Below are 55,767 nucleotides of genomic sequence, written 5' to 3'. Positions count from 1 at the left end.
TGGCACGGAGCCTGGTGCTGGCAGGACGGCTTCGCCCAGCGGCTCGCCGAGCGCGGCATCTCCAGCGTTGCGCCGAGCCTGCGCGGGCACGCCGGGTCCGCGGACGGCGTCCGGCTCAACCGGCTCCGGATGCGCGACTACGTGGACGACGTGGCCGCCGTCGTCGCCGACCTCGACACCCCGTTCGTCGCCGGGCACTCGATGGGCGGCGGTGTCGTCCAGGGGCTGCTCTCGCGACCGGACCGGCCGGCCATCGCCGGGGCCGCGCTGCTCGCCTCGATGCCGCCCCGCGGGGTGATCGGCGTGACGCTCCAGGTCGCACGGCACAGCCCCGGCACGTTCCTGGCCGCCAACGCGACCCTCGACCTCGGCCGACTGGCGCGGACAGAGGCTCAGGTGCGCAGCCTGTTCTTCCGGCCCGGGACACCGGCCGAGATCGTCGACGCCGCCACCGACCGGGTGCAGTCCGAGTCCTACCGGGCCTTCCTGGACATGCTCGTGCTCGACCGCCCCAAACCGGTCCCGCTCGACGTACCGGTCCTCGTTCTCGGTGCCGGCGAGGACCCGATCTTCACCCGGGAGGACGTCGCCGCGACCGCGCGGGCCTGGGGCACCGAGCCGGTGATGATCGAGGGCATCGGCCACGACGTGATGCTGGACGCCGGCTGGGAGCAGGTCGCGGACCGGCTGGCCGACTGGGTGCTAGGGCGTGTCTCCTGAGAGCAGCTCGCCGCGGTGCCGCCAGCTCCAGGTCAGCACGGTCACCGAGAAGAACAGCGTCAGCGCCACGATCACGGCCTCGAAGGCTCCCCCGCCGCCCTTGGTGAAGATCCCGTTCTCGACGTCGTACAGGAAGTCCATCGCGAACAGGTACAGCCCGGCGCTGCCCGAGCAGAGCAGCCACAGCAACGCGCTCGGCTTGCCCGCGCGCAGCGTGATCAGCGCGAGCAGGCAGGCGACACCGAGCCACAGATCGGCGAGCGGGAAGGCGTTCTCGAAGTCGTAGTACGCCTGGGTGTGCTCGCTGGCGATCCAGTCGCGGTTGGTGAACCAGATCGTCCAGTAGGTGATGTCGAGGAGGATCGCGACCACGAGCATGCCCTGGATGAACTTCTTCATGGTCAGATCAAAGCGCATCTCGACAGGCTCGACGTCCGGATCAGATGACTCGGCGGTTCGCCCTCATCCGCTTGCGCATGTCCTTGACCAGCAGCCGCGAGTGCAGGGTGCGCAGGCGCTTCGGCACCAGCCGGTACGTCGTCCGGAAGACCGCCCAGAACGCGTCGTACGCCCACTGGTCGCGCCGGCGCCACGGAAGGTCGAGCACCTCACGGACCTGCGCGGTCAGGTTGCCGCGGGTGAGCAGGCTCTGCAGCGCGACCGACCCGGCCAGGTACCAGGCGGCGTCCCGGGCGCTGAGCAGCTGGCGCGCGTACGCCTGGACGTGCGGGTCCGGGCTGAGCTCGGCCTGCATCGACTCCCAGTACGTCGAGAACTCGGCGCGGGTCCGCGGCCACATGTCCTCGGTGACCTGGAGCGCCGTACCGAGGATCCAGCCCTCGCGGTACGCGCGTTCCCGGCTGGCCTCGTCCATCGGGCCGAAGGTCTTCTCGTACATCTGCTCGCCGCCCGCGGTGAGCGTCGCCGCCACCCAGAGCTGGAGCTTCGGGTCGAACGCCGTGTATCCGTCGCCCTTGATCGGCCCGTGCGCCTTGTTCACCATCCGCGCGATCGCCTTGCGCTCGACCTCGGTGCCCAGGGTCAGCGCGTAGACGTAGGTGAGGGTCGTCCGGAGCCGGTCGAGCGGGCGCTCGAAGGTGTTGGAGTGCTCGGCGACGCCCTTGCCGACGCCGACCAGGGCGAGCTGGTTCATCACCGCGGATCCGGCGCCGAGCAGCAGGCACGCCTCGCCGACGTAGTCGCTCAACCCGTACGGCGCAGCGGAGACGTCGGGCAGCGGCACCAGGGCCTGAGCCGAGACGGCAACCGCCGCGGGCTCTTCATCGAGCAAGGTCATGCCTGCAACAGTACAACAGAATTTGTTGCATTGTGTAGAGTCGGGGCCATGACCGAGGTCTCCGTGACGAGCCTGCTCGACGCCGCCAGGGCACAGTTCCTGCGCACCGGCGTACGGCGGACCAGCGGTGACGACATCGCCCGCACCGCCGGGGTCAACCGGGCGACGCTCTACCGCCGGGTCGGCACCAAGGACGAGATCGTCCGGCAGACCTACCTGGCCGAGACCCAGAAGGTGCTCGCGGTCATCGAGGCGGCGATCGGGCCGGTGCCCGAGCCCGGGGCCGCGGGGTTCGAGCCGGTGGCCTACGTCGAGACGTTCTTCACCGTCACGATCACCCAGCTCCGCGAGAACCCGCTGCTCCAGCAGCTCCTGGTGATCGACCGCGACGAGACCCTGGTCGGCCTGACCCTGAACGCCGGCGAGACCCTCACGCTCTCGACCGCGCTGGTCGCCGACCGGATCAGGTCGCTGCGGAGGTTCGTCGGCAATCCCGAGGTGGACGACATCGACGACCAGGCGGTCACGCTCGCCCGGCTGGCGCAGTCGCTGCTGCTGACTCCCGACGCTCCCCCGCGGCTGGACACGAAGGCGCGGATGCACGCGTACGCGCGGACCGTCGTCGCCCCGATGGTGCTGGGTCGATAACCTGACGCGGTGCGCATCGCCACCTGGAACGTCAACTCCCTCCGCTCCCGCATCGATCGTGTCGAGGCCTTCCTCGAACGGCACGACATCGACGTGCTCGCGGTGCAGGAGACCAAGGCCCGCGAGGACCAGCTGCCGCTGATGGGGTTGCACGCGCGCGGGTACGACATCGCCGCCGCCGGCTACAACCAGTGGAACGGCGTCGCGATCATCTCCCGGGTCGGGATCGAGGACGTCACCGTCGGGTTCCCGGACATGCCGGAGTTCGACGGCGCCAGCGAGGCCCGGGCGATCGGGGCGCTCTGCGGCGGCGTCCGGATCTGGTCGCTGTACGTCCCGAACGGCCGGAAGATCGACGACCCGCACTACGCGTACAAGCTCGACTGGCTCGGCAAGCTCCGTACGGCGGCAGCGGAGTGGACCGACCAGCCGGTCGCCCTCGTCGGGGACTGGAACATCGCCCCGACCGACGAGGACGTCTTCGACATGGCGCAATTCGCCACCTCGACCCACGTCACGCCCCCGGAGCGCGCCGCGTTCCAGGCGTTCCTCGACTCCGGGTACGCCGAGGTGACCCGCCCGCACACCCCCGGCCCGGACGTCTACACCTACTGGGACTACTACCGGCAGCGCTTCGAGCGGAACCGCGGCCTGCGGATCGACTTCGCCCTCTGCTCGCCCCCGCTGGCGTCACGCGTGACCGGCGCCTTCATCGACACCGACGAGCGGGACCCGGCGCAGGGGACGGGGAGCCCGAGCGACCATGCGCCGGTGATTGTGGATCTATCCGACTAGGAGAACGGTTCCTCGCCGCCCACCGCGTGCTTCAATCGCGACATGGAGAAGGACCACCGCCGAGAGCTCTACAGTCCGACCTCACCGGATGCGAGACAGGTCCCAGACGTCCACGGACCCGACGGCGTCCGGGTGACCCTACGCGTCGAGCCCGCCGTGGACCGGCTCCTGCGAATGCGGTTCAAGCTGCTCACACCACCAGTCCTGACCGACCCCGCTAGCACCTATCTCGACTACCGCGTACTTCCGCGACTGGTCCAGAAGTACGTGCTCCGCGACGCCTGGGCAGTTGACGTCGAAGCCGACAACGGAGAGAAGTGCCGCGTCAAGGCGAGTACGCGGGAGGACGCAGTCGAGTACGCCCGCAAGATTGAAGCCGGTGTCCAGGAGCAGGGCGTCGCATTCCTGCGAACCTTCGCTTCCTGAGCGCTGCCCGGACTGGGACTTCTACCGGCAGCGCTTCCAGCGGAGCCGCGGCCCACGGATCGACTTCGCCCTCTGCGCACTCGCGTTGGCTTCCTCGATCAGGCCTGTGGAGACGTCCCTCGCGCCGATCGCAATTCCGCCTAGCCTCAGGGCGCATGACGTCGACCACGCACAAACGATTGGCCACGAACCTCCGCACCACCGTTTCGTCGGACGGGCGGTCGTCTGCCCAGCGTCAGCTGGGAGACGAACTCGCGTCGGCACGCTTGCGCGATGACGAGATCGCCTGGCTCAATGCCGGCCTGGGCGATCCTGCGCCTCGAGGCGAGTCCGAGACGTATACTTTTAGTATGACCATGACCACCATCAAGGTCTCCACCGAGACTCGCGATCGACTCAAGGCGCAGGCATCTGCGGCTCACGTCAGCTTGGGCGAGCACCTCACTCGCCTCGCGGCCGCCGCCGACCGTGGCCTCCGCTTCGAGGCATTGCGTTCTGCCATCGCCGCGACCCCCTCGGACCTGACCCCCGAAGACCACGCCTGGCTCGACGCGGACCTCGACGTGTGACAGGTCTCCGACAAGGGTCCGTGGCTTGGGCCTGGCTCGAACCCACCGTCGGTCGTGAGCAGACCGGCCGCCGCCCGGTGGTCGTGGTGTCGTCGGACGGCTACATCGACGTCGTCACCGCGCTGCTCGTCGTCGTTCCGATCTCACGAAGCGATCGCGGGTGGCCCAATCATGTGCCACTTGCCGGCATTCCTGAGCTGTCCGGAAGCTTCGCCATCACCGAGCAACCCAGGACGATCAGCCGGGAACGTCTTGGGTCCGAGATCGGTCAGGTCGACTCGGATTGCCTGGCCGAGATCAAGCAATGGCTGGCTGACTTCCTCGACCTCTAGACCAAGCGCGGCTGCAACGCCCTGGTCACCACCAGCACCAGACCCAGACCGACCATCACGATGCCCGACACCAGCAGCGACATCGCCCACCAATCGTCCTGGAACGCCTGCGGCACCAGGCGCGACGGTACGGCGACCACGCCGATGAAGGCGCCCCACAGACCCAGGTAGGTCCCGATCATGTTGCCGGCGTGGGCGGGCCGGTTGCCGTGCCGGGCGAACCACCAGCCCAGCGTCAGCGTGATCAGCGTGAAGGTGCTCAGGCCGTGGATCCAGCTGAAGTTGCCCGGGCGCAGCTGCTGGATCCAGAACGAGGACCCGGCGACGAAGTACATCACCACCAGCCAGGTCCGGCCCAGCACCCGGTGCGCCCGATCCCCTCGCGGGGTGCGGACGAGATTCGCGCCCCCGATCACCAGGGCCAGGGTTGCGGCGACGGCGTGGGTGGCGACCAGTGCGTTCCATTCGTGCATGGCCCTTCGGATGCTACCGGCGGTCGCCCGGGTGAGCGAGGGTCGATCAGCGACGCAGCAGCGTGGCGATCTCGTCGTACCCGCGGCTCTCGGCGTGCCGCAGCGCGGTGACCCCGTCCTTGTCGGCGATGGTGCGGTCGACGCCGGCGGCGAGCAGGATCCGGACGATCTCCTGGTGGTCCGCTCCCCCGTCACCGAGGATCACGGCCTCGAGCAGCGCCGTCCAGCCGAGGTCGTTGACGTGGTCGAGGTCGACGTCCGTCTCGACGACCCGGCGCACGTAGTCGACGTGGCCGCGCTCGCTGGCCGGGATCGGCGAGAGGCCGCCGTACCGGTTCTTGATCGTCAGGTCCGGGTTCGCCGGCAGCAGCGCCTCGAGCATCGCGACACTTCCGGTCACGCCGGTCACCAGCCACGGGGTGTCGTGCCGGCCGTCGAGGGCGTCGGCGTCTGCGCCCAGCGCGACCAGGACGTTCGCGACCGCCACGTGGTCGTAGGTCGCGGCGAGCAGCAGGGCGGTACGGCGACTCCCGTCCCGGGCCTCGATGTCGGCACCGGCGCGGAGGGCGACGGCGACCGCATCGGCGTCACCGCGATCGGCGGCACGGAGCAGCGCAGCGTCGGGGTTCGCCGGCGGACGAGCAGAGGTGGTCATGGTCAAGATCCTTTCCAATCGGTCGAACCCGCGCACGCGGGCCATCTCCAGGGGCGTCAGTTCGGCCGACGGCGAGCGGTCGGAGAGCCGGGCACCGCCGGCGACGAGTACCCGCACGGTCGTCGCGTACGCCGCGGTGTCCGCCCCGAGCCAGACCGCCTCGTGGATCGCCTGGTAGCCGATCCGGTTGACGTGGTCACGGTCGATGCCGGCGCGGAGCAGCTCGCCGACCACCGGTCCGTGGCCACGTTCCGCCGCCCGGATCAGCCCGGTCCCGTTCCAGCTGTCCTTGTCGTCGACCCGCGCCCCGTGGCGCAGGGTGAGGCGGAGCAGGTCGAGGTACCCCTCGCTCGTCGCGATCAGGTACGCCGACTGCTCGGTCTCGTCCTTCGCATTGACGTCGGCGCCCCGGCGGATCAGCGCCCGGGCGGCCGCGGTGTCGTTCTTCCAGGCCGCGTCCCGCAGCTGCTGGTCCAGACGAGCCTGCTCCTTCGGCCCCGGGGCACGGGACGCGCTCGGCGCGGGCGCGCTCGCGCTCGGGGTGCCGGTCGGATCCGGCGAAGAGGCGGGGTCACCGCCCCCGCACGCGCTCAGGACGAGCGCGAGCGGGAGGACGGCGACCGTGCTGCGCAGGTTCATCGCGTCGGGTCCGTGATGACCTGGTACGGGCCGGAGGCGACGGCCTCGTCGAACTTGCTGTCGACGTACAGGACCCGGCCGCGCAGCGCCTTCGCGGTGGTCAGCACCCGGTCCGGGGAGCTGGCCCGCTGGTCGCGCAGCACCAGCCGGCGACCGTCGGGCGAGACCTGCAGGGTGGCGATCATCTTGCTGAAGTTCCGGACCACGGTGAGGCGGTTGCCCTGCCGGACCAGGCCGTCGGCGTTGACCAGGTCGGCGCCACCGGTCGCGATCGCACGGACGGCGCCGGTGCGGGCGTCGAAGCGCCACATCTTGCCGACGTTGCCCTGCGCGACCACGAAGCCGCTGCGGTCCGCGGAGAGCACGATGCCGCCCAGGTTGAAGCCGGCCTCGCGGGCGATGGTGCCGGTGGCGTCGGCCCACAGCTGCGCGGTCCACCCGGTGCGGCCCTTCGCGACCCGGAAGATCTGGGCGTCGTTGGAGTTCGTGAAGTACGCCGCGCCGTCCCGGCCGATGGCGACGTCGTTGAGGAAGACGTCGTTGCCCGGGGCGCGGAGCGCGGCGAGCAGGTCGCCGTCCTTGGAGTAGACCCAGAGGTCGGGGCGGCCGGTACCGATGCCGTTGGGCCCGCCCGCGACGTACACGTTGCCGGCGCCGTCCACGGTGATCCCGCGCGCGGTGTAGCGACCGTCGGTGCCATCGCCGCCGATCCACTGCTCGGTGTCGGCCGAGCGGACCGTGCCGCGGTGGATCTCGCCGCCGGTGACCTCGCTGACGTAGAAGCGGCCGCGGAGCTCGTCGGCACCGATGCCTTCGAACTTGGAGCCGACCGGGCTGTCCGCGTCGCCGTCGAGCACGTAGGTCGACGGGCGACCGAAGGCGTCCGCGGAGGCCGGCGCAGCGGCGGCGATGGTCGCGCCGAGGGTGCCGGCGACGACCAGCGCGAGAAGGGTCCGGTTGACGGGGGTGGTGAGGTTCATGTTCCTGCTCCTGGAGGGGTTGGTCGGTGTGTTCCTCAACCTTGCGTCGCGGCACCGGTCCCGGGCGTCGGGCAGCCGGCTACGCCTCGATAGCCAATTGGTTGATGCCGCCAGGAGCCGTCGTCCCTACGCTGGTGGCACCATGACCACCACCGCCGAGCACGCCGACCCCACCGGGCGCGCCGTCCGCCGCCCCGGCGTGCGCGGCATCCTCGCGCCGGCCGCCCGGCTGGACCGCTGGCTGCTGCTGGTCCTTGTGGTGTTCCTGGTCACCTGCGCGATCCGGTACGTCGACCGCCACGCCCTCGACGCTACCGGGGCAGCCGTCCTCGCCGGCGCCGCGGCGCTGGCACTGGCCTACGCGACCCGCGACCTGCTCGGCGGCCGCGCCTGGTGGCCGACCGTCTGGGTCACGGCGATGGTGCTGCTGTGGGGAGCCCTCACGGCGGTGGCTCCGTCGTTCGCCTGGTGCGCCGTGCCGGTGGCGTTCGCCGTCCTGCGAGTGCTGCCGTTCGCCTGGGCGGTCGGGACGGTGTCCGCGATGACGGTGCTGCTGACCGCGGCCTGGGCCCGGATCACCGACGGGACCGACCCCGTCCAGGTCGCCGGCCCGATCGGCGTCGCGCTGATCACCGTGCTCGCGTACCGCGCGCTCGACCTCGAGTCCCGAGCACGGCAGGAGGTCCTCGACCAGCTGGTCGACGCCCAGGCCGAGCTGGCCGCAGAGCAGCGTCGTACCGGTGCGCTCGCGGAGCGGACCCGGCTCTCCCGCGAGATCCACGACTCCGTCGGCCAGGGCCTGACCAGCATCAACCTGCTGCTCCAGGCCGCCGAGCACGACTGGGACGGCCGACCGGAGGCGGCCCGCGGGCACGTCAGCACGGCCGCAGCGACCGCACGCGACGGGCTCGACGAGGTACGCCGGGTGGTCCGCGACCTGGCGCCGGCCGACCTTGCCGACGACGCCACCGGATCGGCGTTGCCCGCGGCCCTGCGCCGCGCGGTGGAGCAGGCGGCGCCCGGCCTCGAGGTCGACGTCCGGGAGCACGGCGTGCGGGTGACGGTGCCGCCGGAGATCGCCGCGGCCCTGGTGCGCACGGCGCGCGGGGCGCTGGCCAATACCTACGAGCACGCCGCCGCGGGCCGGGTCGCGCTCACGCTGACCTACCACCCGGACGAGGTCGTGCTGGACGTGCGTGACGACGGCCGCGGGTTCGATCCCGCGCTGGTGCGTGCTGACGGGACCCGCGGGCACGGACTGAGCGGGATCCGCGACCGGGCTGCCGCACTCGGCGGTGAGGCCGCGATCGAGAGTGCTCCCGGGGAGGGCACGTCGGTCTCGGTGTGCTTCCCGCTGACGTCCGACGGAGGAGCATCGTGATCCGGATCGTCCTGGTCGACGACCACCCCGTCGTCCGGGCGGGCCTGCGGGCGCTGATCGACGGGCAGGACGACCTGAACGTGATCGGCGAGGCCGACAGCCTGGGCAGCGCCGTCCAGGTGGTCACGGCCGACCAGCCCGACGTGGTCCTGATGGACCTGAGCCTCGGTGCCGGCGAGGCCGGCGGCGCCCAGGTCACTGAGGCGCTCCGCGCGCTCGACGCACCGCCGGAGGTGCTCGTGCTGACCACCTACGACACCGAGTCCGACATCCTGCGGGCACTCCAGGCAGGAGCCCGCGGCTACCTGCTCAAGGACGCGCCGCCCGAGGAGCTGTTCGCCGGGATCCGGGCGACCGCCCGCGGCGAGACCGTCCTCGCGCCGTCGGTCGCCGCGACACTCGTACGCCGCGCGACCCCCGGGGCGACCACGATCACCGAGCGCGAGGTCGAGGTCCTCGAGCTGCTTTCCCGCGGACTGGGCAACAAGGAGATCGCGCAGGAGCTCTTCGTCTCCGAGGCGACCGTGAAGTCGCACCTCTCGCACATCTACACCAAGCTCGGCGTCGACACCCGGGCCGGAGCGGTCGCCGCGGCGATCGAGCAACGGGTGATCCGCTCCTAGATCAGGCGAAGAGCCCCGGGTTGGTCGCGACCGGCCGTGCGAGGGCCGGCCTGATCTCGCGGTACGCCGCCACCATCGGCGCGATCTCGTGCGGCTCGGCGCCGTGCAGGATCACCGAGTGGCAGCCGAGCTCGAGCTCGCGGGCGATCGTGCGCGCGGCGTCCTCGGAACGACCGCGGGCGGAGGCGGCGAGCCATTCGTCGGGAATGAGCTCGGCGATCCGCAGCAGCGTCTCGGTGTCGGCGGTGGCATCGATGGCTCCCGCGGCGGCCGCCGTGGTGAAGACCTCGGACGCCCGGAGACGCTCGAGCACCGCCGGGTCCCAGCCGTTCACGGAGACCAGCACGTCGCCGTACACCTGGAGGTAGGTCACCAGGCGCCCGACACCGCGGCGTACCGTGTCGGCCTCGGAGAGTCCGTCGGGTACGGCGGCGAGGCAGGACCAGATCCGGACGGCGTCCGGGTCGCGTCCGGCCCGCTCGGCGCCGGCCCGCACCGCGGCGATCGAATCAGCCGTCGCCTGCTCGCCGAAGAAGGTGTGCAGCACGACGAAGTCGCAGGTCTCCCCCGCCAACGCCATCGTCCTCGGCCCGACCGCGACCAGCCCGAGCGGCGGTCCTTCGCCCAGTCCGCTGCGGTTGTGCAGCACCGGCCACTTCCCGGCCGGGCCGTCGTGGTCCAGGACGAAGCCCTCGGTCCACAGCCGGCGCAGCAGCCCGATGAAGTCGCGCAGCACCGCCTCGGTGATCACCGGCAGACCGATGGCCTTCCAGTGCTCGGCGGCACCCCGACCGAACGACATCGCGTAGTTGCCGTCGGTCAGGGCGTACATCGTCGACCCCAGCGTGGCCGTCACGATCGGGTGCCGGGTGTGGTGGTTGATCGCCGCGCTGGCCACCCCGAGGGACGGCGCGCGGCCGGCGACCGCACCGGCGAGCGCTCCCGCCTCCTTGACCGTGAAGCGTTCGCTGATCATGCAGGACCCGAGCCCCAGGGCCTCGGCGTCGGTCGCCTCGCTGAAGACCTTCCGCGCATCGGCGGGGTGGTGGGTGACGGCGTAGTAGGCGATCTCGTTCAGCTGCTCCATGGGTGCCAGCGTCACTGGAACACGTTCTAGTGTCAACGAACCAGACATACCGTCTGGGCATCGGAGCCGTGCTTCTAGAGCAGCTTTCGCACCACGTGCCCGGCACCGGTGACGACGGTCATCGGCGGGACGTCCTTGGCCACGACCGCGCCGGCCCCGACGACCGCGCCCCGGCCGATCGTGACTCCCGGCGCGATCGTCGCCGCCGCGCCGATCCAGACGTCCTCCTCGATCACGATCGGCGCGTACGTGATGCCGTCGTACCGTTCCGCCAGCTCGACCGGATGTCCCGCGGTGCTCAGCGTCACTCCCGGGCCGATCAGCGCCCGGTCACCGACGCGGATGCCGCCGAGATCCAGGAAGGAGCAGCCCTGGTTGACGAAGACCTGCTCACCGAACTCGATCCCCAGGCCGTAGTCGCAGTAGAACGGCGGATAAATGGTGACGTCGTCCGGCAACGGGCGGCCCAGGATCTCGCCGAGCAGCGACCACCGTCCTTCGAGGTCTCCGAACGGCAGCACGTTCAGCCGCGAGGTGAGCTCCATGACGACCTGGACGCGCTCCGCGAAGGCCCGCGACTCGGGAGTACCTCGTCGCAGCCGGCCCTCCACCATGCGCCCGATGCTGGCACAGCGAGTCGGTCCCGTGGACACCGGGTGGAGGACCTGACCGGCCGTTCCCAGCGTCCGCGCCGAGGTCGTCCGATTCGAGGGTCGGGGATCGTCCCGAGGGACTGATCGCCGCGGCCGCGACTCACTCCTCGCCCGGGCTCGACTTCTCACCCTTCGAGTCCGTCGCGACGACGTCGCCGGAATCGAGGTCCACGTCCACGCGGAGCACTCCGTCCGGAGGGTTGGCACCCTCGGTGCGCCACACGTCGGGATCGGTACGGCGGTAGACCCCGCCTGCCCAGGTCGCCAGCCGCGAGCCGTCGCCGAAGACGAGCTGGAACTCCAGGAACGAGTACGTCTCCGGGTAGTACTCGACCGGCAGGTCGGCGGGGTCCAGGCGCAGCTCCCAGCGGCCCTCGGCGTCGGTGCTGACCGCCGGAGCCGACCAGCGCTCGACGGGGACGTCCGGCGTGGACGCGCTCCCGGCCGGGTTCACCTGGAGCACCACCTTGGCGTCCGCGACAGGCTCACCGTCGCTGGTGACGACGCCGTGGGCCAGCAGGTCACCGGACTCGGGGCCGGCGGTGACCAGCTCCGTGGCGGACGGGTAGTCGTGGTCGTCACCGGAGCCTGTCCCGCACCCGGCGAGCACCACGCCGAGCACCAGGGCGGTCACGAGCCGCGTCATCACCGGCGTACCAGGTCGGCGTACGGCGCCCAGACGGTCGAGGTGCCGGCGACGCTCGCCCGGTAGTAGCGGACCTTCGGCGCGCGCACCCGGACCTGGATCGTCCCCTTGCTGCTGGTGGTACGAGCCGTCAGCCGGTGCCAGGCGCAGGACTTGCAGGTCTTGTACGACAGCGTCACCACCCGGCCCTTCCACGGACGGAACGCCCGCGCCGCCGGGACGTAGCGGGTCAGCGACGCCCGGAGCGTCACGTACTTCCGGACCCGTACGGCGCTCAACGAGACCCGCGAGGCCAGCCGGATCGTGGTGCTCGGCGAGTTGCGCAGGATCGTGTCTCCGGCGGGGTTGGTGGCCGCCGTGCTCGCCTGCGCGACGAAGGTGCCGAGCGGGTCGGAGGCGGTGTGCTTCCAGTAGTCCTGGGTGGTCCCGCTGAACTCGAACAGGTTGTAGAAGGTGGTGCCCGCGCGACGGACGTCCCAGCTGGCATGGCTGACCTGAGCGGCGGCGCAGTCGGAGGCGAGGCTTCCGGCGACGCGTTCCTCGGGCGCGTTCACCCGGATCGTCGCCGGCACGATCAGGGTGCAGCGCGGCTGCGCGTAGCCGACCACCTCGAAGGCCACCGAGGCGGAATGGGCGTCCGCGTCCTTGACGGTGAAGGAGTAGTCACCGGCGGCGAGCACCGACGGCGTCGTGATCGACCGCGCCGAGGTGCCCGCTCCGGTCCAGGAGACCGGCCCGCTCGCGACCTCCACGTCGCCGGGGACCGTGACCACCGACCACGTGTAGCTCCCGGTCGCCGCGTTCGCGAACTCCACCACGAACGGTCCGCGCGTGCCCGCGTAGAGCCGACCGGAGGAGGCCGGACTGACGATCGCCGGGTTCCCGCCGTCCTCCGCGACCGCGGCGCTCCCGACCGACACCAGCCCGGCGGATGCGAGCAGGGCGACGATGCCGAGCACCACCGCCCGCCGTGTCCGTGCGCCCATCGGTCCCTCCCCGAGTCGAGCAGCCGATCCTACGCGAACGCGACGTGTCGGGGGTTCCTGCCAGCCTCGGGGCATGGACATCATCCTTCCCCTGGTGACCCTGCTGGTCGGCGTCATCGCCGGCGCCTTCGGAGTCCTGCTCGTACGACGCGACCACGCACCCGCTGCCGACCCGTCAGCCGACCAGACCCTGATCCGGGACGGGCTCGACCGGCTGCACGACAAGATGCGCGACCTGGAGCACCAGCGGGTCTCGTGGCAGAGCACCCTGCACCAGCAGGTCGACGAGGTCCGGCACTCGACCGACACCTTGCGCCGGGAGACCTCCGCCCTGGCCACCGCACTGCGCAAGCCTCAGGTCCGCGGCCAGTGGGGCGAGCTGCACCTGCGCCGGAGCATCGAGCTGGCCGGGATGGTCGACCGCTGCGACTTCTCCCAGCAGGTCCACCTGCCCGGGGAGGACGGCGCCCTCCGACCGGACGTGGTGATCCACCTCGCCGGCGGCAAGAGCATCGTGGTCGACGCCAAGGTTCCGCTCGCCGGCTACCTGGACGCGATCGGCACCGAGGACCCCGAGGAGCAGCAGGCGCACCTGGCCGTGCACGCGCGGCAGCTCCGGACGCACGTCGACCAGCTCTCCTCCAAGGCGTACTGGCGCGCCCTCGGGCAGCACGGCATCGCGACTCCCGAGTTCGTGGTGCTGTTCCTGCCGGCCGAGTCGTTCTTGTCCGCCGCACTCGAGGCCGAGCCGCGGCTGCTGGAGTACGCCGCTGCGCGGAACATCGTGCTGGCCACCCCGACCACGCTGATCGCACTGCTCCGGACCGTCGCGCACGGCTGGACCACCGAGACCCTTGCCCAGCGGACCCGCGAGATCCACCAGCTGGGACGCGACCTCTACGGCCGACTCGGCACCGTCGGGCGCCACCTCGACAAGCTCGGCAGGTCGCTGAAGAGCAGCGTCGAGTCCTACAACAGCGCGGTCGGCTCGCTGGAGAACCGGGTCCTGGTCACCGCGCGGCACTTCTCGGACGTCGCCGACCTCGACGAGGAGCTCACCGCGCCGCGACCGGTCGAGGAGGCTCCGCGGCCGCTGACCGCCGTCGAGCTGCTCGATGCGGTCGCCGACCGCCGCCCCGAGCTGCCCGAGGTCGAGGGACCGGGCTCCGGCGTGGCACCGCTGCAGCGCCGGGTCGCCGATTTACGGTAACTACGTGAGCGCACCCACGGTGTGGGAAGAAGGCCGCTGGTCCGGCAGTCGGGTCACGCGGTTCTCGGTGTTTGCCTGCATCGTGCTGGTCGCGGTGGATCTGGGGGTCTCCGCGGAGCTGGGCCGCATCTTCGACATCGGCTTCATGGTGCTCTGCGTGGCCATCGCCCTCGCGATCCGCCCCCAGGACTTCTTCCACGTCGGCGTGCTTCCCCCGATGCTGCTGCTCGGCCTCTGCCTCCTGCTGAGCGTCGTCGACCGCGGCGCGATCGCACCGAAGGGCGACAGCCTGATCCAGGCCGTCGTCTCGGGCCTGGCCCACCACTCCGGACCGCTACTGGTCGGCTACGGGCTGGCCCTGGTCGTGCTCGCGATCCGTGCCCGGGTGATCCGCCGCCACCGGGCCGGCGCGGACTACTCGAACCTGGAGGCGTCGCCGGCGCCGTACCGGGTCACCTCGGCGGCGCCGGAGGTGAAGTCGACGACCGTCGTCGGCAGCGAACCGGACTCGCCCTCGATGACGGCGTCCAACAGCTGATCCAGCTCGTCCTTGATCAGCCAGCCCTCGGTCATCGGCTCGGTCTCCCCCGGCAGGATCAACGTGCTCGACAGCATCGGCTCGCCGAGCTCCTCCAGCAGCGCCCGGACGATCGGGTGCTCCGGGATCCGCACCCCGACGGTCTTCTTCTTCGGGTGCATCAACCGCTTCGGGACCTCGCCGGTGGCCGGCAGGATGAACGTGTAGGGCCCCGGCGTCGCCGACTTGATCGCCCGGAAGGCGGCGTTGTCGATGTGCACCAGCTGACCGAGCTGGGCGAAGTCCTTGCAGACCAGGGTGAAGTGGTGCTTGTCGTCGAGGTTCCGGATCGTCCGGATCCGGTCCAACCCGTCGCGGTTGCCCAGCTGGATGCCCAGGGCGTAGCCGGAGTCGGTCGGGTAGGCGATCAGCCCGTCCTCGCGCAGCAGCGAGACTGCCTGGTCGACCAGCCGGGGCTGCGGATCAACCGGGTGGATGTCGAGGTAGCGGGCCACTAGGAGCCCTGCGCGGCCTTCGCCGCGAGCTCGGCGGCGCGGATGTCCTTACGCAGCTCCGGCGGTAGCGCGAAGATCAGCGACTCCTCGGCCGTGTGCACCGCACGGGCGTCGGGGTAGCCCCGCTCGGCGAGGAACGAGAGCACCCCGTCGACCAGCTCCTCGGGAACCGAGGCTCCCGAGGTCACGCTGACCTTGTCGACCCCCGTCAGCCAGGCCACGTCGATCTCGCTCGCGTCGTCGACCCGGTACGCCGCCTTGGCGCCGGCCTCCAGCGCCACCTCGGCCAGCCGCACCGAGTTCGAGGAGTTGGCGGAGCCGACCACGATCACCAGATCGGCCTCGGGGCTGATCTCCTTCACCGCGAGCTGGCGGTTCTGGGTGGCGTAGCAGATGTCGTCGCTGGGCGGGTCGAGCAGCAGCGGGAACCGCTCCCGGATCGCGTTCACCGTCGCCATCGTCTCGTCGACCGAGAGCGTGGTCTGGGAGAGCCAGGAGACCTTGGCCGGGTCGCGGACGACGATGTTCGGCACGTCCTCGGGGCTCTGCACCAGCTGGATGTGGTCCGGCGCCTCGCCCGCGGTGCCCTCGACCTCCTCGTGACCCTCGTGGCCGATCAGCAGGATGTCGTAGTCGTCGGCGGCGAACCGCTTCGCCTCGTGGTGGACCTTGGTGACCAGCGGGCAGGTCGCGTCGATGGTCTTGAGGTCGCGCTCGGCCGCCTCGGCGTGCACCGCCGGCGAGACGCCGTGCGCGGAGAACACCACCGTCTCGCCGGCCGGGACCTCGTCGAGCTCCTCGACGAAGACCGCACCGCGGGACTCCAGGTTCGCGACCACGTGCTTGTTGTGCACGATCTGCTTGCGGACGTAGACCGGGGCGCCGTACAGGTCCAGCGCCTTCTCGACGGTGATCACGGCGCGGTCGACCCCGGCACAGTAGCCGCGAGGGGCGGCGAGCAGCACGGCGCGGTCGGCATCCTCGAGGACGCGGGGCATCGCCAGATCGGTGTCCATGCGGTCCATCGTAGTGGCCCGCGACTAAGGTGCCCCCATGATCCTCGCTTCGCTCGTCAATGAGCTCTCGGCCACTCGGCCTCGAGCAAGCTCGGGCACTCGGTAACCTCGGCTCATGGCACTGACGACCTCACCGGAGAGCCCGATCCCGGTTCGCCAGGTCGTCACCGCGATCGGCGGCTGGGTGGACCGGCTCGGCGCGGTCTGGGTGGAGGGCCAGGTCGTCCAGCTCAACCGGCCGGCGAACTCCAACACCGACTTCCTGACCCTGCGCGACAAGCTCGCGGACGTCTCGATCCAGCTGACCTGCCCCCGCGCGGTCGTCGACTCGCTGCCGACCCCGCTGGTCAACGGCGCCCAGGTGATCGCGCACGGCAAGCCGACCGTCTACCCGAACCGCGGTTCCCTCTCGCTCTCGGTCCGCGAGCTCCGGCTGGTCGGCGAGGGCGAGCTGCTCGCCCGGCTCGAGCGGCGCCGGCAGCTGCTTGCCGCCGAGGGCCTCTTCGCCCTGGAGCTCAAGCGGCCGCTGCCGTTCCTGCCGCACCGGATCGGGCTGGTCACCGCGAAGGACTCCGCCGCCGAGAAGGACGTCCTGGAGAACGCCCGCCGGCGCTGGCCCGGCGTCGCCTTCGAGGTCCGGTACGCCGCCATGCAGGGCGTGAACGCCGCCGAGCAGGTGATCGCCGCCCTGGAGGCTCTGGACCGCGACCCGAGCGTCGAGGTGATCGTGATCGCCCGCGGCGGCGGCTCGATCGAGGACCTGCTGCCGTTCTCCGACGAGGCCCTGATCCGAGCCGTGCACCGGGCCACCACCCCGGTCGTCTCCGCGATCGGGCACGAGCCGGACAGCCCGATCCTGGACCTGGTCGCCGACCTCCGCGCCTCCACCCCCACCGACGCGGCCAAGCGGATCGTGCCGGACGTGGCCGAGGAGGGGCACCGGGTGCTCCAGCTCCGCGACCGGATCCGCCGTACGACGCACGCACTGGTCGCTCGCGAGCAGCAGCAGCTCGACAACCTCCGCAGCCGGCCGAGCATGGCGGACCCGCGCAGCGACCTGGTCGGCCGCGCCGACGAGGTCCGGGCGTTGCGGGCGCGCGGCCAGCGGGTGCTCGGCCACGTGCTCGACCGGGCCGCCGACGACCTCGACCACAGCCTGGCCCGGGTCCGCGCACTCTCCCCGCTCGCCACCCTGCGCCGCGGCTACGCGGTGCTCTCGGACGCCGACGGAGCGCTCTTCTCCAGCGTCGAGGACATCGCCGGCGGCGCACCGGTCACCATCCGCGTCGCCGACGGGCGGATCAGCGCCACGGTGACCGGAGTCGAATCCATCCCCCTGCCCACCACGTCCGAGGAGTCCGATGACTGAGAAGAGCACCACCGCGGAGCCGCTGAGCTACGAGGACGCCCGGGAGCAGCTGATCGAGGTCGTCCGCACCCTCGAGCAAGGCGGTACGACGCTCGCCGAGTCGCTCTCGCTGTGGGAGCGGGGCGAAGAGCTGGCGAAGACCTGCCAGGACGCCCTCGACGGGGCCCGGGCACGCCTGGACGCCGTCCTGGACGCGGACGACGAGGACTAGCGCGTCAGGTCGACCGAACCGGTCTTGAGCGTCTTCGCGAAGTCGATGATCTCCTGGTCGGGCGCCGAGCCGAAGACGATCACCGAGTCCACGACGAGCTGGCCCTGCTCGACGCTCCGGGTCAGTGCGTAGTCGCCGCCGCTGTCGGTCCAGGACTGCCAGACCTCGCCGTTGATCGTGACGTCACGGCCCTGGTCGGCGTTCTTGTCGACGTTCTCGGCGACCAGCTTCGCGACCGAGAGCCGGCTCTCGTCGATGCCGACGTACTTGCCCTCGGCGGTGAGGATCGCCAGGTGCCAGGACGGCTCGCTGCCGGTCAGGTAGCGCGCCTCCCGGGCCTTCCAGCCTGTCGGCAGCGCGTCCGGGGCGTAGATCAGCAGGGCGCCGTCGGCTCGCGCTGCCCGCACCTGCGGCGTCCACTCCACGCCGACGATCGGCTTCACGTCGTCGTTCGGGCGGCCGATCAGGTACCAGCCTCCGGCCACCACGACGGCGACGATCATCGCGCCGATCATCCCGGCGTACGAGCGCTGGGCGTACGGGCTCGTCGACTGGCTCATGGCCACCATCTTGCCAAGCCGCCCGGCGCTACTCTCACTCGGTGGTCGCTGAGCTGGTTCCGATGGTCGCGCTGGTGGCGCTGCTGGCGACGGCGTACGCGCATCCCCCGGAGTGGGTCGAGGCGGTGGTGGCGATCACCGCGGCCGGCGCGGTCCTGGCGACCGGCACGCTGACCGCCGCCGATCTCGGGACCGAGCGACGCCACCTGCTCCCGGTCGTCGGGTTCCTGGTCGCGATCCTGGTGGTCGCCGAGTGCTGCCGCGCGGCCGGGCTCTTCGCCGCCATCGGCGAGCGGCTGGCCCGGGCCGGCAGCCCGCAGGCGATGTTCGCGCTGGTCTTCGCGGTGGCGGCGGTGATCACGGTGGTGCTGAGCCTGGACGCCACCGTCGTCCTGCTCACCCCGGTCGTGCTGGCGGCGACGGCCGCGCACGGCTGGTCGGACCGGCCCTTCCAACTCGTCTGCGTCCGGCTGGCGAACGTGGCCTCGCTGCTGCTGCCGATCTCGAACCTCACCAACCTGCTGGCCCTGCCCGACCTCGACCTCTCCTTCGGCCGGTTCGCCCTGCTGATGGCCCCGGTCTGGGTGCTCGCGCTGGCCGTGGAGTACGCCGGACACCGGGTCCGGTTCCGGCGTCAGCTCGCCGCCCCGCCCGCGCCGACCACGGCACCGGCCCGACCGCTTCCCCGGTTCCCGCTGGTGGTGGTCGGGCTAATGCTGGCCGGTTTCGCCGTCGGCTCCGAGATCGATCCGTTCTGGGTGGCCGGCGCCGCGGCGCTGGTCCTGGCCGTCCGCGGCCTCAGCCTCGGCGAGCTCGGCCCGGGACGGGTCTGGTCGGCCACGCACGCCCCGTTCGCGCTCTTCGTGCTCGCCCTCGGCCTGGTGGTGGCCGCCCTCGGTGAGGGACCGCTGGGCGACCTGCTGGACGAGGTCCTCCCGCACGAGGACGGCCTCCTGGCGCTGCTCGGGATCGCCGCTGTCGGACTGGTGCTCTCGAACGTCGTGAACAACCTGCCGGCCACCCTGCTGCTGGTGCCGCTGGTCGCACCGCTGGGCCCGGTCCCGGTGCTGGCGAGCCTGATCGGCATCAACCTGGGTTCCTCGATGACCTGGTCCGGCTCGCTGGCGAACCTGCTCTGGCGTCGTACCGTGGCGCGGTCCGGGGGCCGGGTCAGCAGCCGGGACTTCCACCTGCTCGGGCTCGCCCTGACCCCGCTCTCGGTGGCCGGCGGCGTCGTCGTGCTGCACCTGTGGTCCGCGATGGTGTGAGACTGGCCCCGTGAGCACCTACCGGATCGCCGAGGTGGCAGACCTCCTCGGCGTCAGCGACGACACCGTCCGGCGTTGGATCGACCAGGGCCGGCTCGCGACCGCCCGGGACGGCGGCCGGGCCGTGGTCGAAGGCACCGACGTCGCGGCCCTCGCCGAGTCGCTGGCCGATGCCCCGGACCACGACGGCCTGCGCCTCTCCTCGGCCCGCAACCGGCTCGCCGGCATCGTCGTCGCGGTCAAGAAGGACACCGTGATGGCGCAGGTCGAGCTGATCTGCGGAGGCCAGCGGATCGTGTCGCTGATGTCGTCGGACGCCGCCGAAGAGCTCGGTCTGGAACGCGGCGCCCGTGCGGTCGCCTCGATCAAGTCCACCAACGTGGTCGTCGAGCGCCCATGAGAGCGTTCCCGGCACGCGGCACCCCCGCTGACCGATAATATCTGCCCCATGTCCGAATCCCACCTGCCCGAATCGCTTGCCGTCGCGCCCACCTCGCCCGACCGCAACCTCGCCCTCGAGCTGGTCAGGGTGACCGAGGCCGCCGCCATGGCAGCCGGTCGCTGGGTCGGGAGGGGCGACAAGAACGGGGCCGACGGAGTCGCGGTCAACGCGATGCGCACCCTGATCTCCACCGTCGGCATGCGCGGCACCGTGGTCATCGGCGAGGGCGAGAAGGACAACGCGCCGATGCTCTACAACGGCGAGGAGGTCGGTGACGGGACCGGACCGGAGTGCGACGTCGCCGTCGACCCGATCGACGGCACCACCCTGACCGCCAAGGGCATGGCCAACGCGGTCGCGGTGCTCGCGGTCTCCCCGCGCGGCTCGATGTACGACCCGTCCGCCGTCTTCTACATGGAGAAGCTGGTCACCGGGCCGGAGGCGGCCGACGTCGTCGACATCCGCTACCCGGTCGCCGAGAACATCCACCTGGTCGCCAAGGCCAAGGGCGGCAAGCCCGAGGACGTCACGGTCGTCCTGCTGGACCGGCCGCGGCACGAGCAGATGGCCCAGGAGATCCGCGACACCGGAGCCCGGATCAAGTACATCACCGACGGGGACGTGGCCGGCGCGATCATGGCCGCCCGCGCGGACACCGGCGTCGACCTGCTGCTCGGCATCGGCGGCACCCCCGAGGGCATCATCACCGCCTGCGCGATCAAGTGCATGGACGGCGTGATCCAGGGCAAGCTCTGGCCGACCAGCGACGACGAGCGCGAGAAGGCGATCGCCGCGGGTCTCGACCTCGACCAGATCCTGCTCACCGACGACCTGGTCTCCGGCGACGACTGCTTCTTCGTGGCCACCGGCATCACCGACGGCGAGCTGATGAAGGGCGTCCGGTACCGCGCCGGCGGCGCCTCGACGCACTCGCTGGTGATGCGCAGCCGCAGCGGCACCATCCGCGAGATCATCAGCGACCACAAGCTGAGCAAGCTGCGCGCCTACGCCAACGTCGATTTCGAGCGCTGAGCCGCCGGAGTGATCGTCGTCGTCGGCGAGTCACTGGTCGACCTGAGCAGCACCGCTGACGGCGCCGCCGCCGAGACGGTCGGCGGCTCGCCGCTGAACGTGGCCGTGGCCCTGGCACGGCTGGAAACTCCCACCCTGCTGATCACCGAGATCGGCGCTGACGAACGCGCCGCGACGGTGGTCCGCCACCTCCAGGAGAGCGAGGTCGAGTACGTCGCCGTGCCGACCGCGGACGGCCGGACCCCGACGGCGACCGTGCTCGTCGACGACGGTGACCCGATCTTCACCGTCGACCTCACCTGGAACCTGCCGCACGAGGAGCTGCCGCACTGCGACGCCCTGCACGTCGGCTCGCTGGGGACCGTCCTGGAACCGGGCCGGGACAGCGTCCTCGACCTGGTCGAGCAGGCCTGGGCGCTGGACGTCTTCGTCAGCTACGACCCGAACGTCCGCGCCGGCCACCTCACCGAGCACGACCACGACCAGGCCTGGGGCGACATCGAGTCGCTCGCGGACCGGGCCAACCTGGTGAAGCTGAGCGAGCAGGACATCGAGCTGCTGCACCCGGGCGCGGACCCCGACGACATCGCCCGGTCGCTGCTCACCGGCGACCGCACCGAGCTGGTGATCCTGACCCGCGGCGCGGACGGGGCGACGGCGTTCACCGCGAGCAGCGAGGTCTCGGTCGGCGGGATCGTGGTGGAGGTGGCCGACACCGTCGGAGCCGGGGACGCGTTCATGGCCGCGGTGCTCACCGTGCTGCTGGAGTCGGACTCGCTCGGGAACTACGGTCCCGGGCTGCCGCGCGACGACGAGCGCCTGACGGCGCTGCTCGGTGCCGCGGTCGAGGCGGCCGGGCTCAGCTGTGCGCGACCGGGCGCAGCAGCGCCGCTTCGCTCCGAGCTGTCTCCCGGGTGGCCCGGCTCCGCGCCGTCCTGACGGCGAGCTGGCCCTCCAGCGCGGCGCGCACCGCGTCGAAGACCAGCGGGTCCAGGGCCATCCCGACGTGGCTCGCGGTCACCTCGACAGGGATCGCGACCGGGTCGATGCAGGCCCGCCAGTCGACGATGCCGTCGCGTCGGGAGTAGATCGCGGTGAACCCGATCTCGGGGTCGAGCGGGGCGTGCGTCTCCTCGAAGCTGGACCGGGCGCACTCGCCGGCGATGCAGTCCTCGCTCATCAGGCCGCCGAGCCCGGCCCGGGTGAGCCGGGTCAGCATCTCGGCGTCCCGGGCGAGAACCTCGTGGACGGCACCGGGTGCCAGCATCGGACTACCCATCGACACGATGCCGTGGATCAGGTCAGGGCGACGGCCGGCGAGGGCGCGTGCCAGCATCCCGCCGAGGCTGTGCCCGACGATGCTCACCTTGCGGCCGCGCTGCTCCGCGATCGCCTCGATCCGGCGCTCGAGCCGGTCAGCAGCCTCGCGGGTGCACCCCGCATTCACGTGGATGTGCGCGCGGTAGGTCCGGTAGCCGGCACCGCGGAGCATCAGGGCCATCGGCGCCAGGGTGGCGTCCCCCGCCATGAACCCCGGGATCAGCAGGACCGGCTCGGCGGCGGCGGGGCGGTGGTGGCTCGCGTAGGGCAGTGCGGACCGGGAGATGCGGTCCGAGGCGGCCCGCCGTACGAACCGGCCGGCCTCGCCCAGCACGCTTCCCTCCCGGGTGAGCGCGCGCAGACCCTGCGGCCCGGCAAAGCCTTCGGGCTTGAGAAAGTCGCCCATCGGTGAGTTCACGCTGCCGAACGTAACGGAAACCGGGGTTCTACTTACGGAACTCAACTGATTTCGCAACGTGAGTCGGAGATGCTGAAATAGGGGGATGCCCCGTATCCGCGCCCGCCGTACCGCCGTGACCGATCCCGAGGTCGTCGCCGTCAGCAGTGAGCTCTTCGCTCCGGTCAGCGCCGACGTCGAGCTCTGCTACCAGACGTACGGCGACCCCGATGCCGAGCCGCTGCTGCTGGTGATGGGACTCGGGGCGCCGATGACCTGGTGGGACCCCGCGCTCTGCACCTTGCTCGCACGGCAGGGCTTCTACGTGATCCGGTACGACAACCGCGACGCCGCCCGGTCCAGCAGCGGCACCGCCCGGATCACCCGGTCGATGCTGATCCGCGCGTTCCTCGGCCGCAAGGCCGACGCGCCGTACGCGATCGCCGACCTGGCCGAGGACGCGTTCGGGCTGCTGGACCACCTGGGGATCGACTCGGCGCACGTCGTCGGCGTCTCCATGGGCGGGATGATCGTGCAGAGCATGGCGATCGCGGAGGGCCGGAACTCCGGGGCGTCGCGGGTGCGCAGCCTGGTCTCGATCATGTCGACCACCGGCCGCCGTACCGCCGGCTGGCAGGACCCGCGGATCCTGCCGATGCTGCTCGGCCCGCGGGCCACCACAAAGGAGGGGTACGTCGCGGCGGCCCGCACGATGGGCGGGCTGATCGGCTCACCGGGCTACCCGGAGCCCGAGGCGGCCTCCCGGGCCCGGGCCGAGGAGACCTTCGAGCGCGGGATCAACGCGGCCGGGACGATGCGCCAGATGATGGCGGTGCTGACCCAGCCCGACCGCGGTCGGGCGCTGGGGTCGGTGCGGGTGCCGGCCGCCGTGATCCACGGCATGGACGACCGGATGGTGCACCCCAGCGGCGGGCGCGCCACCGCTCAGGCGATCCCGGGAGCGCACCTGCTGCTGATCCCGGGGATGGGGCACGACCTCCCGGTCCCGCTGCACGAGACCTTCGTCGACGTGATCCGGCGTACCGCCGACAAGGCTCAGGGCTGACGGAGCGTCAGCTGCACTTGGAGATGATGTACGCCGAGATCTTCTGACCGTCGGCCGCGAGCTTCTGGCCCAGGGTCGCGAGCCGGGTCTGCGCCTCGCCGTTCGGGTTCTTGCGGAGCTCGACGATGTCGGCGAACGCGGCTGACAAGTTGTCCAGCGCGTCCTTGACGTCGTCCGGGGCGCCGTCCTTCAGCGCGTCCAGCTGAGCGTCCAGCACCTTCACGGCGTCCTCGACGTCGCTCTCGCTGCCGGTGAACATCTTCGTCTGGGCATCGACGATCTTCTTGGCGGTGTCGTTGAACTTGCCGCAGTCGACCGCGATCTCGGTCAGCGATGCCGTCGGGCTGCTGATCCTGGACGGATCGGAGCCGGCGTCCTTGCTCTTGTCCTTGTCGCCGTCGCCTCCACCGCAGGCCGTGAGCGCCGCGGCCAGGGCCAGCACCAGAATTCCTTCGCGAACTCGCACCTTCACCACTCCTCAGCAGACACCTGTTGGTCTAAGTTAACAGTCATGCGCAGGGTGCCGGCACTGTTGGCCACGCTCTCTCTGGCGGCCACCGGCTGCTCGTTCAGCACCGTCGATCCGGACCAGTCGGTCCGGATCTCGGGCCGGGCCCTCGACGCCGCCGGCAAGCCGCTGGCGAAGACCAAGGTGCTGCTCTTCAAGCAGGCCGACATCGGCGAGGTCGTCTTCGGATCGATCCTCGCGGTCGGCACGCTGGCGACCATCTGCCTGGTCCCCGACGCCCCGGCGATCTGCCGCAAGGCCCGCACCGCGACCACCGACGCCGACGGCCGCTACGCGTTCGACCTCAAGGGCTCCGACACCCAGGGGACGCTGGGAACGGCGTCCACGATCAACGTGGTCTTCGCGAACCGCCGGAGCAGTACGACGGTCTCCTTCATCGCGAAGGAGGGCGAGGTCGACCTCCCGGACGCCCGGCTCTGGAACGCCTCGCCGCGGGTCAGCCAGGGCGGCGGGGACATCCGGCTCTCCTTCGCGGCACTCCCCGCCGCCGCGGGCAGGAAGCCGACGTACTCGGCCCGGCTGTTCGAGGCGAAGGGTCAGTCCGCGCTCTGGACGCAGCCGGTCTCCGGAACCTCGGGGACCGTCGACGCCCGGATCCTCGAGGACCAGAGAGGCTCGGTGGCCGCCGGTGCCGACGCCTCGTTGTCCGGGAGCAGCGGCGCCGCCGACGTCCGCGGGCACTACCTGTCGGCCAGGATCCCCGTCCGGGCGACCTCCGGTACGCCGCTCTCCCGCGGCCGCCGCTGCGCCGCCGTGACCGGTACGGCGCCCGCCAAGGACGGCGCGTTCTCCCGCTGCGGTGCCACCGACGGCAATCTGGACCAGCCCGCCCGGCTCCGCGGGAAGGGCGGCGTCGTCACCGGCGCGGTCGTCGACCTCGGGTCGGTGCGGCCGGTCGACCTCGTGGTGGCCCGCGGCTTCTCCGGGCAGGTGCTGGTCGAGCTCTCCGACGACGGCCGGACCTACCGGACCGTCGCCACCAACTCGGGGTTCGCGGTCGCGCTCGACGTACCGGGCGGGCAGCGGGCACGGTACGTCCGACTGCGCTCCCCCTCCGGTGTCGACCAGAGCCTCAGCGCCGAGCTGTCGGTCTGGTAGTTCCGAGGCAGGCCTGACCGGTGGCACGGGCGGGGTGAGCCGCGCCCGTGCCACCGACGTTCCTAGAACGGATTCAGGTCGTACAGCTCGCACTCGGGATGGGCATTGATCCCCTTGCCGTACGGCGACATGAAGAACGCGATGATGTCGAGTCCGAAGTCGGGGATCGAGAGACCCAGCAGGTGGATGTCCGGCGTGAGCAGCCAGGCCGGCGTGTGGCTCCCGTCGTCCGGCGGCGCCGGCAGGGTGAACGTGCTCCCGGCCGTGGTGAAGCCCGGTGCCGGTCGGGCGTCGAACTGCACGTTGCACTCACCGATCAGGAAGAAGAAGAACGGGATGTCGAACATCTCCCCGAACGTGTTCGAGTTGATGTGCCACTTCGGGACCACGTTGCCGAGCGGGATCACCTGGTGCGGGATGGTGATCAGGTCGATCGTGTCCGAGCCGAACGGGTCCGGCCAGTCGATGTAGACCGAGAAGTGGTCCTCGATGTCGATCGTCAGGTTGCTCTCCTGACCGAACGTGAACGAGCTGAAGGTGCCGTCCAGACCGGTGGTGAAGCCCAGCCTCAGGTTCACGTCGGAGAAGTCGTTCAGCCCGACGGTCACCTTGTTGATCTTGAGGTCGGCGCCCAGGGTTCCGGTGTTCTGGAAGATGCCGCCGTCGAACCCGAGGTCGATCGTCTTCTGCACCCGGCCGGCCGCCTGGAGCGAGAACGCCTCCGTGGCGGGTGCCGAGGTGATGTGCAGGACGTTCCCGGTCAGGTCGCCGGTGACCGTCGAACCGAGGTTGGTGACCCCGAGGGAGACGGCCGCGTTGGCGTCCACCGGGCTGGTGATCGCCGCCGTGGCGTAGGCGCTGATGTCCATCCCCGGCGCACTCGTGTTCATCGTGAACACCGGCGCGTCGACGTCGGCGCCGTCTCCGGATCCGGAGTCCTTGCCGATGTTGATGTTCACCGCCGACGGCACGTCGTCCAGCTGGACCCGGGCCGCCAGATCGGTCTCGCCGACGTGCTTGTACGACGCGACGATCTGGTCGATGCCCTGGCTCATCGTGATCCCGACGGTCTTGGTGTCAGCGCCGAAGCCGGCGTTCACCGCGATCGAGGCCGGGATCGAGCTGATCTGCAGACGGGCATCGTCGGTGTTGCCGTAGGTCACCTCCGCGTCCAGGGCACCGAGCTCCTGGTTCGCGGTGTAGTTCAGGCTCAGGTTGTGCGTTCCGTCGCCCGCGGTGGACGAGAGGAACGGCCCGAACTTGAAGTTGACCGGGGTCGCCGTCGGCACTCCCTGGGTGAGCAGCAGCGTCAGCGGCTGCGGCGCCAGGGCGTTCAGCTTGGCGTCGACGGTCAGCGTCCCGTTGGTCGGGTGGTACCCGTCGACCTGGTAGGTGCCGGCCGGCGAGTTCAGGTCCAGGTGGTTCGGCAGACCGGTCAGGTAGAGCTTGGCCTTGACCGCCTTGTCCGAACCGCTGGCACCGTCACGCACCGAGACACCGTGCACGAGCGGCGGGGTCGGCGTGGCGGCCAGGGCGGCCGCCGTACCGGCTTCGACCGAGACCGTGAGGTCGGGGTTGCTGTTGCCGTCGTAGGTGATCCGGCCGCCGTCGCTCTTCAGGTTGATGGTCGACGGCAGGTGGTTGAACTCACCGGTCGCCTTGAGCTTGGACGCCGTCAGGGTGACGTCGGCCGCGAACTTGAAGTCGCCCTGGTTGCCCATGTTGAGGTCAGCCACGAATCCGCCGCCGTTGGCGTTGGTCAGCTTGGTGAAGCCGGCCTTGCGCAGGTTGCTGATCTTGAGGCTGGCGTCCAGGTCGCCCGAGGGCTGGTCGTAGAACGCACTGAGGTGGTCACCGGAGAGCACGTGGTAGGTGCCGTGGTTGGTGACCTGGGCAGCGATCGACCCGATGCCCGGAGCGGGCGCCTGGAAGAGCACGTTGCCGTTCGCCCAGCTGGCGTCCCAGTGCACCGGGATGTCGGTGATCGTCAGGCCGGCGTCGAAGTTCCGGGTCCCGCCGATCGTGTCCGGCGTCAGGTGCGCCGCCGCCGAGACCAGTCCGGTCGGCGACGAGGAGTCCCAGACCAGCTTCGAGGCCGCGCCGTCGAACAGCAGGTCGATGCTGCTCGGCACGTCCTTGATCTGGACCGCGACGGCGTCGCCGTTGGCGCGCTCCAGGTTGGTCGAGATCTCGTCGATCGACGAGCTGGCGTCGTACGAGACCAGGTTGCCGACCTGCGCGAGCTCGATCGTCGCGGGCACCTTGTCGATGAACCCGGTCAGGCTCAGGTTCGGCGTGGTCAGGTACGCCCGCAGCAGTCGCGGCGAGGTGTTCTGGATCTTGGCGTGCAGCTCCTCGTTGCTGGTGTCGACGCCGAGGTACTTCAGGCCGGTGTACTGGAGCTCGGCGTGGGTGGAGTCCACCTCGTCGGTGTCCAGGTACACGTGGTCGTCCGACGTCGGCGGGCTGGCGAAGACGCCGTCCGTGGCGTACTGGAAGAACACCTGACCGAGGAACGACTCACCCTTGGCACCGGCCGAGGAGTTGCGTGCGTCGAACTCGATCGGGTCGATCCCGCCGATCTTCATGTACTTCGGCAGGTCGCTGATCAGACCGTGGATCGCGAGGCCGCCCGGCTTCTCCGAGTAGTTCACCTCGATCGATCCCAGGCGGGAGTCCGCGTCGTAGGTGACCGCGGGGACCTCGCCGGTGGTGTTGAAGGTCAGCCCGATGTTCTTGGGCAGATCGATCAGCTTCGCGTTCCCGAACATCTGGGTGGCCCGGTCGGTGAAGCTCGCCTCGAGCAGCGGGATCACGCTGGACGCGGCGTAGGTCGCCGCACCGTTGTCCGGGTCGAAGGTGACCTGCATGTTCGCCGGCAACGCCCCGATGTGGGCCGTCGCGAGCACGTTCATGCCGTTCGGGAGCTCGTCGTCCATGTCGGCGACCGCGTCGAACGTCTGACCGCCCGGACTCAGCCCGAGAGCCACCGTGGTGTCCTCGGAGCCGTCGAAGTGCGCCGACTTGAACCCGGTGAGCCGGAAGTCCGCCCCGAGCTTGTTGCCGCGCTTGTAGACCGTGGCGTGGTCCTGACCCGGCATCGGCAGCAGCAGGCCGTCGTTCTGGGTCAGGGTGGCCTCGATCAGACCGATGCCGGCGTTGGCCGAGAAGTCGAAGACCCCGGTGGCCTTGACCTGGCTGAACTCCATGTGGGTCGGGATGTCCGTCGCCTTGGCCCGGATGTCCGTCTTGTCGTTGTCACGGTCGAACATCGTGAACTCGACGTCGGCCAGGTTGGAGTCCGCGTCGTAGGTGAGCGCGGTCTGGTCGGGTGTCATGTTGTTGAGGACGTGCACCGACTTGGGGATCTGGTGCGCCTTCGCCGTGATCCGCTGCTTGAGGTCACCGTCCTCCTTGGTCGTCGTCGAGAACGAGACCTCGGGCACCTTCGCGTTCGCGGTGTAGAGGATGTCCTCGCCACCGGTCAGGTCGACGTGGACCTTCGTCGGCACGCCCTTGACCTCGTAGATGCTCTCCGTGAACGAGTCCGGGTGGCTGACGTCCGGAATCGCGGTGTCGCTGGCGCGGACCAGGTCGATCGGTGCGCTTCCGGTGTAGTCGATGCTCTGCTTCTCGCCGTTGCGGACCAGGTCGACGGTCACCGAGTTCGGCAGCTTGTCGACCGTCGCCGTGAACCGGCGGTTGCTCTTCGGCGTGGTGGTCGTGGTCCTCTGGTCGATGATCGCGTCCACCCGCGTCGGGGTGGTCGACTCGACGTTGAAGGTGTCCTGATCCTTGGCGGCCGTGTGCGTCAGACGCGCGTTCACGGTGAACTTCTCCGGGAACGGGTTCATCTGGATCGAGCCGCCCATCGGGTTCTCCTCCGAGGGCGGGACCCCGATGGAGCCGCCGACGAGGTCCTTGACCGCGAAGGTCAGTGCCTCGGTCGCGCCCGGCTGGGCAGCGGTGACGACCGCGCCGACCTGGACATCACCGGTGAGCGCCTTGAAGACGTTCTTCACCGAGAACAGCGCGCCCTGGTTCCACGCCAGCGACGAGGCCCGGCCGTCGAAGCCGATCTCGACGCGCTTCTTGACCAGCGGGGTGTCGTAGACGGCGAAGACGTGGGCCGGCAGCGGAGCGCTGTGCAGCCGGGTCACCTGGAACTTGGCGCCGACGTCGACGAGGTTCGTCACCGGGAACAGCGCGCCCAGGACGTCGGGGACGTTGTCACCGGTCACGTCGGCCGGGATCGGCACGCCGATCGGCAGCGAGATGCTGCAGGACAACGGCATCGTGGCCGACTCGGCGCAGATCTTGTAGAACGCCGAGGCGAGGATGTTGACGACGGGGAGCGTGAACAGCAGGCCCTGGATCTGGGCGACCAGCTTGAGCACCTCGTTGACCGCCTTGAGCACCAGCGGCACCAGCGGGATCTGGGTGATCGGGTTCGGCTCGAGGCCGGTGGGCACCAGGCTCGGGGCCTGGGCCTCCTGCGCCTCCGAGGTGGTCGGGACCACGTCAGGGGCGTCCATCAGCTTCTGCAGCTTCGGGGTGACCTGGCCGGTGAGGTCCTTCGAGGTCGTGGTGCTCGGGACGGTGACGTCCGCCTTGGGCAACTGGGCCGTGGTCAGGCTCGGCTCGGAGGAGGTGTCCTCGACCATGTCCTTGAGCGCCTCGGCGGTCTGGTCCTTCTTCAGCGGCAGCGTCTTGGTGGTGTCGGGCTTCGCGTTCGAGTTCAGCTCCTCCTTCATCTTGGCGAGCTGCGCCTTGCCGAAGATGATCGTGGAGAGGCCGGCCAGGTACTCGTTGGTCTTCTTGACCGACACGGTCTCGTCAGCGACCTTGAGCATGCCCTGGAGCAGGCAGGAGCTCAGCCACATCTGGACCGGGCCGCTCATCGCGTGGAAGCCCTCGGCCTTGACGTCGTCCGGCACCGTCTTCTTGGCGATGAAGGCGTCGAGCCAGTCCTTGTTCTTGATCCGCGGCAACCAGAGGTCCACGAAGCGCTCGGCGTTGGCCGTGGTCGCGTCCGGGTCGTCCGGCGGATTGGCGCACGTCGACAACGGGGCCGACAGGCTCGGGGCCTTCGGCTCGTCCGCCACCGCGGCGCTCGGGTTGATGAAGGTGGCGGCACCCATGCTCACCACTGCGACGAGAGAAATGAACAACCTGGACCTACGCATAGGAACCGCACCTGCCCCACGTATCCGAGATGCGCCGCCCCCGATGAGCGGCCTACACCGTTGCCCACTATCGACCTCGGAATAACGCGGTGACAAGACTTTTCTTAATGAATCCTGAGAGACACCGAATAGGCTCAATATCGGACAAACAAACCGATTCCAGCCCGAGAAAAGTGGCCCAAATCGTCGACCAAAGGGCGAAGCGTGAGAAATCGATTTTCGGCCCTCGGGAACCGATCGGAGTCCCGATCGTCCGATTCGCTCGGACCCGCGGGGCGCCCCCGCGTGCGGCCGACTAACCTTTCCGGGTGAGCACTGCGCCTTCCGCCGGACCCGAGTTCCGCTACTCCGACCTGCTGCCGACGTCCGCCGACGACACGCCGTACCGGCTCGTCACCACCGAAGGCGTCTCGACCTTCGAGGCGGACGGCGAGACGTTCCTGCGGGTCAGCCCCGAGGCGATCCAGCGGTTGACGTCCGAGGCGATGCACGACATCTCGCACTACCTGCGTCCCGCGCACCTGGCCCAGCTGCGCAAGATCATCGACGACCCGGAGGCGTCCGGCAACGACCGGTTCGTGGCGCTCGACCTCCTCAAGAACGTCAACATCTCCGCCGGCGGCGTGCTGCCGATGTGCCAGGACACCGGCACCGCGATCGTGATGGGCAAGAAGTCCGAGGGCGTGCTCACCGGCGCCGACGACGGCGAGGCGATCAGCCGGGGCGTGTACGACGCGTACACCCAGCTGAACCTCCGGTACTCGCAGCTCGCTCCGCTGACGACGTACGAGGAGAAGAACACCGGCACCAACCTGCCGGCGCAGATCGAGCTGTACTCGACCGCCCAGGGACCCAAGGGCCCGGAGTACAAGTTCCTCTTCATGGCCAAGGGCGGCGGCTCGGCGAACAAGTCGTTCCTCTTCCAGGAGACCAAGGCCGTCCTGAACCCGAAGCGGATGCTGGAGTTCCTCGACGAGAAGATCCGCTCGCTCGGTACGGCGGCCTGCCCGCCGTACCACCTGGCGATCGTGATCGGCGGCACCAGTGCCGAGTTCGCGCTGAAGACCGCCAAGTACGCGTCCGCGCACTACCTCGACAACCTGCCGACCGAGGGTTCGATGAGCGCCCACGGCTTCCGCGACCTCGAGCTGGAGGAGGAGGTCTTCAAGCTGACCCAGTCCTTCGGGATCGGGGCGCAGTTCGGCGGCAAGTACTTCTGCCACGACGTCCGCGTCGTCCGGCTCCCCCGGCACGGTGCGTCCTGCCCGGTCGCGATCGCGGTCTCCTGCTCCGCGGACCGCCAGGCGCTCGGCAAGATCACCGCGGACGGTGTCTTCCTCGAGCAGCTCGAGACCGACCCGGCGCAGTACATGCCGGACGCCGGCGTCGCCGAGGACATCGCCGCGGGCGAGGTCGTCGCGATCGACCTGAACCAGCCGATGGCCGACATCCTCGCCGAGCTGCGCAAGCACCCGGTCAAGACCCGGCTCTCGCTGACCGGCCCGCTGGTGGTCGCTCGCGACATCGCGCACGCCAAGATCAAGGAGCTGCTCGACAACGGCGGCGAGATGCCGGAGTACCTGAAGAACCACCCGGTCTACTACGCCGGCCCGGCCAAGACCCCCGAAGGGATGGCGTCCGGCTCGTTCGGCCCGACCACCGCCGGCCGGATGGACTCGTACGTCGAGCAGTTCCAGGCAGCCGGCGGCTCGATGGTGATGCTCGCGAAGGGCAACCGCTCCAAGGTCGTCACCGAGGCCTGCCACAGCCACGGCGGTTTCTACCTCGGCTCGATCGGCGGTCCCGCGGCCCGGCTGGCCCAGGACTGCATCAAGAGCCAGGAGGTCATCGAGTACCCCGAGCTCGGCATGGAGGCGGTCTGGAAGATCGACGTCGTCGACTTCCCGGCGTTCATCGTGGTCGACGACAAGGGCAACGACTTCTTCACCGACCCGTCCGGGGCCGTCAACGTGCCGCTCACCTCGCTCGGCGACGCCGGCGGGCTGCGGGTGCGTTCCGCCGAGAAGTAGTCCGGATCGGCCCGGCAAGGAACTGCTGGGACCGCTCGTCCGTTGGCGGGGTACACAACGAAGGAGTTCTCCCATGCAGTGCCCCACCGACGGCGCCGTCCTCGTCATGAGCGACCGCAACGGCATCGAGATCGACTACTGCCCCACCTGCCGAGGCGTCTGGCTGGATCGCGGCGAGCTCGACAAGATCATCGACCGCTCGCTCGCCCAGACCGCTCCGGCGCCCCAGCAGCAGCAACAGCAGTACGCGCCGCCCCAGCAGCAGTACCAGCACCCGAAGCAGGGGTACTACAAGCCGAAGCGCAAGGAGTCCTGGCTCTCCGAGATCTTCGACTGAGCCGTAGCCTCGCTCCGGTGGAGTACGTCGAGATCGCCCGCGCGGAGACCCCGCGCGGCGAGGTCGTGCTCCGGGAGCGGCGCGACCAGAACACCCCGACGATCCTGGAGCTGCGGGTCAACGGCGTCTTCGTGATGGACACGCTGGAGACCACCAGCGAGCGCGCCTTGGCAACCCGGGCGCTGGCGCTGGTGCCGGAGGTCGAGACCGTGCTGGTCGGCGGCCTCGGGCTCGGGTTCACCCTGCACGAGGTCCTGGCCGATTCGCGGGTCACGTCCTGCACGGTCGTGGAGCTGGAGCAGGTCGTCGTCGACTGGATGCGCGACGGCACCATCGCGCACGGACCTCACCTGCTCGCCGAGGAGCGGCTGACCGTCGTCGTCGGCGACGTCGCGATGGCTCTGGACGAGGCACGGGAGAACGCCTTCGACCTGGTGCTGCTCGACGTCGACAACGGCCCCGGCTACCTGGTCCACGACGCCAACGCGGCCCTCTACGCCCAGCCGTTCCTGACCTCGGCGCTCAGGGTCACGCGACAGGTGCTGGTGATCTGGTCGGCTGCCGAGGCTCCCGAGCTGGCGGCGGCGATGGCGTCGGTCTTCGGCAACGTCACCGCGACGCCGTACGACGTGGCGATCGGCCAGCGGTCGGACCGCTACTGGTTGTACTCGGTACGCAAGTAGCCTCGTTCCATGAGCGCCGACGAGGGCACCCGCATCGAGCACGACTCCATGGGCGAGGTCAGGGTTCCGGCGCACGCGCTGTGGCGGGCGCAGACCCAGCGGGCGATCGAGAACTTCCCCATCTCGGGGACGCCGCTGGAACCGCGGCACGTCCGCGCGCTCGGCGCGATCAAGGCCGCCGCAGCCCGGGTGAACGCCGAGCTCGGAGTCATCGACGATGCCCAGGCGGCCGCGATCCGGAGCGCTGCCGAGGCGGTGATGGCCGGTTCCTACGACGACCAGTTCCCGCTCGACGTCTTCCAGACCGGATCCGGCACCAGCTCCAACATGAACGCGAACGAGGTGATCGCGTCCCTGGCCGGCCGGACCGGGACCGAGGTGCACCCCAACGACCACGTCAACGCCAGCCAGTCCAGCAACGACACCTTCCCGACCTCGATCCACGTCGCTGCCGCGCTCGCGGTGGTCGAGGACCTGCAACCCGCCCTCGCCGTCCTGGCCACCTCGCTGGAGGCGAAGGCTGACGAGTTCGCGGACCTGGTGAAGTCCGGCCGCACCCACCTGATGGACGCCACCCCGGTGATGCTCGGCCAGGAGTTCGGCGGGTACGCCGCCACGATCCGGATGGCGTCCGAGCGGCTGGACGGCGTACTCCCCCGGGTTCGCGAGCTCCCGCTCGGCGGAACGGCAGTCGGTACCGGCATCAACACGCCGGCAGGTTTCGCCGCCAAGGTCATCGCCGAGCTCGGCGCGCTCACCGACCAGCCCTTCACCGAGGCGCGAAACCACTTCGAGGCCCAGGGCACCCGGGATTCCCTGGTCGAGCTCAGCGGCGTGCTCAAGACCATCGCGGTCGGCCTCACCAAGATCTGCAACGACCTGCGCTGGATGTCCTCGGGTCCGACCACCGGCCTCGCGGAGATCCACCTGCCCGACCTCCAGCCCGGGTCGAGCATCATGCCCGGCAAGGTGAACCCGGTCCTGCCCGAGGCGACCCTGATGGTCTGCGCCCAGGTGATCGGCAACGACACCGCGATCACGACCGCCGGTGCGGCAGGCAACTTCGAGCTCAACGTGATGATGCCGGTGATCGCGCGCAACCTGCTCGAGTCGATCCGCATCCTGTCCACCTCCACGAGACTGCTCGCGACGCGTTGCGTCGACGGGATCACCGCCGACGCCGAGCGGATGCGCAGGTATGCCGAGTCCTCACCGTCGGTGGTCACACCGCTGAACAAGTACCTCGGCTACGAGGAGGCCGCCAAGGTCGCCAAGGAGTCGCTGAAGGCGGGCCGGACGATCCGGGAGCAGGTCCTGACGATGGGGTACGTCGACCGCGGCGTCCTCACCGTGGAGCAGCTCGACGCCGCTCTCGACGTCGAGCGCATGACGCACCCGTGAGGGTCAGTACCAGCCGCGCCGCTGCTTGAACGCCCAGGCCGAGCAGGCGGTGCCGTAGCGCTTCGAGATGTACTCCAGACCCCAGCGGATCTGGGTCTCCGGGTTGGTGCGCCAGTCCGCCCCTGCCGTCGACATCTTCGACCCGGGAAGCGCCTGCGGGATCCCGTACGCCGACGAGCGCGGGTTGTCGGCGCGGACGTTCCAGTTCGACTCCTGGGTCCAGATCCGGTCGACGCAGTCGAAGTCCGCCGAGGCGAGCCCGTACTGCGGCATCAGCGCCCTGGTCAGCGCCTTCGGGTCGGACTTGCTCAGGTCCTCGGTGCGGGCCACGGCGACGCCGTTGCCGGCGCCGACCTCGGCGGCCTTCAAGGTGTTCACCGTGCGTGCCGAAGCGCTCCGGTCGGACGACCGCGACGCGGACTCCTGGCGGTCGGCAAGGTCGGCCGCGGTCAGCTGGGTGGTGCCGGCCGAGAGGTTCACCAGCGCACCGTCGGGCGACTCCCCGTGCGCGGAGACGCCGACACCGACTGCCAGGCCGGTCGCGGCGACCGCGATGCCCGAGTAGACGACAGCGTTCTTGGCGCCCGTACGGACCCGTTGCGGGGGTGCGTTCCGATGCTTCGGAACGTACTTCTCAGGCAAGGACTGATCTCTCGGGTCGCCGACAAGGAGGAACCACCTTCACCCGAACCACGGGCTGACGCAAGTTCGACCCGCCGCATTTCGAGACGGACCAGACCAGGTGTGACGGATGAGGCGGATGTGGTTCGTGGTACGCGTCTCCGGACGGACGTCGGGCCTGCCGAGGCATTCCGCCCCGACAGGCCCGACGTCGTCCTCACATCGAGACGTGCTCGAGCATCTCGGTGACCAGCGCGGCGATCGGGGAGCGCTCCGAACGGGTCAGGGTGACGTGCGCGAACAACGGGTGCCCCTTGAGCTTGTCGACCACGGCCACCACTCCGTCGTGACGCCCGACCCGGAGGTTGTCGCGCTGGGCCACGTCGTGGGTCAGCACCACCTTCGAGTTCGCCCCCATCCGGGAGAGCACGGTGAGCAGCACGTTGCGCTCCAGCGACTGCGCCTCGTCGACGATCACGAAGGCGTCGTGCAACGACCGGCCGCGGATGTGCGTCAGCGGCATCACCTCGAGCATCCCGCGGTCCAGGATCTCGTCGACCACGTCCGGCGTGGTGATGGCGCCCAGGGTGTCGAAGACCGCCTGGCCCCACGGCGACATCTTCTCCGACTCGCTGCCGGGCAGGTAGCCGAGCTCCTGGCCGCCGACAGCGAACAACGGCCGGAAGACGACGACCTTCTTGTGCTGGCGGCGCTCCATCACGGTCTCCAGGCCGGCGCAGAGCGCGAGCGCGGACTTCCCCGTCCCGGCACGCCCTCCCAGCGACACGATCCCGATCTCCGGGTCCAGCAGCAGGTCGAGCGCGACCCGCTGCTCCGCGGAGCGGCCGTGCAGCCCGAAGGCCTCGCGGTCGCCGCGGACCAGGTGCACCCGCTTGTCCGGCCCGACCCGGCCCAGGGCGCTGCCGCGCTCGGAGAGCATCACCAGGCCGGTGTGGCAGGGCAGCTCGCGCGCGTCGTCGAGGTCGATCACGCCGTCCTCGTAGAGCTCGTCGACCTCGGTGGCGAGGATGTCGACCTCCGCCATCCCGGTCCAGCCGGCGTCCGACTCGTGGATCTGCTCGCCGAGGTACTCCTCGGCGTCCAGCCCGACGGCCGACGCCTTGATCCGCAGCGGCAGGTCCTTGGAGACCAGGGTGACCTGGAAGCCCTCGTTGCGCAGGTTGTTGGCCACCGCCAGGATCCGGGTGTCGTTGTCGCCCAGCCGGAACCCGGACGGCAGCGACTCGGCGTCGGTGTGGTTCAGCTCGACCCGGATGGTGCCGCCGTGCTCGCCGATCGGGACCGGCTGGTCGAGACGGCCGGCCTGGACCCGAAGCTCGTCGAGCATCCGCAGCGCCGACCGGGCGAAGTAGCCCAGCTCGGGGTGGTGGCGCTTGCCCTCCAGCTCCGTGATCACCACGACCGGGAGCACGACCTCGTGCTCGTCGAACCGTTTCAGCGCCCCGGGATCGGCCAGCAGCACCGAGGTGTCCAGGACGTAGGTCCGGCGGGTCGGGGCGGTGGGGGTCTTGCTGCTCGCGCGCTTCGCAGTGGCCACGGGTACTTCCCCTCACAGACCAGCACGCGCGCTCCGCGTCCTGGTCCTCAGCAGTAGTGCTCGGACCAGGACAGGCAGGGGCCGGAGCGCTGACCCCTGGGATCGTGATCTCTCACGAACTCGCCTCCTGGTGCGGGACGCAGCGGTTGCGACCCACTCACCACGAAAGTACGTCCGGAAAATCCGGGATCTGCGGCGACACGCCCGGGGGCGGGTTACACGTATGTGAACGCTCAGGCACCAAATCTGCGCTCGCGCAGCGCGAACGCCCGCACGGCCCGGAGGAAGTCGACGCGGCGGAAGTCGGGCCAGTAGGCCTCGCAGAAGTAGAACTCGCTCTGCGCGCTCTGCCAGAGCAGGAACCCGCCGAGGCGCTGCTCGCCGGAGGTACGGATCACCAGGTCCGGATCGGGCTGCCCCTTGGTGTAGAGGTGCTCGGCGATGTGCTCGACGTCGATCACCTCGGCCAGGTCCTCGATGGTCATCCCCTGGGCGGCCTGCTCCTGCAGCAGGGCCCGGACGGCGTCCGCGATCTCGCGCCTGCCGCCGTACCCGACGGCGACGTTGACCAGCATGCCCTCGGCGTCACGGGTCTGCTCGGCAGCGGCCTTGAGCCGGGCGGCGGTCTTCGCCGGGAGGAGGTCGAGGGCGCCGACCGGGTGCAGTCGCCAGCGCTGCTGCACGGCGAGGGACTCGACGGCCTCCTCGATGATCTCCAGCAGCGGCTCGAGCTCGGCGGCGGGCCGGTTCAGGTTGTCGGTGGAGAGCAGCCAGAGGGTGACCACCTCGACGCCGATCTCCTCGCACCAGCCGAGCAGCGGCTCGATGTTCGCGGCGCCGGCACGGTGCCCCTGGGCGGTGTCGGCACCCACGGCCTTGGCCCAGCGCCGGTTGCCGTCCAGCATCACCCCGACGTGCTTGGGGAGCCGGTCCGCGGGAAGCCGACGGGCGACCCGTGCCTCGTACGCCGGGTAGAGCAACCCGCGCAGGCCCCGTTTCCAATCCGCCACTGACTCAGGCTACCGCCGAGGGGGCTGCGAACGGGGAGATCGGGGGGTTGTCCCCATGACCGGCGTCACGAAATCACGGGATTAACCTACGCTCGCGTAGCCTTGCCAGCATGAACGCTCAGGTCCCCGTCGGCGACAAGGCCGCGCAGCTCAGGCATGAAGCAGCGCTCGCTGTCCACGACAAGATGATGGCCGCGAAGCCCAAGCTTCGCGGCTGGCTGCACGCCGCGACCTCGCCGCTGGCCGTTGCCGCCGGGATCGTGCTGATCTGCCTCTCCCCCACAGTGACCACCAAGGTCGGCTCCGCGTTGTTCGCGGGCACCGCGATCCTGCTGTTCACGGTGAGCGGGATCTACCACCGCGGCTCCTGGTCACCGCCGGTCTGGGCGTTCCTGCGCCGCTTCGACCACGCCAACATCTTCCTGCTGATCGCCGGCTCGTACACCCCGTTCGTGCTGATCCTGCTGGACGGCGGAGCCCGGATCGGGATGCTGTCGATGGTGTGGACCGGCGCCATCCTCGGGATGGCGTTCCGGATCTTCTGGACCGACGCGCCCCGTTGGCTCTACACCCCCCTCTACGTCCTGCTCGGCTGGGCGGCGATCTTCTACGCCGACGACTTCGCCGACGGCGGCGGCGCTGCGGTGATCACCCTGATCGTGGTCGGCGGCAGCCTCTACACGCTCGGCGGACTGGTCTACGGCCTCAAGAAGCCGGACCCGTTCCCGAAGTGGTTCGGGTTCCACGAGATCTTCCACGTGCTCACGATCGCCGCGTTCGTCTGCCACTACGTCGCCGCCTCGATCGCGACGTACCGGCTCCGCTGAGCTAGAACGCCAGGCCGAGGAAGAAGCCGACCGCGACTCCGGCGACGACCACGGCGGCGAGCACCGCCAACCGCGGCGCCTTCGCGGCGGCCCGCTCCAGGACCTGGTAGAACGCCGACAGCCCGCCTAGGACCACGGTGACGTGCAGCAGCACCGCCAGGCTGACCCCGACGACGCAGCCGGCGATCCGGAACCGGCCCCAGAGCAGGCCGAGCGCCAGCGGGAGCGCGACCGCGCCGGCCAGGCCGCCGGCCAGCTCGACGTACCAGTCCCGGTCGTCCATCCAGGGCAGCGCCCAGAACCAGGTGACGTCGAGGAGGTCCATCGTCGCGAGGAACCCGAGCACGACCACCACGCCGAGGGTCAGCAGCGCCGCGCCTCGGTAGTGCAGCAGCTGCCGCCTGCTCCAGCCGGTCCCGGCGCCGCTCAGCATCGTCGCGGTCGTCACCGCCGACCAGACCAGCCAGCGCCGGACGACGCCGGTGCCGGTGTCGGCCATCGCGTCCCGGAGCACCCGGTCGGCCTCGGCGCGCAGCACCAGGTGACCCTCGGTGGAGACGTAGGTGACGTCGTCGGGCGGGTGCACCAGTCCGTCGTGGACGAGGGCCGCCGGCAGGTGCCGGCCGGTCTTCGGCACCAGCCAGGTGAAGAGCGCCGGCACCGAGGTCAGGTCGGTCCGGAAGCTCTCGGTGGCCCGCGGTACCAGGATCTCGCCGAGGTGGCGGTCGCGGTACCCGATCCGGCGCATCATCGCGAACTCCTCACCGCCCTCGGCGGTGGTGATCCGGACCAGCTCGATCTGCGGGTCACTCTCCGGGTTCGGCGGGATCTCGGGCTGATCGGCGAAGCCGTCCACGCCGCCGTCGTAGAAACGGCGCGGTTCGACCTCGACCGACATCGTCATCGCAGCAGCACCTCGGGATCCGTCACGGGACGCTCGCACACCATTCCCCGGCAAACGTACGCCGCGGCCCGCCCCTCCACCAGACCCCGTCCGGCCAGCAGCGGGATGCTCGACGCGGCCGCCTGCTCCGGCCCGACCACGAGGACCACCGAGCCGAGCGAGCGCCGTGCCCGAGCGGCCAGCCGCTCCCCGACCGGGTCGCCGGGCCCGGTGACGACCACGATCTCCAGCGGTCCGTCGAGCGCCGCCTGGGCCGCCGCCAGCGACCAGCCGGCGAAGCGCGGCGCCTTCTCGGCGAGCGTCCGTACGGCGGCCAGCGCGGCCTCGGCCGCATCGCGGTGCCGCCCGGATCCGGTGAGGGCGGCGTACCGGAGCAGCGCCGTGGTGATCGCCGAGTGCCCCGAGGGACTGGCGTTGTCGGAGGGGTCGCGCGGCCGGGTGATCAGTGCCTCGGCATCGGCGGCGGTGTCGTGGAAGCCGCCGCTGCCGTCGCCGAACTGGTCGAGCCCGATGTCGAGCAGCCGACCTGCGTGCTCCAGCCAGACACCGTCCCCGGTGGCCTCGGCGAGCGCCACGAACCCGTCCGCCACGCAGCCGTAGTCCTCGAGCACCCCGGCGTGGCGCCCGACCTCGCCGTGCCGGGAGACCCGGCGCAACCGGCCGTCCACCAGGTGCAGCTCCACCAGCAACCTGCCGGCCCGTACGGCGGCGTCGAGCAGTCGCGGCTCCCCCAGCACCCCGGCGGCCCGCGCCAGCGCGGCGATCGCCAGCCCGTTCCAGGCCGCCACCACCTTGTCGTCCTCACCGGGCCGCTCCCGCAGCGCCCGGGCCGCGAGCAGGCGTTCCCGGACCGACGCCCACCGGTCGGAGTCGTCCGGGTCGCCGAGCAGCTGCAACACAGAGCTGCCGTGCTCGAACGTCCCGCCCGGCGTCACGGTCAGCAGCTCGGCCGCCCAGGCACCGTCGTCGGCGCCGAGCACCTCGACCAGCTGTGCCGGCGTCCAGACGTAGTACGTCCCCTCCGCGCCCTCGGAGTCGGCGTCGAGCGCCGAGGAGAAGCCGCCCTCCGGTGTGCTCAGCTCGTCGAGCAGGAACCCGGCCGTCTCGCTCGCGATCCGGCGAGCCAGCCGCTCCTGATCGGACCCGGCATCGCTGACGGCGTACCAGGACGTGTACGCCGAGAGCAGCAGGGCGTTGTCGTAGAGCATCTTCTCGAAGTGCGGGACCACCCAGCGGGCGTCGACCGAGTAGCGCGCGAACCCGCCGCCGAGCTGGTCGTAGATGCCTCCGCGGGCCATCGCCTCCAGGGTCTTGCCGGCCACCGCGCGATCAGCCGAGCCGTCGCGGCGCAGCAGGAATTCCAGCAGCATCGACGGCGGGAACTTCGGCGAGCCGCCGAATCCGCCGTGCTGGGCGTCGAACTCCCGGCCGAGTCGCGCCGCGGCCGCGTCCAGCACCGTCGCGTCGATCGGCGCCGTACCGGTGAGGTCCGCGTTGGCGGCGAGGTGCGCGGCGATGTTCTCCGCCGTGCTGGTGACGTCGTCGCGCCGCTCCCGCCAGGCCTCCGCGATCGCCTGCAGCAGCTGGGTGAAGCTCGGCTGTCCGTGCCGCGGCTGGTCCGGGAAGTAGGTGCCGGCGAAGAACGGCCGGCCGTCCAGGTCGAGCACGCAGGTCATCGGCCAGCCGCCGCTCCCGGTGGTGGCCACGGTGGCCTGCATGTAGACGGCGTCGACGTCGGGCCGCTCCTCGCGGTCGACCTTGACGTTCACGAAGTGCTCGTTCATGTACGCCGCGGTGGTGGCGTCCTCGAAGGACTCATGCGCCATCACGTGGCACCAGTGGCAGGCGGCGTACCCGGCGCTCAGCAGGATCGGAGCATCGCGGCGCCTCGCCTCCGCAAAGGCCTCCGGCCCCCACTCCCACCAGTCGACGGGATTGTCCTTGTGCTGCAGGAGGTACGGGCTCGTTGCCGAGGCAAGACGGTTGGCCATTTCCCATGACTCCTGACGAGTGGCACGCGATGCGCGAGGCAGATTCTCAGGAGTCTGGCTGACTCCCACGAGTCCAGCCTAGGGAGGGTCGTCGATGCCCACGCGAAAGAAGCCCGAGCGACCACGCACGCCGGTCGTGGTTGACCTCAGCGACCAGGACCGACTGCGTACTCGAGGATCGCGAAGCCCGATTCGGGGTAGGTCGACACGGTCACCTCCTCGGTCCCCTTGGTGAGATTCTGCGGGCCGATGGGCGACGTGCCTTGGTGGGACCAACCCGCCTCGGTCAGGAGGACCACAGCTCCGGAGAGTGCCGCAGTGGTGTCGGCGACCTCGGTGACGACCAGCAGCTTGAAGCTGCCGTCGTTCCTGGCCTCGGCCACGCGGAGCTCGCCGTCGGCGACGAGGAGGTCCTCCGGGAAGCCGGTGGGAAGCCGAGCCGGATCCATCGGTGACAGGTCGGCCGGTCGGTTCGGACCATCAAGGGGACGAGCCGTGGAGGCCCCGGTGTCAGACGGCTCGACCCGCGACGTACCGCCCTCGGACGGCGCCGTCCCGAGATCGCCTTCCGCGCCACACGCCCCGAACCCGAGAAGCAGGAGGGTCAAGGGAGCCGCCGTCAGCGCCCGGGCACGATCGCCGGGGCTCACGGCAGGAAGGACGTGGTCACGGCCGGAATCGGTGTCGCGATCGCCTTGAAGGTCTCGGCAGTCGCGACGCTTCCCGCATCGTGGTTGCACTTGACGTTCACCGTGGTCGGGCCGGTCGAGAGGAGGGTGAAGGAGAGCGTGCCTTCCGCGGTCCCGGCGGCGTGCAAGGACGCTGCGAACTCACGTTCGTCGAACCCGGAACCGTCGTAGAGCCGGCACGTGATCTTCGGGAACCCCGCACCGAGCAGCGAGGCCTTGACGTCAAGGGTCGCAGTGATCAGGAAGGCTCCGGCAGACGGCGTTGCGAACTGGGCGACCTGGGTGGCGCTCGGTACGGCCGCGGTGGAGTTGATGACGACTGACGCGTCCTTGACGTAGTAGTACGCGACCGAGGTTCCATTCGCTCCGGTCGGTCCGGTCGGGCCGGCCGGTCCGACCGGACCCGCGGGTCCAGGAGCTCCGTTGGCGCCGTCGACGCCGCTGGTGCCTACCGGTCCCCTCGCGCCGACAGGGCCCCGCGCGCCAACCCTGCCCTTGAGCTGTTTCAGCACGCTCGGCTTGATCTGCTTGGTCGAGGTGATGACGTACTTGGCTGCCACCGCAGTTCCTATCCCCGTGCCCAGAAAGAGTGCGGCGAGGAGAGCGACGACCAGCAGGCGGCTGTGCAGCAGACGGCGTGAGAGCATCGAGAGGTCCTTGGAGGAAGCGGCGGGCGCAGCCCCGATGGCTGCACCTCACGCGTAAGTGAGCCTCATCGACAAGGCCACCGGGATGCATCCGGGTGGCCACCCGGAACTTAGCCGACAGCTCAGGTCTCGAACGCTTCGCGAAGCTCGGAGAGCTCAGCGCGCGGGCGACCGATCTTCATCAGCGCCTGGGACATGTGGCTCTCCACGGTCTTCGGAGCCACCACCAGAGCCTCAGCGATCTCCCGGTTCGTCCACCCGCGAGACGCCAGTGCCGCGACACGGATCTCCGCGGCCGTGAGGCCGAACGGTCTCGGGCGACTCGCACGGCCGCCGGCGAGCCGTAGCTCGGTGCGTGACCGTTCAGCCAGCCAGTCGAACTTCATGTCGTGCGCAAGATGGAGGGCCGCCGTCAGGAAGGTCCGCGCCTCGAGCTGTCGACCGCGCCGCCGCAGCTCCGCACCATCGGCTATCAACAGCTCGCACCGCAGCGGCGCCGGCAGGTCTGCGGCCGGCTCGGTGGGGGCGTACGTCGTTTCGCGGATGCGGCTCAGCGGCCCCTGGGCCAGACTGACGGTCAGCGGGCGGTGGCTCCGGGCCCAGGCCTGGAGGATGTCTGCGTCGATCGGATCCATGCCGATGCCGAGCGCCCGCCGTACGTCTGCGCGGACCGCCGGCCACGGTGCCAACCATCCAGGCTGCGGATGGGCGGCCTGCGCCGCGTCCAACAGCTCCAGCGCCGGGCGAGGACGTCCCAGGGAGACCTCCGCCCGGGCGCAGACAACCAGGAGCGCCGCGATTCCCGGCCCAGCGGTGAGGGGTGTGGCTTCCAGCTCGGCGCGGGCAAGTGCGAGCACGGATTCCAGTGTCGGGTCGTCGTCGCGGAGAAGGGCGTTCTCGACGATCGCGGCGTAGGCGATCGGACGGATGATCGGAAACACGGCCTCGGACACGAGGTCGGGCATGGGAGCCGTGAGGGCAGCCGTGTTCCCCAGCCAGGCGTCGATGAGCGCCAGGAAGGCCGCGGCGTTGATGCGGACGGGGGCGACTCCGTGACGATCGGCGATCCGGTGCACGTCGGCAAACCACGACCTGGCCTGGTCGAGGCGCTCGAGGTGAACCAGCGCGACCCCGACGAGGCCGAGGCCGACCAGCCGTTCGGGCGAGGCCTCCAGCGCATCGCGCGAGATCGACGCCAGGGCGTTGTCGGCGTCGGCGTCACGACCAGCCGCCGCGTAGGCGGACGCGGCGTAGGCGGCGAGCGGGAGCGACTCGGGCGTCCCCGCGCTCACCAACGCGGCTTCGCGGTCGAGGACCGCGAGCCGTGCCGAGGAGGTCTCCTCGGCGATGATGGTGGCGCCCAGGTAGGCCAGGAGCGCACGGGTCCTCCAGTGCGCATCGCCGCCCTCTCCCTCCTGGGCGTCATCGGCCAGCGCGTCCGCATGAAGCGACGCGGCCGCGCTGTGATCACGGAGCATCGCGTACTCCGTCATGGCGAGCCTGATCTCACGCGCCCACCGCCTCACCTGGTTCTTGTTCAATGCCGCGAGATTGGATTCGGCCGCCGGCACGGCGTCCGCGGCGCCGAGCGCGAGCAGCGCTGTGGCCTGCAGGGCCAGGAGCTCGCCCCAGCGATCGTGGTCTCCTGTTTGCTCCATCAGGCCGCGCGATGCCAGGACCGAGCACAACCGCGGGTCTGCAGCGCTGCTGGCTTCACGAGCCGCATCGAGGAGCAGACGTTCGGCCCAAGCCTCGCCGACCGGTGCGGATCGCAGGAGCAGACCGACCGCAGCGGAGTCGGGACGGGAAGCACAGAGCTTCGCAGCCTGCGCATGCAAGGTTAGACTCGCTGCCGAACCGCCTTCCTCCAGGACAAGATCCTCGAGCAACGGGTGCCGCAGGCGCAGAGCGCTCCCGTCGGCGATCATCCCCGCCTGCCACAGCGCCCTGAGCTCTGCACTGAGCTGCCTCACCGGCACCTCGGACAGGTGTGCGACGTCGGCAAGAGTCCCGCGCCCCGCGAGTACGGCGAGTGCACGTGCGACACGTGCTGCCGCCGGACCTGCTCGGACGAGCTCGGCTGCGACGTACTCCTGCAGGGACCGGCTGTTCCCCTGTTCGAGCGCCTGGACCAACAGCGGCAGACCCGCGGTCCGCCGGTGCAGCTCGAGAACCCGTTCGTCGTCCGTCGGGGTCGAGAGCATCGCGCGCACGCCGTCGACCGACAGCGGAAGCGCCCGGATGATCGTCACGCCGTCGACCTTCTCGGCCAGGCGTGCGACCGGAGTGTGATGCTCGGCTGACCAGGGCCTGCTCGCCGCCAGGAGGCGGGTTCCGTCGGCACGCACCGCCTGCCCCAGGATCTCCAAGGACGGTGGATCTGCCCAGTGCAGGTCGTCCACGACCAGGACGGCGCCCGAGAGCGCGGCCGCAAGCGCCGCGGCGACCTCGGCGACCTTCGCGGCCCGCTCAGCAGGAGAAGCTTCGGGAAGCAGGTGGCCGGCGGTGGACAACTCGGTGCCGAGCACGTCGGGCCTGCCGAGCTCGGCGTGCACGGCCCGCAGCGTCGCGAACGGGACGTTGGCGTCCGCCGAGCGAGCGGCGACCCGAATCAGCGGAACGGGTCCGGACGCCATGTCCAAGAGCGCGGTCTTACCCGATCCAGGGTCGCCGACGACGACCAGCATGCCGGTGCCGCCACGCAGCCAGGCATGAAGGTCGTGAAGCTGTTCGCTTCGTTCCTGCAACACCCTCGCAGCGTATTGGCTCCCCGGGACCGGAGGGCACCAACGAGCGCAGCCGAGTCGGTCAGGGCTACCTCTTCCTGACCGGGTGGTCGACCTCGCGAGAGCTACGGCGAGGGCTTCGCGTACCAAACGGTGCGGTGGCTCCACTTGCCAGGACCCGTCCGTCGCCCCGAGCACACCACGATCACCGCCTGCTCCGGACCCCACGGCCGGAACGCCTTGCTTCGCGGCAACCGGTTGGCCCGGTAGGAGCGTCGCTCCACCACGTCGTAGCAGACCCGTCGTCCGTCGGCGGCACGCAGCACGAAGCTGCCGCCGCGCCGGAGCTTGCGCAGCAGCCTGTTCCCCAGCGCCGAGCCGTCGGGCCAGGTGTGGGCGGTGAGGATCACTGACCCGGTACCGCTGCCGGGCTTGGTCTGCGGGTCCCACCCGAGGACCTTCTTCCCGGCCCTGGTGGTCGGCGGAGCCCCGATGGCACCGGTCCGGGTGCGCGGGGTCCGGACGACGGTGATCCCGCTGCCGATGCCGTTGATGCTCGCGCGCCTGGGGCGTTGTCCCCGGACCGCGTTGGTCGTGCAGGCAGGTCCCGTCTGGACCGCGGCACGTTCGCTTCCCTGGACGCCGTGGGCGGTCTCGGCCTGCGCGGCGTACCCGGTCGTCAGGCCGAGAGGCAGCACCACGAGGAGCACTACGAGCAGTCGGGTCGTTGCAGTCATCGTCTCCACCGTTGGTTCCCCTGCCCGGGCCGGTATCGCACCGGCCCGGGCAAGTTCTTGGAACTACCTCGCTACGCGCGGCCACCCGTGACCGGAGGCGCGGGCAGCTTCCCCTTGACGACCGCACGGCCGACGTTGGACCGGACGTCGTTCCCGTCCGGCGAGGTGCCGTGAGCCACCGCGCGGTTGACGATCCGGCCGGCCCGGACGTCGTCCTGCGTGGCCCGGTAGGTCGCCTTGCAGACGACCGAGGCACCGGGTCGCAGCGTCACCGGCGTCTTCGGGCAGCGCACCACCGGAGCGGTGCCGGTACCCGTGAAGCGACGCTCCTCGATCGAGATGCCGTTGAGGCCGACCGTGCCGGTGTTCTTCACCACGAACCGGTAGGAGATCTTCTGGCCCTTCTTGGTGACCCGGCTCGGCGTCGCCGTCTTCACGAGCTTCAGGCTCTGCTTGCCCTTGATCACCTGGAGCCCCGCGGCAGCGGCGTCCGAACGCTCGGCCTGACCGGCAGCGCGGTCGGTGACCGTAGCCGTGTTCGTGAGCTTCGCGGCCTCGACCACGCGCTCGCGGTAGACGACGGTCAGGGTCTCACCGTTGTTCAGGCCACGGACTCCGCCGGGCTGCGCCGCACCGTCGAGCAGCGACGAAGGCTGCACCAGGTAGGGGCGCGAGCACAGCAGCGTTGCCGGAAGGAGCTGGCCGACCGCTGCGTTGCAGGTGACGGCCTGGCTGGCCAGCGACGTGGCGCCCGACCCACCCGAGACCCGGAGCTCGCGGATCCGCAGGCTCGCCGTGGCGGCACGCGAGTCCACCAGGTCGACGACGTCGCCGCGGGTCATCGGGTTCGGACCGCGGTTGGTGATCTGGATCCGCCAGTCGAGGTAGTCACCGACGCGCACGACGTTGTCGCGGCCGGGGCTGCCCTTCTTGCCGATCTTCACCTTCGTCACCGACTTCTTGACCTCGAGGTCGTAGTTGCACGGGACCCACTCCAGCTCGACGAAGCCGGTGGGGCCGGCCGAGATCACCTGGGGGTTGGCTGCCGGGCCGAGAAGACCCTCGTAGTTGCGTGCCGGAGCAGCGTCAGCCGTCGGCGAGGTGGCGCGCACGTAGCTGGATCCGCCACCGCCGCCGGCGCCGCCGTTCGGAACGCCTGCGGTCAGGGTGGAGGCACCGCCGCCACCGCCGAAGTAGCCGCCACCGCCGCCGGCGCCGCTGTCGAAGCTCGGGTCGACGCCGCCGTTGCCGCCGTCACGGGCGTCGCCGGCGAAGCCGTTCAGGTTGGTGTCCGAGGGGTGGATGCCACCGGCACCCGGGGCAGCGGTGCCGCCGCCCTTGCCGCCACCGGGAGCGTACGGGCCGCCGCCGGCCGCGTCGTTGCCGACCTGGCCGTCCTGGCCGGCGCCGACCTCGCCCGGAGCCGTCGGGACACCGGCGTTGCCGCCGGCACCGACCGCCGCGTTGTGTCCACCGCCGGAGCCGCCGCCACCCGCGGCGACGACGAGCTCCGCGCCGCCGATGGTGACGGTGGAGAGGGCACCGCCGCCGGCACCGCGGTGGCCGCCGGTGCCGCCGTCGCCGCCGTCGCCGTGGCCTTCGTCGCCGACGGAGTTCGCACCGTTGGTACCACCGGTCGCCGCGCCGGCACCGCCGCCGCCCACGTTGCCGGAGAACGGCTGTCCGGGCAGGACGTTGTAGGTGGCGGTCAGCAGGGCGCCGCGACCCAGGTCGCCCGCCGTGATCGGGTCAGCCGGGTCCTCCGGCGGGTCGTCCCCGGGGTTGACGTCGTCGCCGCCGAGGGCGTTGCCACCGGCACCACCCTGCGCGGTGACCGTCACGGCGCAGATGCCGTCCGGTACGACGCCCGTGAAGGCTCCGGCGGTCTCCGCCAGGAAGTTCTCGGCAGCCGCCGCGGGCTCTGCCGACGCCGACTGCGCGAGCAACGCCGGCGCTCCGGCCATGATCAGCGCGCCGCCGAGGGCGAGCGCGGTCAGCTTCCTCGGGACGAACGCCGTCCTCGAGAGTGGACTCGACAACATAGGAATGACCTCACCTCGTAAGTCTGATTGCGGGCGAGGCAGGGCTGGTGCCCGACCTCAAGCGAAACTATGGGTCTCGAATTGCCCGCCTTGGTCCGATTAGCCGGCTGATCGGCGAAATGCCCCCCGTCCTGGGGACACCAGATCGAGCCCCCGCTAGCGCCGCCGGGGAAGCACGGGAACAAGCGCCCGGAGCGACCGTCCGCGCACTGCCGAGATCCAGACGCCGGACCCGTAGGCCACGTCGTCCAGACGGCGGGCGGCGGCGAACCGCACCGGGTCGAGATCGACCTCGGTGCGGCGGTACTCGATCGCGGCGTCGAGCACGCCCGCGACCACGACCGCCCGGCGGACCCGGCGGGAGACCACCGCTCCGAGCAACGCGGCCGGCCACCAGTGCCGCAGCAGCAACCCGCTCGTCTGCGCCCCCGTCGCCCGGGCGCCCTCCGCGGTCAACTCGGCCGCCAGCGCCGGCGACCGGAGCCGGCGGTTCAACCGGACGAAGCCGGTCAGCCAGGCGGTGACCAGCACCGGGACGGACCACCGGCGCTGGGCGAGCGCCGCCACCGCGACCACGGCCGCCGACGGACTCAGCACCGCCGGGGCGACGAGCCCGCCGTGCCGGGCGGCGAGCGGGGTGGCCCCGGTCCCGTAGTACGCCTTCCTCGCGATCCAGGAGGCCGGGGTGACCAGGTGCTCGTGGTGCGCGGTCAGCGCGGCGTCGTACCGGACCAGCCAGCCGGCGGCGTCCAGGCGCCAGACCAGGTCGACGTCCTCGGCGACCCGGAGCCGGGTGTCGAAGCCTGCATCCAGGGCGTCCCGTCGTACGGCGAGAACGGCGCTCGGCAGCCAGCCGACCCGGCTCAGCGGGCGGACCAGTGCGGACCTCGCGCCGAGGTCGAGCGAGGACCGCGCCGCCTCGTAGCGGCCCAGCCAGGACCGCTCGCCGGGGAGGGCGCGGATCCGTGGCGCCACGGCGGCGACCCGGGGGTCCGCGAAGTGCCGGACCAGCTCCAGCACGGTCGTCGCGTCGATCACCACGTCGGAGTCCGCGAAGACCACGTACGGCGTCGTCGCGGCGCGCAACCCGGCGTTGCGCGCCGCCGCCGGACCCACGTTCCGGTCGAGCCGGATCACCCGAGCACCGTGCCGTACGACGACCCCGGCGATCCCGTCCGCGTCACCGGAGCAGTCGTCCACGACGACCACCTCGAACGCGCCGCCCAAGCCCACCAGCAACCGGTCGAGGCCGGCCTCCCGGTCCTTGACCGGGACCACGACGGTCACCTGGTCGACCGTCGGCGACGGCAGCGAGTCCCGGACCGGGAGAACCGTCCCCGCGTCGAGCAACGTCCGGGCGAGCGCGGCCGACTCGTCGCACCCGACCATGACCTCGCCGTCGTGCACCAGCGAGCGCGCCCGCGCCGAGAGCCGGGTGACCCGGGTCGGCGAGCCGCCCACCAGCACAGCGCCACCGGCCCGGACCCGCACGTCGGGCGCGAGCCGGACGACCGTTCCGGGCGGGAGGGTCACGGTCCGGTGCCGGTGGCCGCGACGATGCTGCCGTTGAGCGCCGTACCGGCGGCGGAGCAGCAGAACGCGATCACCCGGGCCACCTCGACCGGCTCGAGGAGTCGTTGCAGGCCGCCGGCGTCGGCGAGCGGCTCGACGTCGTCGAGGTCGTAGAGCGCGGCGGTCGCGGCGAGCATGTCGGTCCGGGTCGATCCGGGCGAGACGCCGCAGGCCACCACCCCGGTCCCGGTGAGGTCGGCGGCCAGGGCCCGGACCACCCCGACGCAGGCGTGCTTGGCCATCACGTAGCCGCCGAGACCGAAGAGGCCGCCCTCCCCTGCCGGCGAGGTGACCGCGACGAACCGGCACCCGGACGGGTCCGGGCCGGCGAGCATCGCGGGGATCACCGCCGAGGCCGTGTTCCAGACTCCGAGCGCATCCACGCCCAGGACCGACCCGACCTGCTCAGGGGTGTGCTCCCAGAGCGGCAGCCCGCCGACGATGACGGCCGCCGCGGCGACCGCGACGTCGATCCGGCCGTAACGCTCCAGCAGGTCGGCGACGACCCGGTCCAGGGCAACCCGGTCCCGGACGTCCGCCGGGTACGGGAGGACCAGTCCGGGATGACGTGCTGCTACCCGGTCGAGGTCCGCGGCCGTTGCCAGTGCGTGCTCGACGCCGCTCGGCGCCTCGCCGCCGGGCCAGTCCACCGCGGCCACGACCATCCCCTGCTCGCAGAGCAGGTCGACGGTGGCGGCGCCGATACCGCGGGCGGCTCCGGTGACCAGCGCGACCCGGGTCACGCGCTCGCTCCGCGCAGCAGCTGGTCGTGGGCGCGGGCCACCATCTCGGCCAGGATCACCGCCCCCTGCTCGGCGGACGCCGCGGTCGGGTCGCCGAGGACGCCGGTGGGCGAGACCGCCGCCACCCCGCCCGCGACCAGGTCGGGCAGCAGCTCGGCGAGCGGCCGGACGTTCCCGGCGGCGATCGACGCCCGCGAGACCGACCACGGGGCGAGGTGCAGCATCACCGAGGTCTCGGTGTGGCCGGCGTGCGCATCGCCGTTCACGGTGCCGCAGGACACCCAGCCGACGTCGTGACCCTCGTCGACCAGCCGCTCGGTGACCGTGCGCAGCGTGGGCACGTTCCCGCCGTGGCCGTTGACGACCACCACCCGGCGCGACCACGACCCCATCGACCGGACCAGCTCCACCAGGATCAGCTCCAGGGCTTCGTGCCCGATCGACGACGTTCCCGGGAAGGACTGGTGCTCGCCGCTGGCGCCGTACGGGATCGCGGGTGCCAGGACGACGGGGCCGTCGCCGGCCGCCTCGATCTCGGCCGCGAGCGCCTTGGCCACCGCCTCGGCGATCACGGTGTCGGTGCTGAACGGCAGGTGCGGGCCGTGCTGCTCGGTCGAGCCCAGCGGGACGAGCACCACCGGGCGCGTCCGGATCGAGGGCCAGTTCGACTCGGCGAGCAGGTTCGTCATCCGGCTACTCCTTCGCGCCCAGGGTGCGCAGGAACCCGTCCGGTACGACGACGTCGTCCGGGGTCAGGTCGTGGATCGAGGCCCGACCCAGTCCTAGCAACGCGCTGTCGATCCCGCCGCGGAGCACGTCGAGGACGTTCTCGACCCCGGTCTGACCGGCAGCGGCGAGGCCCCAGAGGTAGGCCCGGCCGATCATCACCGCACGCGCGCCGAGAGCCACCGCCTTCACCACGTCGCTGCCCCGCCGGATGCCGCCGTCGAGGACGACCTCGATCTGGTCGCCGACCGCTCCGGCGACCGCGGGCAGCGCCCGGATCGGGGCCGGCGTGGTGTCGAGGTTGTTGCCGCCGTGGTTCGAGACCGAGATCGCGGTCACGCCGGCGTCGACGGCACGGCGGGCGTCGTCGACCCGGCAGACGCCCTTGAGCATGAACGGTCCGGCCCACTGCTCGACCATCCAGGCGATGTCCTCCCAGGACGGCGGCGGGGTCTGCATCCACTCGCCGTACGCGCCGAAGAAGGTCGGCGCCGGCTGCCCGGCCTCCGCCAGGTTCGGCGTACTGAGGTCGGGCAGGTGCCCGCTGCGCACCCAGCCGGCGAGCCAGCGCGGTCGCCGGACGCCCTCGGGTGCGAACCGCAGCATCGCGCGGGCATCGATCCTCTCCGGGATCCAGGGGCTCCCCCAGTCCCGGCCGTGCGAGAACGACCAGTCGAGCGTCAGGATCAGGCCCTTCGCGCCGGCCGATCGGGCCCGCTCCATCCGGCGCACGATCGAGTCCCGGTCGCCCTGCCAGTAGACCTGGAAGAAGGTGGCCGGGTTGGCCGCCACGACGTCCTCGACCGCCTTGCTGGCGAACGAGCTCAGACCGATCGCGGTCCCCCGCGCGGCGGCCGCCCGGGCCACCGCGACCTCGCCGTCGGGGTGCACGGCCTGGACGCCGGTCGGCGAGATGATCACCGGCAGCGAGATCTCCTGGCCGAGGACCGTGGTCGCCAGGTCCCGCTTCGCGGAGAGTCCGGCGACGTGCGGGGCGAACCCGAGCTCGCTGAAGGCGTTCAGGTTGTCGGCGTACGAGACGCCCTGCTCGGAGCCGGCCAGGAGGGCGCCGTACACCGACGGCGGCAGTCGCTTCCTGGCGCGCTCCTGCGCGATCGCGACCGTCTCGAACCAGACGTTCCTGCTCACCGCAGGCCTCCTACCGGACTCTCGTCGCACGCCTTGCTCGGCGGACGGCTGATCTGGAGCAGGACCGGGCGCGAGTGGTCCTGGCTCGGCGCCGGGACCGTCCGGTTGCCGTCCAGCGCGAGCTCCGCGTGCCCCTGGACGCACTCCGGGTCGGGACCGTCGAGCGGCAGGCCGGTGAAGAACTTCGCTGCCATGCACCCGCCGCGGCAGGTGTCGAAGAACTGGCACGACGAGCAGGCGCCGCCGGACTGCGGCGAGCGCAGCTCGGTGAAGAGCGCCGACTCCCGCCAGACCTGGGCGAAGCCGCCGTCGTCGAGAACGTTGCCGGCCAGGAAGTTGTCGTGGATGGCGAACGGGCAGGCGTAGACGTCGCCGATCGGGTCGATCAGGCAGACCACCCGGCCGGCGCCGCAGAGGTTCAGCCCCGGCAGTGCCTCGCCGAAGGCCGAGAGGTGGAAGAAGGAGTCGCCGGTGAGCACCCCGTCACCGGCCCGGAGCAGCCAGTCGTAGACCTGGCGCTGCTGCGCCTGGGTCGGGTGCAGGTCGTCCCAGACGTCGGCGCCGCGTCCGCTCGGCCGGAGCCGGGTGATCCGCAGGGTCGCACCGTGCTCGTCGGCGATCCGCTTGAAGTCGTCGAGCTGGTCGACGTTGTGCCGGGTGACCACGACCGAGATCTTGGCGTCGGCGAAGCCGGCCTCGGAGAGGTTGCGCAGCGCCTTGATCGCCATGTCGAACGACCCCGGCCCGCGGACCGCGTCGTTGACCTCGGCAGTGGCGCCGTCGAGCGAGATCTGCACGTCGACGTAGTCGGTGCTCGCCAGGAAGCGCGCCCGCTCCGGGGTGATCCGGACGCCGTTGGTCGAGAACTTCACCCCGACCTGGTGGGACACCGCGTACTCGAGCAGGTGCCAGAAGTCCGGCCGCACGGTCGGCTCGCCACCGCCGATGTTCACGTAGAAGACCTGCATCCGCTGCAGCTCGTCGATCACCGCCTCGCACTGCGCGGTGGTCAGCTCCCGCGGGTCGCGCCGGCCCGAGGAGGACAGGCAGTGCACGCAGGAGAGGTTGCAGGCGTAGGTGAGCTCCCAGGTCAGGCAGATCGGGGCGTTCAGACCTTGCTCCAGCCGGTCGAGCAGGGTGATGGGGCGGTTCTCAAGAATCGTCACGGGTGCTCCTGTGCTGGATCATCTGAGTCTCGGCGAGGCCGCCGAGGGCCTCGAGGTACGTCGGCCACTCGCGATCCGGCACCTCGGCCCGGGTGAGCGCGGTCCGTACGTCGGGCGCCGCGGCGAGCCCCCGGACGACGTCGACGAGCCGGGTGCTCTTCAGGAAGGTCAGCCGGCGGTTGGTGAAGTTGTAGGCCAGCGCGCCGAAGGGTTCGGGCCGCAGCTCGACCCCGCCCGCGAGCGCCCAGGGCTCATCGATCACGGTCCGGCCTCAGTAGACGCCGCACATGCCGTCGATCGAGATCTCCTCGACCAGCGACTCCGACGCCAGCGCGACCGGCGCGGCCTCCACGACGGCTTCGGTCTCGACTCCGGGCACCTGGTTGTTCATCGTTTCTCCTTGGGTCGTAGGAGCCCTCATGTTATTGGCACCGAGTGCCAATAGGCAAGGGTCCTAGTAGGTTTCATCTCGACATGAGCAACTCGTTCGCCCCCGGACGCCCTCCGGCCACCGACCACGCCGCCATCGAGCGGGTGGCGTTCGCGCTGTTCGCGGAGCAGGGTTTCGAACGCACCACCGTCGACGACATCGCCGAGGCGGTCGGCATCGGCCGGCGGACGCTGTTCCGCTACTACCCCTCGAAGAACGACATCCCCTGGGGCCAGTTCGACGCCAGCCTGATCCACCTGCGCGAGACCCTGGCGCAGATGCCGGCCGACGTGCCGACGTACCGGGCCGTGCACGCAGCCGTCCAGGAGTTCAACCAGGTCGACGATGCGGCCGTCGAGCAGCACCGCCAGCGGATGCGGCTGCTGCTGACCACGCCGGCACTCCAGGCGCACTCGGTGCTGCGCTACACCGCGTGGCGCCGGATCATCGCCGAGTTCGTCGCCGAGCGCTACGACCTGGCCGCCGACGACTTCTTCCCGCGGACGATCGGCCACGTCACCCTGGCGAGCTCGTTGTCGGCGTACGAAGGCTGGCTGGAGTCCGAGTCGGCACCGTTCAGCCGGTTCCTGGACGAGGCGCTCGATGCCATCCGCGGCTACTACGCGGATCCCGCCTGACCCTCGAGCCCGGCGACCGCGATCCGCACGTCCTGCTCGGAGGTGCCGCCGCTGACGCCGACCGCGCCGATCAGCACCCCGTCGAGGAGGATCGGCTCGCCACCGCCGAGCACCGTGAATCCCGGTACGGCGCTCATCGAGCCGGCGAACGCGGGCTCCGCACCGGCCCGCAGCTCCCAGGCCGACGTCGGCACCCCGAGCCCGGCGGCCGTGTACGCCTTGCCGGTCGCGGCGTCCAGGCACAGCTGGGAGCAGCCGTCCATCCGGCCCGCGAGCACCGTCCGGCCGGCCGGGTCCATGACCACCACCGCGACCTCGACCCCCTGGCGACCGGCCTCGGCCACCGCGGCGTCGAGGATCCTGGTCGCGTCGGCGAAGCCGACCATCACGCGGGTCACGGGCATGCGATCACCGGCTACCAGCCGCGTTCGGCGAGGCGGTGGGGCTGGGGGATGTCTTCGACGTTGATGCCGACCATGGCCTCGCCCAGACCG

56 protein-coding genes and 2 pseudogenes (1 of these 58 cut by a window edge) are annotated in these 55,767 nt (G+C 70.8%); 24 read left to right on the top strand and 34 right to left on the bottom strand.

The features are described 5' to 3' along the window. A protein-coding gene (locus tag EFK50_RS18575) for an alpha/beta hydrolase (protein ID WP_123229067.1) crosses the window boundary here: on the top strand, window positions 1–720 show its 3' portion. The gene continues 63 nt to the left of window position 1, outside the view; 720 of the gene's 783 nt are visible here — the last part of the coding sequence; the start codon falls outside the window, past its left edge; its stop codon occupies window positions 718–720. Here EFK50_RS18575 and EFK50_RS18570 read toward each other — a convergent pair. Both EFK50_RS18570 and EFK50_RS18565 read right to left on the bottom strand, forming a co-directional pair. Further along, entirely contained in the window at window positions 703–1,137 is a 435-nt protein-coding gene (locus EFK50_RS18570) for a hypothetical protein (protein ID WP_148046230.1), read from the bottom strand. The genes EFK50_RS18575 and EFK50_RS18570 overlap by 18 nt on opposite strands. A 22-nt stretch (window positions 1,138–1,159) precedes the next feature. After that, window positions 1,160–2,017 carry an oxygenase MpaB family protein gene (locus EFK50_RS18565; protein ID WP_123229065.1) on the bottom strand — a complete coding sequence of 286 codons (858 nt, stop codon included), beginning with the start codon at window positions 2,015–2,017 and terminating at the stop codon, window positions 1,160–1,162. A gap of 48 nt (window positions 2,018–2,065) precedes the next feature. On the opposite strand from EFK50_RS18565, the gene EFK50_RS18560 reads away from it, so the two are divergent. The 5 genes from EFK50_RS18560 (at window position 2,066) to EFK50_RS18540 (ending at window position 4,787) form a co-directional block, all read left to right on the top strand. Then, complete coding sequence (locus EFK50_RS18560) at window positions 2,066–2,665, top strand: TetR/AcrR family transcriptional regulator (RefSeq protein WP_123229064.1); 600 nt, start codon at window positions 2,066–2,068, stop codon at window positions 2,663–2,665. Between the two features lie 9 nt (window positions 2,666–2,674). Then, a complete protein-coding gene (locus EFK50_RS18555; protein WP_123229063.1) occupies window positions 2,675–3,460 on the top strand; it encodes an exodeoxyribonuclease III in 786 nt (261 codons plus the stop codon). A 42-nt stretch (window positions 3,461–3,502) separates the two neighbouring features. Continuing rightward, on the top strand, window positions 3,503–3,886 hold the full coding sequence (locus EFK50_RS18550; protein WP_123229062.1) for a hypothetical protein: 384 nt from the start codon (window positions 3,503–3,505) through the stop codon (window positions 3,884–3,886). A 155-nt stretch (window positions 3,887–4,041) separates the two neighbouring features. Next, window positions 4,042–4,455 (top strand): hypothetical protein, encoded by a 414-nt coding sequence (locus EFK50_RS22550; protein ID WP_221177469.1) that lies wholly within the window; start codon window positions 4,042–4,044, stop codon window positions 4,453–4,455. Between the two features lie 20 nt (window positions 4,456–4,475). Continuing rightward, complete coding sequence (locus tag EFK50_RS18540) at window positions 4,476–4,787, top strand: type II toxin-antitoxin system PemK/MazF family toxin (RefSeq protein ID WP_123229061.1); 312 nt, start codon at window positions 4,476–4,478, stop codon at window positions 4,785–4,787. Here the strand turns inward: EFK50_RS18540 and EFK50_RS18535 are convergent. The 3 genes from EFK50_RS18535 to EFK50_RS18525 are packed head-to-tail and all read right to left on the bottom strand — an operon-like array spanning window position 4,784 to window position 7,534. Continuing rightward, a complete protein-coding gene (locus EFK50_RS18535) occupies window positions 4,784–5,260 on the bottom strand; it encodes a DUF2306 domain-containing protein (RefSeq protein ID WP_123229060.1) in 477 nt (158 codons plus the stop codon). The two genes, EFK50_RS18540 and EFK50_RS18535, sit on opposite strands and share 4 nt — an antisense overlap. 46 nt (window positions 5,261–5,306) lie before the next feature. Further along, window positions 5,307–6,554 (bottom strand): ankyrin repeat domain-containing protein, encoded by a 1,248-nt coding sequence (locus EFK50_RS22545; protein WP_246004229.1) that lies wholly within the window; start codon window positions 6,552–6,554, stop codon window positions 5,307–5,309. Next, window positions 6,551–7,534: an SMP-30/gluconolactonase/LRE family protein gene (locus EFK50_RS18525; protein WP_183407913.1), complete on the bottom strand. Its 984-nt coding sequence runs from the start codon at window positions 7,532–7,534 to the stop codon at window positions 6,551–6,553. The genes EFK50_RS22545 and EFK50_RS18525 overlap by 4 nt, the downstream gene beginning before the upstream one ends. Window positions 7,535–7,676: 142 nt before the next feature. On the opposite strand from EFK50_RS18525, the gene EFK50_RS18520 reads away from it, so the two are divergent. Together EFK50_RS18520 and EFK50_RS18515 are read left to right on the top strand one after the other, a co-directional pair. Further along, window positions 7,677–8,915, top strand: coding sequence for a sensor histidine kinase (locus tag EFK50_RS18520; protein ID WP_123229059.1), 1,239 nt, complete (start codon window positions 7,677–7,679; stop codon window positions 8,913–8,915). After that, window positions 8,912–9,538 (top strand): response regulator, encoded by a 627-nt coding sequence (locus EFK50_RS18515; RefSeq protein ID WP_123229058.1) that lies wholly within the window; start codon window positions 8,912–8,914, stop codon window positions 9,536–9,538. Before EFK50_RS18520 ends, EFK50_RS18515 begins: the two co-directional genes overlap by 4 nt. 1 nt (window position 9,539) lies before the next feature. Here the strand turns inward: EFK50_RS18515 and EFK50_RS18510 are convergent, their stop codons facing one another. From EFK50_RS18510 to EFK50_RS18495, 4 genes are all read right to left on the bottom strand, one after another. Next, a complete protein-coding gene (locus tag EFK50_RS18510; protein WP_183407912.1) occupies window positions 9,540–10,625 on the bottom strand; it encodes a TIGR03857 family LLM class F420-dependent oxidoreductase in 1,086 nt (361 codons plus the stop codon). Window positions 10,626–10,699: 74 nt separating this feature from the next. Next, window positions 10,700–11,239 (bottom strand): DapH/DapD/GlmU-related protein, encoded by a 540-nt coding sequence (locus tag EFK50_RS22895; RefSeq protein ID WP_123229057.1) that lies wholly within the window; start codon window positions 11,237–11,239, stop codon window positions 10,700–10,702. Window positions 11,240–11,378: 139 nt separating this feature from the next. Beyond that, window positions 11,379–11,924 (bottom strand): transthyretin-like family protein, encoded by a 546-nt coding sequence (locus EFK50_RS18500; protein WP_123229056.1) that lies wholly within the window; start codon window positions 11,922–11,924, stop codon window positions 11,379–11,381. Next, on the bottom strand, window positions 11,924–12,910 hold the full coding sequence (locus EFK50_RS18495) for a hypothetical protein (RefSeq protein ID WP_123229055.1): 987 nt from the start codon (window positions 12,908–12,910) through the stop codon (window positions 11,924–11,926). Before EFK50_RS18495 ends, EFK50_RS18500 begins: the two co-directional genes overlap by 1 nt. Window positions 12,911–12,983: 73 nt before the next feature. On the opposite strand from EFK50_RS18495, the gene EFK50_RS18490 reads away from it, so the two are divergent. Both EFK50_RS18490 and EFK50_RS22920 read left to right on the top strand, forming a co-directional pair. Then, window positions 12,984–14,120 (top strand): DNA recombination protein RmuC, encoded by a 1,137-nt coding sequence (locus tag EFK50_RS18490; RefSeq protein ID WP_123229054.1) that lies wholly within the window; start codon window positions 12,984–12,986, stop codon window positions 14,118–14,120. Then, window positions 14,026–14,505, top strand: a pseudogene (locus EFK50_RS22920) (DUF6542 domain-containing protein); the annotation flags it as partial. The gene EFK50_RS18490 and the pseudogene EFK50_RS22920, both read left to right, overlap by 95 nt. A gap of 29 nt (window positions 14,506–14,534) precedes the next feature. Here EFK50_RS22920 and EFK50_RS18485 read toward each other — a convergent pair. Both EFK50_RS18485 and EFK50_RS18480 read right to left on the bottom strand, forming a co-directional pair. After that, window positions 14,535–15,152: an L-threonylcarbamoyladenylate synthase gene (locus EFK50_RS18485; protein WP_123229053.1), complete on the bottom strand. Its 618-nt coding sequence runs from the start codon at window positions 15,150–15,152 to the stop codon at window positions 14,535–14,537. After that, window positions 15,152–16,168, bottom strand: coding sequence for a 4-hydroxy-3-methylbut-2-enyl diphosphate reductase (locus EFK50_RS18480; RefSeq protein WP_123229117.1), 1,017 nt, complete (start codon window positions 16,166–16,168; stop codon window positions 15,152–15,154). The genes EFK50_RS18485 and EFK50_RS18480 overlap by 1 nt, the downstream gene beginning before the upstream one ends. Window positions 16,169–16,283: 115 nt before the next feature. On the opposite strand from EFK50_RS18480, the gene xseA reads away from it, so the two are divergent. After that, window positions 16,284–17,537, top strand: coding sequence for an exodeoxyribonuclease VII large subunit (gene xseA, locus EFK50_RS18475; RefSeq protein WP_123229052.1), 1,254 nt, complete (start codon window positions 16,284–16,286; stop codon window positions 17,535–17,537). Then, window positions 17,530–17,748, top strand: a complete 219-nt coding sequence (locus EFK50_RS18470; protein WP_123229051.1) for an exodeoxyribonuclease VII small subunit — start codon at window positions 17,530–17,532, stop codon at window positions 17,746–17,748. Before xseA ends, EFK50_RS18470 begins: the two co-directional genes overlap by 8 nt. Here EFK50_RS18470 and EFK50_RS18465 read toward each other — a convergent pair. Continuing rightward, window positions 17,745–18,308, bottom strand: coding sequence for a DUF4245 family protein (locus EFK50_RS18465; protein ID WP_183407911.1), 564 nt, complete (start codon window positions 18,306–18,308; stop codon window positions 17,745–17,747). The two genes, EFK50_RS18470 and EFK50_RS18465, sit on opposite strands and share 4 nt — an antisense overlap. Before the next feature lie 41 nt (window positions 18,309–18,349). Here EFK50_RS18465 and EFK50_RS18460 point away from each other — a divergent pair, with 41 nt between their 5' ends. The 4 genes from EFK50_RS18460 to EFK50_RS18445 are packed head-to-tail and all read left to right on the top strand — an operon-like array spanning window position 18,350 to window position 21,989. Continuing rightward, the gene (locus tag EFK50_RS18460) at window positions 18,350–19,576 is read left to right on the top strand and encodes an SLC13 family permease (protein ID WP_221177467.1); all 1,227 of its coding nucleotides are present in this window, start codon (window positions 18,350–18,352) and stop codon (window positions 19,574–19,576) included. 10 nt (window positions 19,577–19,586) lie between these two features. Then, window positions 19,587–19,976, top strand: coding sequence for a TOBE domain-containing protein (locus EFK50_RS18455; RefSeq protein ID WP_123229048.1), 390 nt, complete (start codon window positions 19,587–19,589; stop codon window positions 19,974–19,976). A 48-nt stretch (window positions 19,977–20,024) separates the two neighbouring features. Beyond that, the gene (gene glpX, locus EFK50_RS18450; protein WP_123229047.1) at window positions 20,025–21,050 is read left to right on the top strand and encodes a class II fructose-bisphosphatase; all 1,026 of its coding nucleotides are present in this window, start codon (window positions 20,025–20,027) and stop codon (window positions 21,048–21,050) included. A 9-nt stretch (window positions 21,051–21,059) separates the two neighbouring features. Beyond that, a complete protein-coding gene (locus EFK50_RS18445) occupies window positions 21,060–21,989 on the top strand; it encodes a carbohydrate kinase family protein (protein ID WP_123229046.1) in 930 nt (309 codons plus the stop codon). Here the strand turns inward: EFK50_RS18445 and EFK50_RS18440 are convergent. Beyond that, entirely contained in the window at window positions 21,910–22,788 is an 879-nt protein-coding gene (locus EFK50_RS18440; RefSeq protein WP_148046229.1) for an esterase/lipase family protein, read from the bottom strand. The genes EFK50_RS18445 and EFK50_RS18440 overlap by 80 nt on opposite strands. Window positions 22,789–22,873: 85 nt before the next feature. On the opposite strand from EFK50_RS18440, the gene EFK50_RS18435 reads away from it, so the two are divergent. Then, window positions 22,874–23,833 carry an alpha/beta fold hydrolase gene (locus tag EFK50_RS18435; protein WP_123229044.1) on the top strand — a complete coding sequence of 320 codons (960 nt, stop codon included), beginning with the start codon at window positions 22,874–22,876 and terminating at the stop codon, window positions 23,831–23,833. A gap of 7 nt (window positions 23,834–23,840) precedes the next feature. Here the strand turns inward: EFK50_RS18435 and EFK50_RS18430 are convergent, their stop codons facing one another. After that, window positions 23,841–24,299 (bottom strand): hypothetical protein, encoded by a 459-nt coding sequence (locus EFK50_RS18430; RefSeq protein WP_148046228.1) that lies wholly within the window; start codon window positions 24,297–24,299, stop codon window positions 23,841–23,843. Between the two features lie 66 nt (window positions 24,300–24,365). On the opposite strand from EFK50_RS18430, the gene EFK50_RS18425 reads away from it, so the two are divergent. Then, window positions 24,366–25,460 (top strand): discoidin domain-containing protein, encoded by a 1,095-nt coding sequence (locus EFK50_RS18425; RefSeq protein ID WP_123229042.1) that lies wholly within the window; start codon window positions 24,366–24,368, stop codon window positions 25,458–25,460. Between the two features lie 62 nt (window positions 25,461–25,522). On the opposite strand, the gene EFK50_RS18420 is transcribed toward EFK50_RS18425, so the two are convergent. Beyond that, window positions 25,523–30,607: a hypothetical protein gene (locus EFK50_RS18420; protein ID WP_221177466.1), complete on the bottom strand. Its 5,085-nt coding sequence runs from the start codon at window positions 30,605–30,607 to the stop codon at window positions 25,523–25,525. Window positions 30,608–30,954: 347 nt separating this feature from the next. Here EFK50_RS18420 and EFK50_RS18415 point away from each other — a divergent pair, with 347 nt between their 5' ends. The 4 genes from EFK50_RS18415 (at window position 30,955) to EFK50_RS18400 (ending at window position 35,097) form a co-directional block, all read left to right on the top strand. Continuing rightward, on the top strand, window positions 30,955–32,676 hold the full coding sequence (locus EFK50_RS18415; RefSeq protein ID WP_123229040.1) for a fumarate hydratase: 1,722 nt from the start codon (window positions 30,955–30,957) through the stop codon (window positions 32,674–32,676). A 73-nt stretch (window positions 32,677–32,749) separates the two neighbouring features. Further along, window positions 32,750–33,013, top strand: a complete 264-nt coding sequence (locus EFK50_RS18410; RefSeq protein WP_123229039.1) for a TFIIB-type zinc ribbon-containing protein — start codon at window positions 32,750–32,752, stop codon at window positions 33,011–33,013. A 17-nt stretch (window positions 33,014–33,030) separates the two neighbouring features. Continuing rightward, a complete protein-coding gene (locus EFK50_RS18405) occupies window positions 33,031–33,696 on the top strand; it encodes a spermine/spermidine synthase domain-containing protein (protein WP_123229038.1) in 666 nt (221 codons plus the stop codon). 9 nt (window positions 33,697–33,705) lie between these two features. Then, the gene (locus EFK50_RS18400) at window positions 33,706–35,097 is read left to right on the top strand and encodes a class II fumarate hydratase (protein WP_123229037.1); all 1,392 of its coding nucleotides are present in this window, start codon (window positions 33,706–33,708) and stop codon (window positions 35,095–35,097) included. A 3-nt stretch (window positions 35,098–35,100) separates the two neighbouring features. On the opposite strand, the gene EFK50_RS22350 is transcribed toward EFK50_RS18400, so the two are convergent. The 3 genes from EFK50_RS22350 to EFK50_RS18385 form a co-directional block, all read right to left on the bottom strand. Continuing rightward, window positions 35,101–35,739, bottom strand: coding sequence for an aggregation-promoting factor C-terminal-like domain-containing protein (locus EFK50_RS22350; RefSeq protein ID WP_183407910.1), 639 nt, complete (start codon window positions 35,737–35,739; stop codon window positions 35,101–35,103). Window positions 35,740–35,935: 196 nt separating this feature from the next. After that, on the bottom strand, window positions 35,936–37,276 hold the full coding sequence (gene phoH2 / locus EFK50_RS18390; RefSeq protein ID WP_123229036.1) for an RNA 5'-3' helicase PhoH2: 1,341 nt from the start codon (window positions 37,274–37,276) through the stop codon (window positions 35,936–35,938). Between the two features lie 233 nt (window positions 37,277–37,509). Next, window positions 37,510–38,286, bottom strand: a complete 777-nt coding sequence (locus EFK50_RS18385) for an isoprenyl transferase (protein ID WP_123229035.1) — start codon at window positions 38,284–38,286, stop codon at window positions 37,510–37,512. Window positions 38,287–38,396: 110 nt separating this feature from the next. On the opposite strand from EFK50_RS18385, the gene trhA reads away from it, so the two are divergent. Next, entirely contained in the window at window positions 38,397–39,113 is a 717-nt protein-coding gene (gene trhA, locus EFK50_RS18380) for a PAQR family membrane homeostasis protein TrhA (protein ID WP_123229034.1), read from the top strand. Between the two features lies 1 nt (window position 39,114). Here trhA and EFK50_RS18375 read toward each other — a convergent pair whose 3' ends face one another. The 14 genes from EFK50_RS18375 to mftA all read right to left on the bottom strand — a co-directional run bounded on the left by EFK50_RS18375 (window position 39,115) and on the right by mftA (window position 54,596). After that, window positions 39,115–40,017: a DUF1353 domain-containing protein gene (locus EFK50_RS18375; protein WP_123229033.1), complete on the bottom strand. Its 903-nt coding sequence runs from the start codon at window positions 40,015–40,017 to the stop codon at window positions 39,115–39,117. Then, window positions 40,014–42,008 (bottom strand): thioredoxin domain-containing protein, encoded by a 1,995-nt coding sequence (locus EFK50_RS18370; protein ID WP_123229032.1) that lies wholly within the window; start codon window positions 42,006–42,008, stop codon window positions 40,014–40,016. Before EFK50_RS18370 ends, EFK50_RS18375 begins: the two co-directional genes overlap by 4 nt. Before the next feature lie 146 nt (window positions 42,009–42,154). Beyond that, window positions 42,155–42,457 carry a hypothetical protein gene (locus tag EFK50_RS18365; protein WP_123229031.1) on the bottom strand — a complete coding sequence of 101 codons (303 nt, stop codon included), beginning with the start codon at window positions 42,455–42,457 and terminating at the stop codon, window positions 42,155–42,157. Between the two features lie 197 nt (window positions 42,458–42,654). Beyond that, on the bottom strand, window positions 42,655–43,344 hold the full coding sequence (locus EFK50_RS18360) for a collagen-like triple helix repeat-containing protein (protein ID WP_148046227.1): 690 nt from the start codon (window positions 43,342–43,344) through the stop codon (window positions 42,655–42,657). Between the two features lie 122 nt (window positions 43,345–43,466). After that, complete coding sequence (locus EFK50_RS18355) at window positions 43,467–46,094, bottom strand: helix-turn-helix transcriptional regulator (protein WP_183407909.1); 2,628 nt, start codon at window positions 46,092–46,094, stop codon at window positions 43,467–43,469. Window positions 46,095–46,195: 101 nt separating this feature from the next. Further along, the gene (locus tag EFK50_RS22345; RefSeq protein WP_183407908.1) at window positions 46,196–46,807 is read right to left on the bottom strand and encodes a class F sortase; all 612 of its coding nucleotides are present in this window, start codon (window positions 46,805–46,807) and stop codon (window positions 46,196–46,198) included. Window positions 46,808–46,878: 71 nt separating this feature from the next. Beyond that, complete coding sequence (locus tag EFK50_RS22340; protein ID WP_183407907.1) at window positions 46,879–48,849, bottom strand: DUF7507 domain-containing protein; 1,971 nt, start codon at window positions 48,847–48,849, stop codon at window positions 46,879–46,881. Window positions 48,850–49,005: 156 nt separating this feature from the next. Then, window positions 49,006–50,382: a mycofactocin biosynthesis glycosyltransferase MftF gene (gene mftF, locus EFK50_RS18340; protein ID WP_123229027.1), complete on the bottom strand. Its 1,377-nt coding sequence runs from the start codon at window positions 50,380–50,382 to the stop codon at window positions 49,006–49,008. Then, on the bottom strand, window positions 50,379–51,164 hold the full coding sequence (locus tag EFK50_RS18335; RefSeq protein WP_123229026.1) for a mycofactocin-coupled SDR family oxidoreductase: 786 nt from the start codon (window positions 51,162–51,164) through the stop codon (window positions 50,379–50,381). The genes mftF and EFK50_RS18335 overlap by 4 nt, the downstream gene beginning before the upstream one ends. Next, the gene (gene mftE / locus EFK50_RS18330) at window positions 51,161–51,853 is read right to left on the bottom strand and encodes a mycofactocin biosynthesis peptidyl-dipeptidase MftE (RefSeq protein WP_123229025.1); all 693 of its coding nucleotides are present in this window, start codon (window positions 51,851–51,853) and stop codon (window positions 51,161–51,163) included. The genes EFK50_RS18335 and mftE overlap by 4 nt, the downstream gene beginning before the upstream one ends. A gap of 4 nt (window positions 51,854–51,857) precedes the next feature. Continuing rightward, complete coding sequence (gene mftD, locus EFK50_RS18325) at window positions 51,858–53,039, bottom strand: pre-mycofactocin synthase MftD (protein WP_123229024.1); 1,182 nt, start codon at window positions 53,037–53,039, stop codon at window positions 51,858–51,860. Next, window positions 53,036–54,205 carry a mycofactocin radical SAM maturase gene (mftC, locus tag EFK50_RS18320; RefSeq protein ID WP_123229023.1) on the bottom strand — a complete coding sequence of 390 codons (1,170 nt, stop codon included), beginning with the start codon at window positions 54,203–54,205 and terminating at the stop codon, window positions 53,036–53,038. The genes mftD and mftC overlap by 4 nt, the downstream gene beginning before the upstream one ends. Then, window positions 54,192–54,467: a mycofactocin biosynthesis chaperone MftB gene (gene mftB, locus EFK50_RS18315; RefSeq protein ID WP_123229022.1), complete on the bottom strand. Its 276-nt coding sequence runs from the start codon at window positions 54,465–54,467 to the stop codon at window positions 54,192–54,194. The genes mftC and mftB overlap by 14 nt, the downstream gene beginning before the upstream one ends. A gap of 9 nt (window positions 54,468–54,476) precedes the next feature. Beyond that, on the bottom strand, window positions 54,477–54,596 hold the full coding sequence (gene mftA, locus EFK50_RS18310; RefSeq protein ID WP_123229021.1) for a mycofactocin precursor MftA: 120 nt from the start codon (window positions 54,594–54,596) through the stop codon (window positions 54,477–54,479). Window positions 54,597–54,679: 83 nt separating this feature from the next. Here mftA and mftR point away from each other — a divergent pair, with 83 nt between their 5' ends. After that, on the top strand, window positions 54,680–55,273 hold the full coding sequence (mftR, locus tag EFK50_RS18305; protein ID WP_123229020.1) for a mycofactocin system transcriptional regulator: 594 nt from the start codon (window positions 54,680–54,682) through the stop codon (window positions 55,271–55,273). Here the strand turns inward: mftR and EFK50_RS18300 are convergent. Together EFK50_RS18300 and EFK50_RS22540 are read right to left on the bottom strand one after the other, a co-directional pair. Further along, window positions 55,255–55,677 carry a GlcG/HbpS family heme-binding protein gene (locus EFK50_RS18300; protein ID WP_123229019.1) on the bottom strand — a complete coding sequence of 141 codons (423 nt, stop codon included), beginning with the start codon at window positions 55,675–55,677 and terminating at the stop codon, window positions 55,255–55,257. The two genes, mftR and EFK50_RS18300, sit on opposite strands and share 19 nt — an antisense overlap. 11 nt (window positions 55,678–55,688) lie before the next feature. Continuing rightward, window positions 55,689–55,767: pseudogene (locus EFK50_RS22540) on the bottom strand (pyridoxal biosynthesis lyase PdxS); the annotation flags it as partial.

This window comes from Nocardioides marmoriginsengisoli (genome assembly GCF_003725695.1).
In the GTDB taxonomy this organism is placed as follows: Bacteria; Actinomycetota; Actinomycetes; order Propionibacteriales; family Nocardioidaceae; genus Marmoricola; species Marmoricola marmoriginsengisoli.
This window is presented reverse-complemented; position numbering and strand designations above follow the sequence as displayed.

Bases quoted from the DNA above. Each gene is read 5' to 3' on its own strand.
- EFK50_RS18570 (WP_148046230.1), bottom strand. From the start codon at position 1,137: ATGCGCTTTGATCTGACCATGAAGAAGTTCATCCAGGGCATGCTCGTG.
- EFK50_RS18565 (WP_123229065.1), bottom strand. From the start codon at position 2,017: ATGACCTTGCTCGATGAAGAGCCCGCGGCGGTTGCCGTCTCGGCTCAG.
- EFK50_RS18560 (WP_123229064.1), top strand. From the start codon at position 2,066: ATGACCGAGGTCTCCGTGACGAGCCTGCTCGACGCCGCCAGGGCACAG.
- EFK50_RS18550 (WP_123229062.1), top strand. From the start codon at position 3,503: ATGGAGAAGGACCACCGCCGAGAGCTCTACAGTCCGACCTCACCGGAT.
- EFK50_RS22550 (WP_221177469.1), top strand. From the start codon at position 4,042: ATGACGTCGACCACGCACAAACGATTGGCCACGAACCTCCGCACCACC.
- EFK50_RS18535 (WP_123229060.1), bottom strand. From the start codon at position 5,260: ATGCACGAATGGAACGCACTGGTCGCCACCCACGCCGTCGCCGCAACC.
- EFK50_RS22545 (WP_246004229.1), bottom strand. From the start codon at position 6,554: ATGAACCTGCGCAGCACGGTCGCCGTCCTCCCGCTCGCGCTCGTCCTG.
- EFK50_RS18525 (WP_183407913.1), bottom strand. From the start codon at position 7,534: ATGAACCTCACCACCCCCGTCAACCGGACCCTTCTCGCGCTGGTCGTC.
- EFK50_RS18520 (WP_123229059.1), top strand. From the start codon at position 7,677: ATGACCACCACCGCCGAGCACGCCGACCCCACCGGGCGCGCCGTCCGC.
- EFK50_RS18510 (WP_183407912.1), bottom strand. From the start codon at position 10,625: ATGGAGCAGCTGAACGAGATCGCCTACTACGCCGTCACCCACCACCCC.
- EFK50_RS22895 (WP_123229057.1), bottom strand. From the start codon at position 11,239: ATGGTGGAGGGCCGGCTGCGACGAGGTACTCCCGAGTCGCGGGCCTTC.
- EFK50_RS18500 (WP_123229056.1), bottom strand. From the start codon at position 11,924: ATGACGCGGCTCGTGACCGCCCTGGTGCTCGGCGTGGTGCTCGCCGGG.
- EFK50_RS18495 (WP_123229055.1), bottom strand. From the start codon at position 12,910: ATGGGCGCACGGACACGGCGGGCGGTGGTGCTCGGCATCGTCGCCCTG.
- EFK50_RS18490 (WP_123229054.1), top strand. From the start codon at position 12,984: ATGGACATCATCCTTCCCCTGGTGACCCTGCTGGTCGGCGTCATCGCC.
- EFK50_RS18480 (WP_123229117.1), bottom strand. From the start codon at position 16,168: ATGGACACCGATCTGGCGATGCCCCGCGTCCTCGAGGATGCCGACCGC.
- xseA (WP_123229052.1), top strand. From the start codon at position 16,284: ATGGCACTGACGACCTCACCGGAGAGCCCGATCCCGGTTCGCCAGGTC.
- EFK50_RS18470 (WP_123229051.1), top strand. From the start codon at position 17,530: ATGACTGAGAAGAGCACCACCGCGGAGCCGCTGAGCTACGAGGACGCC.
- EFK50_RS18465 (WP_183407911.1), bottom strand. From the start codon at position 18,308: ATGAGCCAGTCGACGAGCCCGTACGCCCAGCGCTCGTACGCCGGGATG.
- glpX (WP_123229047.1), top strand. From the start codon at position 20,025: ATGTCCGAATCCCACCTGCCCGAATCGCTTGCCGTCGCGCCCACCTCG.
- EFK50_RS18435 (WP_123229044.1), top strand. From the start codon at position 22,874: ATGCCCCGTATCCGCGCCCGCCGTACCGCCGTGACCGATCCCGAGGTC.
- EFK50_RS18410 (WP_123229039.1), top strand. From the start codon at position 32,750: ATGCAGTGCCCCACCGACGGCGCCGTCCTCGTCATGAGCGACCGCAAC.
- EFK50_RS18400 (WP_123229037.1), top strand. From the start codon at position 33,706: ATGAGCGCCGACGAGGGCACCCGCATCGAGCACGACTCCATGGGCGAG.
- trhA (WP_123229034.1), top strand. From the start codon at position 38,397: ATGAACGCTCAGGTCCCCGTCGGCGACAAGGCCGCGCAGCTCAGGCAT.
- EFK50_RS18375 (WP_123229033.1), bottom strand. From the start codon at position 40,017: ATGACGATGTCGGTCGAGGTCGAACCGCGCCGTTTCTACGACGGCGGC.
- EFK50_RS18370 (WP_123229032.1), bottom strand. From the start codon at position 42,008: ATGGCCAACCGTCTTGCCTCGGCAACGAGCCCGTACCTCCTGCAGCAC.
- EFK50_RS18365 (WP_123229031.1), bottom strand. From the start codon at position 42,457: ATGGATCCGGCTCGGCTTCCCACCGGCTTCCCGGAGGACCTCCTCGTC.
- EFK50_RS18360 (WP_148046227.1), bottom strand. From the start codon at position 43,344: ATGCTCTCACGCCGTCTGCTGCACAGCCGCCTGCTGGTCGTCGCTCTC.
- EFK50_RS22345 (WP_183407908.1), bottom strand. From the start codon at position 46,807: ATGACTGCAACGACCCGACTGCTCGTAGTGCTCCTCGTGGTGCTGCCT.
- EFK50_RS22340 (WP_183407907.1), bottom strand. From the start codon at position 48,849: ATGTTGTCGAGTCCACTCTCGAGGACGGCGTTCGTCCCGAGGAAGCTG.
- mftE (WP_123229025.1), bottom strand. From the start codon at position 51,853: ATGACGAACCTGCTCGCCGAGTCGAACTGGCCCTCGATCCGGACGCGC.
- mftA (WP_123229021.1), bottom strand. From the start codon at position 54,596: ATGAACAACCAGGTGCCCGGAGTCGAGACCGAAGCCGTCGTGGAGGCC.
- mftR (WP_123229020.1), top strand. From the start codon at position 54,680: ATGAGCAACTCGTTCGCCCCCGGACGCCCTCCGGCCACCGACCACGCC.
- EFK50_RS18300 (WP_123229019.1), bottom strand. From the start codon at position 55,677: ATGCCCGTGACCCGCGTGATGGTCGGCTTCGCCGACGCGACCAGGATC.